This is a genomic window from Kiloniella majae, assembly GCF_002118315.1.
GTDB classification, from domain to species: Bacteria; Pseudomonadota; Alphaproteobacteria; order Kiloniellales; family Kiloniellaceae; genus Kiloniella; species Kiloniella majae.
The window spans coordinates 1-57,671 of the sequence record NZ_MTSZ01000007.1 but is presented as its reverse complement, the minus strand read 5'-3'; the positions used below and the strand labels follow the sequence as shown (position 1 = coordinate 57,671).

Sequence of the window (57,671 nt, the reverse complement as noted above, 5' to 3'; positions counted from 1 at the left end):
ACGGGAAGATCCCATGCCATATTCCTTACCGCCAAAAACAACCAACGGCGTTCCGTCATCTATGTACTTCATGGCAGCATCATACACTGGCATAACTTCGCCCTTGTATTTAGAGAAGCCGCCTTCTGTCCCCGGGACCATTTCGTTTTTGATACGAATGTTGGCAAAGGTCCCCCGCATCATAACTTCGTGGTTACCACGACGAGATCCGTAAGAGTTGAAGTCAACCGGACGCACTTGATGACCTGTCAGATATTCCCCGCCAGGACTATCAGCTTTGATCGCACCCGCAGGAGAGATGTGGTCAGTTGTGATATTATCAGCGAGAACGAGTAACGGGCGAGCGCCAGCGACATCACTGAAATCATCAGCTTCTCTACTCATCCCTTGGAAGAATGGCGGATACTGAACATATGTACTTTGATCATTCCAGTCATAAGTCAGACCAGTCGCAGTTTCGATTTCTTTCCACTGCTGAGGGCCTTCAAAAACGTTGTCATAACGCTCTTTGAACATTTCCGGTGTTAGCGCAACGTTAGAAATTTCCTGTATCTCCTGTGAAGTCGGCCAGATGTCTTTCAGATAAACATCCTGACCATCTTTACCTTGACCAATTGGATCGTTCAAAAGGTCAATTGTCACGTTTCCAGCCAAGGCATACGCAACAACAAGAGGCGGCGACGCCAGATAGTTCAAACGTGTCTGCGGGCTAACCCGGCCTTCAAAATTACGGTTACCGGACAGAACTGCCGCAACTTGTAACTCTTTGTTATCAATTGCTTCTATATGCTCATCCGCAAGCGGGCCAGAGTTCCCGATACAGGTCGTACAACCATACCCAACGAGATCAAAACCAATTTGATTGAGATAATCCTGAAGCCCAGCTTTTTCGAGATAATCAGTCACAACCTGCGACCCGGGTGCCAATGATGTTTTCACCCAAGGCTTCGAAGTTAGGCCCAGTTCAACAGCTTTTTTCGCCACAAGGCCTGCACCAATAAGCACAGAAGGGTTCGACGTGTTGGTACAACTGGTAATGGCTGCAATCATCACATCGCCATTACTCAGTTCATAATCTTTACCTTCAACAGGGGATTTATCACCTGCCTTATCACCCAAAGCTTCCTTGATCAGCTCAATAGATTTTGGTGCAAGATTGCTGAGTGAAATACGATCCTGTGGACGCTTTGGTCCAGCGAGACTAGGCTCGACAGTAGAAAGATCAAGTTCAAGTGAAGACGTAAAGATCGGATCCGGGGTGTTTGTTTCCCGCCACATACCTTGTGCCTTGGCATATGCTTCGACCAAGGCAACACGATCAGCATCACGACAGGTAAAGCTCAGATACCGGATCGTTTCTTCATCAATCGGGAAGAAACCACAGGTCGCCCCGTATTCCGGCGCCATGTTTGCGATTGTCGCCTGATCAGCCAACGTCAAATTATCAAGACCTGCGCCATAGAACTCAACGAATTTACCAACAACACCATGGGCACGAAGAATTTCAGTCACGGTCAAAACCAAGTCCGTCGCTGTTGTTCCCTCTTTCATCTTGCCCGTAAGTTTCATACCGACAACTTCTGGAATCACCATAGATACGGGCTGTCCCAGCATTGCAGCTTCCGCTTCGATACCGCCGACACCCCAACCAAGCACGGAAAGACCATTGACCATAGTTGTATGGGAATCAGTCCCCACCAAAGTATCAGGGTAGGCAATCGTCGCGCCATTCTCTTCTTTGGTCCACACTACCTGTGCAAGATTTTCAAGGTTCACCTGATGGCAAATACCTGTTCCGGGGGGGACAACGCGGAAATTATCAAAAGCCGTTTGCCCCCAGCGTAGGAAAGAATAGCGTTCTCCGTTACGCTCAAACTCCAGATCAACGTTTTTCTGGAATGAATCTGCACCGCCGAATGAATCGACCATTACAGAATGATCAATAACGAGATCAACAGGAGAAAGAGGGTTGATCTTCTTCGGATCTCCGCCCATTTCAACCATTGCCTGGCGCATAGCTGCCAAATCAACTACAGCTGGAACCCCTGTAAAGTCCTGCATAAGAACACGTGCGGGGCGATAGGCAATTTCACTATCTGATGTACGGTTTTTCAACCATCCGGCCATCGCTTTGATGTCATCAACCTTAACACTGCGATCATCTTCAAACCGCAACAGGTTTTCTAACAAAACTTTAAGGGAAAAAGGGAGACGGGAAATATCACCGAGTGTCTTGGAAGCTTCCTCGAGGCTATAATAATCATATGTCTTGCCATTTGCGGTGAGCTGGCGACGGGTATTCAGGGTATCCTTACCAAGAGCCAATTTATTCTCCTCTTGCTGGTATGCTTCTCTCCAGATGGGGCTTTCTTCTGTTCATCTATAACAAGACCACTTGTGATCCAATAAATAACCAAGCCTTCTCATCTACTTGTATTCTGCTTATTTAAGTTAGCTCTTTAGAGATAAAAATCAATATATGCTGCAACGCAAAAATAAGAATAAGTTAAGTTTACTATTATCATTCACTAATAGTAATGAAGTTAATTTCTTCTCTTGAGCTTACAGTAGGAGGAACATTTAAAAGTATCTACACGCACTTCTGTTTAGGTTAACGAGAATTATCAAAATGATCTTTAATTTTTGGGCATCTTTCCAACGCAAGTTTATCTCGCGATACAAAGTGCTCCTCTTAGCTGTAACAGCTATCATAGCCGGGAGTTATTTTATTTTCCATGACTCAAAACCATTTCACCAACAAGGAATAGCCAACACCAATTCTGCTTCTGATATAAATAGTGTTTCGAATGGTATCAGCGGAGAAAGTTTATATTTGCAGAACTGCGCTTCTTGCCACGGTATAACGCTTGAGGGGGAAGCCAACTGGCGGAGTCCAAAAGCAGACGGATCTTTACCTGCCCCGCCTCATAATCAAGATGGACACACTTGGCATCATCCCGATCGCTTATTGTTTCACATAACCAAATTCGGTGGTACATCGATTGCACCCAAAGGATTTAATAGCAACATGCCAGCCTTCGAAGGCGTGTTGAGCGATAAAGAAATAATTGCGGCTCTGGAATTCATAAAAAGCAAGTGGCCGAATGAAATTCGCCAACGCCAGAAAAATATAACAGACAAAGATACTGCAGCCCTATCCCAGTAAGTTTTGTCCCAGTAAGTTTTGTCTGATAAATCTGCCCGATGAATTTACCCATAGGCTTGATGCGCAAACCTCTATGACCTCTCTTGACATAAATCAAGGATCACATGCGGGTGTTCAGTTATTTCATAGCTTATGAAAACAGAGATCATACAAAAATACGACAAAGGGGTTCCTCGATATACGAGCTACCCCACGGCCCATCTCTTTAAGCCTGACTTTGAGGACAGTACTTATGTGGACTGGCTGCAGGCTATTCCAAAAGAGATGCCGCTTTCTCTGTATTCTCACATCCCCTATTGCGATAGCCTCTGCTGGTTTTGCGGGTGCCACACCAAGATCACCCAAAAATATAAACCAATAAAAGAGTACATGGGATCTTTACAAAAAGAGATCCTGATGACCGCAACTGCTATGGGACGAGGCCGCCCAGTTAACCATATGCATTTTGGCGGCGGCAGCCCGACAATTCTGGAACCGGAAGACGTCAAAGAACTCTTCCAGACATTCAATGACGCCTTCTCGTTTACGGGTGATGCAGAGATCGCCGTCGAAATTGACCCGCGGGATATCAGCCAGGAAGCAATCAGAGCCTGGGCACAGGGTGGGGTTAACCGTGCAAGTCTTGGCGTACAAGACGTTCAGGATAAAGTACAAAGAGCCATCAATCGCATCCAGCCAATCGAACAGACCGCAAAGGTTGCCAAATGGCTGCACGAAGAGGGTGTGCACGGCATCAACATGGATTTAATGTATGGCCTTCCCTATCAAACGGTTGAATCAGTTTTAGAAACCATTCGTCAGGTCATGACCATGGCCCCGGAACGCATCGCTCTCTTTGGCTATGCGCACATACCGTCATTAAAGCCTCACCAACGTCTTATTCCGGAAGAAGTCCTCCCTGACTTCAACGAAAGATTTGAACAACAGGAAGCAGCCGCAGAGCTATTGCAAAGTTATGGTTTTGTTAGGATTGGGCTGGACCATTTTGCGAAACCCGACGATCCTATGGCTGTTGCTTTTAAGAACGGTACACTTAGACGTAATTTTCAAGGTTATACGACAGACAAGGCAGACGCGATGATCGGTTTTGGCGCATCTTCAATCGGTGCCCTTCCAAGCGGCTTTGTTCAGAATATCGTTGCCATCAGAAACTATCGGGCCGCGATTGACAGTGGAAATTTTGCCGTCGCCAAATCCATTCCCTTCAAAGGTCAGGACAAATTGCGGGCCGCGATTATAGAGCAACTTATGTGCTATCATGAAGTTGACCTCAATGATATCTGCGATAGCTTTCAAAGCTCAATCGATGAGTTTGACTACGAAATCAGAGCTTTAAAAAGCTTTATCGATGATAAAGTTGCACGATATCAAGGTGGTGTTATTTCTGTAGAACATGATGCCAGAGCCTTGGTCAGATCCGTCTGCGCCTTGTTTGACGAGTATCATGGATCAAGAGAGATGACTTACTCGCAAGCAGTTTAAACAGCCAAGAGATTTTAACACCAGTTTGGCAGCTAAAACTGCGCGCCTCTGTCACATATCACAATAGATGCATTTTAAATATACTATAAAGGAAATTTCGAGGACCAAGGATATTATGATTACTGCAAGTTCACCTTTCTGGCGGGCAGGTTTCAGACCATTTTTCACTGCAGGAGCCTTATATGCCCTGACTGTCTTGTCACTATGGATTATGATACTTGCAGGATTTATCGACTACGATACGCATATTGCGCCATCTCTCATCCACGGGCACGAAATGATCTATGGCTTTGGTGTTGCAGCCATTGCCGGATTCATATTAACAGCCATGCCCAACTGGACAAACACAGCCCCTTTATCTGGCAAACCACTGATCACCCTCTTTAGTCTTTGGCTCCTTGGTCGATTATCCCTATGGGCGGGAACATCTCTCCCCTATAGTCTTCTCGCCACTATTGACCTCATGTTTCTTCCCGTACTGTCAATCTACACTGCGAGAATACTCATTAGAACAGGCAACAAACGAAATCTCATGTTACCTGCTATCTTTATGGTCCTCGCCCTATTTAATCTGTGTTTTTATCTCTCAGAAGCAGGTATCGCCCCACATTCCTCGCGGACCATTCTGGAAGCAGCTATATCTCTTCTACTGCTGTTGATTACAATCATCGGGGGGCGCATTGTTCCTGCCTTCACGAGAAACGCCCTCACAGCCAAAGGAGAAAACGTAACCATAGGTGCGCCAGGTAAACTCAGCATCTTATGCATCGCTGGCACTGCAGCAATGATGATTGGCGACCTATTCATCGCGGATAGTTGGCCGGACCCCTTTGCCTATTTCTGCGCAATACTCGCAGGGTTACATCTCGCCCGGCTATACTTCTGGAAAGGCTGGATGACACTTTCTGATCCCTTACTATGGGCAATGCATGTAGCTTATCTCTGGATACCCATTGGACTTGCTCTAAAAGCTTACGGTTTTGTCACCTATGGTTACTTTTGGGAAGGCGCCCTCCACGCATTGACCGCCGGTGCCATTGGCACAATGATCCTGGTTGTCACTGTCAGAGCCGGCCTTGGCCACACCGGCAGCACCCTCAAAACAAATTCATATCTAACAACCGCGCTTTGTGTGTTAACACTGTCAGCTATATTCCGCGTCACCCAATCTTTTATTGATAACCATTTTTCTGAACAGTTACTTTACCTGTCTTCGCTTCTCTGGATCTTGGCCTTTGGCCTCTACCTCACCAACTTTTTACCTTTGATGACCCGTCCAAGACTAGATGGAAAACCGGGTTAAACAGCTTTTGTTTTTCGCACCTCTGAAACCGCACGCGATACAGCCAAAACAAACAGAGAAAAAATGACCGGAAACCCAATCTGAACACCAAAATTTTGCCCTATACCGGCAAGAATTAACGGCGTCACGAACCCGCAGACAAGAATGGTTTTTTCCCAAGACATCCCTCCCTTTTCGGCCATATCCATCGCAAGTAAAGCAATGGGAATTGCAAGCAACGTCATCTCGTAATCAAAGAGATAAGGGAGGATCAATAGTATCGCCGGAATAAGGGCGGCAAAAGCCATGTTCGTTGGACCACATCGATACCAAAGCCACATCAAAACACCCACAACACCAGACGCCATTCCCCAGTGCATTACGTAAGCAAAATGATCTGCAAAACCAATCATTTTCAATGTTATATATAGGCTCGGCATTTTTTCTGAAAGCAAGCCCCCCTGGCCCATTAGGGATTTAACCACAGACATATTCTGGAAGAATATATCCCATAGCTCCCAACCAAACACGGTTAAAGACAGCCCAACAAAAACACCTGTTGTTACGGCAGCAGACCAAAAGACTCTCCATTGCTGGGAAACAATGAGAACCAGTGGAATAAGAACGCCCAATTGCGGTTTAAAGGCAAGCAACCCAATGAAAACACCAGCAAGAACTGGTCTTGAACGGAAGCAAACGATTGCACAGGCGAGCAACCCGGTACTTAACAAAGAATTTTGCCCATGTACCATTGTCAGATACACCGCAGGATAAGCAATAATGAGTAATATTGCATAGCGATGTTGGAATAAACGCTTCAGCGAATAGACGTAAAAAAGAAAACTGCCCCCAATAAACAAAAAATACGATGCTAAATACGGGATCGCGGCAAGAACTGTTGTCAACAACATAAAGGTCGGCGGGTAATGCCACAAAAACACTGCGTCATTCCCTGGAACGGCCAATTGTTGTATTTCAACAATTCTTTCGCGGATGAACGCGGCTTCGGGCACACCTTCAAGAGCAAGATACCCCGCAGACCAAAAGGTAATAAAATCATACCCAACAGGACTGTTGGTGGCATCCAGCATGTTGTCGACAGAAGATATCAAGGCAATTGCTCGGAACAAACAAATACCCAAAATAAAGCAAACGTATAAACGAAGTCGATCCGGCTCAAAAACAGCTAAGGATAAGTTAGAATTTTTTGCCTCTTTAAATTTTGAATTCAAAACACGCCCGTTATTTGCCACTCTATGAATAAGAAAAATTAACTTAGAGATGACAAATAAAGATTAACAAATAAGCATCTTATGTAGCCTTCGGCATAAAGGGTAACAAATGTAGCACTTTGACAAAATTGTTATTAAAACGGCTTCCAGTTCTAATGTCTTAAGGCCTCTTTTTGACCTTGACGATCCAAAGAAAAATCCAGAACAGGATCGACCGGGGACTGATTGACGGTTTTCTTTGTCCAGTCAGATTTTTTACGCACCAATTCTGCGGCACCAACGTTCTTTTCGCCCATCAATGGATTTTTCAGGCGTGCATAGGTGACACCATCAACGTGTGATTTATAAATATCGGTTACGATCCAGTCCTGCAAAAAGCGTGTCCGCTTTGAATAGACATCACCAACAACGGGTAATTTTTCTGGCGTTTTTTCCTTCATAGAGCACCTTTGTAGTTCATATTTGAAACAATGACAGTCGCTCGAAATTATGAAGGATCTTCGACCACATCAAGGTCAACTGCAGGCACCGAGGGGCTTAACATATAATTGTCACCTCACGGACACAAATCAGACTCAGCACCACTGTTTTCGCTCTTTGAAATCAAATGAAGGCATTAAAAAAACCCGCCATAAGCGGGCTTTAAAAACAGGCAAAGAATTACCGATGAATTATTACGCTGGTGTTTTACGAAGCCAATCCGACCCGCGGCGCGTCAACTCAACAGCACTAACCGATTTATCTCCAATATTTTTATTACGGAGTCGGGCATATTCCAGCCCATCAATTGTCGATTTATAAACCTCGACAACCTCCCAATCTTGGTACGATGCGTGCCTTTTAGAAAAAATATCACCAATCTCAGGCATATGCTCGAACTCTCTCATAAACCATTCTTAAAACTATTCTCAAGATCTATTCAGGGATTGATACTCTGCTGACCACGATGGATCAAACGTTAAGATAAAATTTATCTAAAAAAACAGAAAAGATTCAATTCCGGAACAATCTGAGAACACTCCCCCACAGAGCTAACCAAGCTACAGAGTTAACTTAATGATTAAGGAAAGTATGCACGCAATATGATTATTTTAAGACAATCACAAAAATAACATTTTAAACGCATCGTTCTTAGCTTCATTAACCCAGTTTATATTACCTCAGTCTGCATCGCCTATAGTTATTAACCGGGCCTGTTGCTGAATAACCGTTTATCCACACTGACCAACAGAAAGAACATCATCTTTCAAACAGTCTTCAAATCGCATAAGAAAGGCATCGCAGATGTCTTGATCATGAGCAATTGACATATAAAGCTTGGTTCCCATTGGGTTAAGAAAAATACCTCGTTTGAAAAGGCCCAGCATCATGGCGCGCCCCTTCTTTTTGTCACCTGAAGCTGTGGAACGATAATTGAAAACCTCTTGATCTGTAAAAACGATCTGGGCCAAAGGACCATCACCGATTACTTGTGCAGGCTCTCCAAGATCACCAAGAATACGTCTGAGATTTGTACGAAGATATTCCCCAGTTTCAAACAACTTTTCATAAGTGCCCGGCAAGCGATAGACGGAAAGTGCTGCATTGGCCGCCGACGTTGATATAGGATTTCCACCTAATGTCGAAGCCATCCAGACATAATTATCCTGTCCGATGTAATGTTCGTTAACATGATCCATGATATCCGCACGCCCCCCAAACGCACCAATAGGATATCCACCGCCCAAGGCTTTACCATAGGCAACCAGATCAGGGATCACACCGTACTTCTCCTGTGCACCGCCATAAGCTAATCTAAAGCCTGTTACAACTTCGTCAAAGATAAGTGGAATATCGTGCTTGTCACACAGAGTCCGAATACCCTCTAGAAACCCAGGGAATGGTGGTGTACAGCGCTGTAGTGGCTCCATTAAAACCCCGGCAATATCATCTGCATTCCCGGTTATAATCTCTTCCGTTGTTTCCAGATCATTATAGGGGGCGATCAAAAGATTTTCCGAGGCCATTGGCACCCCTGCGGAAGTGAGTTCCGGTGTTGGAAAAGCCAAATTCTTGTGCGGGAAGAGAGAAGTAACCCCAGCTTCGTTCGCCCCATGATAAGCACCTTCAAACTTCAGGATCATTTTCTTCCCCGTAAAAGCTCGTGCCAATCGCTGGCAGTACATCGTTGCTTCGGTTCCCGATGCGCAAAAACGTAGTCGATCAACAGCCGGGGCTATTCTTTGAATTTCCTCAGCTAGTTGCAGTGCATGATTATTCAGATAAGCGAAGTTTGATCCTAATTCTGCTTGCTTCTGAACCGCATCAACAACCTCTTCCCGAGCATGACCAACCAAACAAGATCCCCAGCCCATGGAAAAATCCAAATACTCTTTCCCTGAACTATCCCAAAGCCTTGCCCCCTTCCCTTTAGCAACCTCAATAAGTGATTCAGGGGGAAACCCGAACTCACCGTTAGATATACCTGCAGTAAAAACACTCAAGGCTCTTTTCTGAACGCTGTTGATATCCATTTTGGTAAGATCCATTTCGGCTTCATTCATGATCCCATTCCTCTTCTGCTTTCCACTTAGTCCGTTAATCGCATCCCGAAGGCGAACCTTACGAAGACCTCTCTATTGGCATAAAAGTTACAGTGATTGAGAACAATTTAATAAAGCGCGAAAATGTTCTCAGGAAAATTTACTTCACGAAGTTCTGAATAAAATAGTTTCAAACCAATTTGTTTTATCCTCTATCATGACCCTTTAGATCTTATGCCTTTAGATTTTATGATAGAGTACCTAACATCATCTAGCTTTCACCGGAGCGCGGCATGTTTTACAGGATGAACTTAAGTATCTGGCTTTCTCTTTTGGCGGTTTTATTTACCGTTGACCAAACCAGGGCTGAAAATTCTGATGTCTTCAAAAGTGAAAAAGAAACATTTGAACTGGAACAGCTTGCAGACGGGTTAGATCATTCTTGGGGCATGGCCTTTTTACCTAATGGGGCCTTGCTCATCACGGAACGGGAAAAAGGTTTAAAACTCTATCATGACAAAAGCCTGCGCGACATTTCACTGGATAGCTTTCCCGAGGTCAGAACACGAGGACAAGGCGGCTTGCTGGATATAACGATTCATCCCGCATTCGAACAAAATCAACTGATCTATCTCACCTATAGCCACCCCCTCAAAAAAGGCTCCACAACAGCACTTGCAAAAGCCCGATTTGCTGACCAAAAGCTGCTTGATCCGCAGACGATATTTATTGCAGACACCGGATCGACAACATCGAAGCATTATGGATCGCGCATCGAATTTGACAATAACGGTGATCTGTTTATGACAATCGGGGACCGAGGAAATCGCCACAATGCCCAAAAACTGAATTCTCACGCCGGAAAGGTTCTAAGGTTAGACGACCAAGGGCTCCCCGCTGCGGATAATCCTTTTGCCCAGAATGATGCTGTTTTACCTGAAATCTATTCCTATGGTCATCGGAACCCACAGGGGCTCACTCGACACTATCTGACGGGTGAAATGTGGGTAAGTGAGCACGGCCCACGTGGCGGCGATGAAATAAACCGATTACAGGCCGGCGTAAATTATGGCTGGCCGATCATAACCTATGGCAAGGAATATATCGGGGGCTCCATTGGCGAAGGCACCCATCATCCGGAAATGCAACAGCCCATACACCAATGGACTCCTTCAATTGCCCCGGCAGGAATCACCTTCTATTCAGGCGACGCGTTTCCCAACTGGCAAGGAAACCTGTTCACAACAGCTTTAAAATTCAAGCTTTTGGTAAGACAAGAATTGCAAGATGGTAAAATCGTGCACGAAGAAAGACTGCTGGAAGAAGAGGTCGGACGTATTCGGGCTATAGAACAAGGGCCTGATGGTTTGCTCTACATATTAACTGATGCAAACAATGGCGCGCTCTATCGCCTCAAGCCTCCCAACACGTAAACACCTCTTATAGATCATATATCTTTTAAGCTGATACCCCGATCCCAATAAGGCTCGCTACCAAATTTTCCTTCCAGAAAATCGATGAAGGATCTGGTTTTTGCTGGCAAGTGCTCTCTATTTGGATACAACGCATAAACTGCAGCACTGGGGAGTTCGAAATCTCTGAGAATGGGGATCAACTCACCCGCTTTCAGCTCATCTGCAATGTCCCATGTAGATTTGATTGCAATACCAATACCTGCTTTTGTGGCGTCCCTCAGGATTTCGCCATTGTTTGTTTCCAGGTTGCCTTTGACCTTTACATCAATCTGCCCTTCGGGCCCCTTAAAGTGCCAATGATCGTGCACACCGCCGGGATAACCAAGAACCAGACAGTTGTGGTGAATAAGATCTTGAGGATGTTCTGGCACACCTTCCTTCGCCAAATACTCTCGTGATGCACAAACGACACGTCTTGCCGGACTCAGCTTCCTTGCGATCAAGCTGCTGTCCTTTAGCTCCCCAGTTCGTATTGCGAGATCAAAACCGGATTGGACCATATCGACAATTTGATCCGTTAAACTCACCTGAATAGACACATCCGGATATTGTTTAAGGAACTCCGGTAGCAAACGAGATATATGTTTGCGCCCAAAAGACGAAGGAGCTGTAATTTTCAACGTCCCCTTTACATGCCCAGCCAAACCGGAAAGCGCGGCTTCGGCATCTTCGATATCTTCAAGGATAGATTTACAACGAACATAATACCCTGCCCCCTCATCCGTCAGGCTTAAACGCCTTGTTGTCCGGTTAAGTAAACGTACATCCAGGCGTTCTTCCAGGTTCGCAATTCGCTTGCTGACAACTGCCGCAGACAGGTTAAGCCTTCGCCCCGCGGCGGTCATTCCGCCTGCGGCCACGACTTCGACAAACACGGTCATATCACTGATTACATCCATAGTATTATCAAAATAAACGATATAATCCTTATCCAACAAGACCTATTATCATTTATCATGATTTCACATATCTTAAGATCAAGGAAGAATGCTGATAAAGGACGAGACAAATGAAAAACATGACACAGAACAGCAAAGATTTCGATTTGGCCGCAGCGGACATGAGCGTTCACTTTCAGACCGCGCGTAAAATCAGATCTGCAGAAGCACACAAATTGTTCAAGGCTATCTTTAACTCTTTGTCATCGCCTGTAAGCAGTTGGAAAACTCGTTATATTCTTGCTCTTTCCAGAACAGCCTAAAGAACATAAAGATCAGAATCTCTAAATCACAAATAAAACAACCTTAAGACGTATTTGTTTTTGATTTCTGCATAAAAATTAATTATTATTTAATTTTTATGGGGCCTACTACAATCATAAATTGATTTCAACTAGACTCACCAAGCGTTCTCAGTACCGTACCCCAATATTTGTACCGTGTTTTGAAGCACTCTAATTTTGCAGAAATAAATAGCTGTACACAAGAGAGTTTCACCCAAGCGCATCTTACCCCGATGCTCTTGATGCAGAGACACTGCTGATGTGATTTATACGTCTTCCCCCATGCGTCTCGGCATCTCCACTATGCCAATCGGTCCCCCGCCGATTGGCTTTTTTTTGCTCGGTTATTTATAACGCATTATCTTGCATGAAAGAACATGTCCGTCGCCCCGTTTGGACGGTCCATATCCTGTTTTGTTCGTATGGTCCGGAAAATGGTTAATGGACTTTTATATTCACGGCCCATCTTCGCCATCATCTGGCGTTTATAATAAAATGCCCCGTGATTACCATCTATGTTTCTATAAACGGAGTTATCGGCAGCTTTTGAACGGGTCAAAGTTTTTTGCTGAGCATTCATTTCACCCTCCTGTAAAAACGTGCATGTGGTAGTATAACACAAAACAAAATTCGGCCTCGAGTCCATCCCCTGCATCAGCTCTCCAAACCAATCTCAGGGATAGGAGAACAGCTATGCTTGATATTACAGTGTTCGCTGCTCATACTGACGGGAAGATGTAATGCAAATACAACCTATACAGATCATTAACAATTATCCCCCGGATTTGTCGCAAAGTTGAAACACTCATCAGCAACAATTCTTAGCAGGGACTAGAAAGGAGGCTGCTTTTCACGAATAGTTAAAATGAGGAAAAATAACGTTCAACAATAACTGCCTGATAACAATGGCAGAGAAGAACAGGGTAGATCGTCATGAAGATGGAAGGGCAACAACTTATCCCCGCCCCACAGCAAAAGGTGTGGGAAGCCTTGAATGATCCAGAGATATTAAAAAACTCTATTCCCGGCTGCGAAACAGTTGAGAAAACATCAGACACCGAGTTTCAAGCAAGCATGACGGCCAAGTTTGGCCCGGTAAAAGCCAAATTTAAAGGGCAAGTAACACTTTCAGATTTGAACCCACCAAACAGTTACACGTTATCAGGCGAAGGTAAGGGTGGTGCAGCCGGCTTTGGTAAAGGAGAAGCAAAAATTTCTCTGCAAAGCCAGGACGGGCAAACGCTACTCAATTATTCGGTTAATGCCAAAGTCGGTGGAAAACTGGCTCAAATTGGATCTCGTCTGGTTGATTCAGCCGCAAAAAAAATGGCGGATGATTTTTTTCATGCCTTTTCTCAAAACGTGAGTACAGATGTGGATGAAACCACAACAGATGTTCCCACGGAAAGCCCGCACGAAGCCAGTAATCCAAGCGAAACAGTAAAAAATAATTCCGGGAACACCGTTCTCTACATCACACTTGCGGGCGTTGCTATAGCTGCCTTCGCTATCTACGCCTTGAATTAACGCGCGTGGGCAATACACCACGCCAACGATAGACCAAGACAAAAAGAGTTCAAAAAGAACCAGACCTTTCAGATCGCGTTGCACGGATAAAGTATGCCATTGCAATGCTCTATTCGCCCTCAAGGGCAACAGACCCAGTAAAAAAGTACAGATAAACCGTACAGATAAGATAAAAACAAACTGGGCTGTCACACCACGAACAGGAGAAAACCGATGCCAACGGTATCTATGACAGTTAATGGCAAGCAGGTTTCGGCGGATGTATCGTCGAATACGCTACTTGTGACTTTTATCCGTGAAAATTTAAAATTAACCGGCACCCATGTTGGCTGTGATACCAGCCAATGCGGTGCCTGTGTCGTTCACGTCAATGGTAACAGCGCGAAATCCTGCACCATGCTTGCCGTACAAGCCGAAGGTGCAGAGATAACAACCATTGAGGGTCTCGCAAAGGGCAATGATCTTCATCCCATGCAGAAATCCTTTCAGGAGAACCACGGTTTGCAATGCGGTTTCTGTACCACAGGCATGATCATGAGTGCCGTAGATCTGGTGAATAAATCGGACAAACTGGATGATGCCTCAATTCGCGAAGGCCTTGAGGGCAATATCTGTCGCTGTACTGGCTATCAGAACATTGTGAAGTCCATCCAGGCAGCCGCTAAAGAAATGGAGGCGTAATCATGACTACTGAAACTGGCATCGGTGCCTCTGTCCGCCGCAAAGAAGACAAACGCTTTATTATTGGCAAAGGACGTTATCTTGACGATATCACCAAGCCCGGACAAACCTATGGATACTTCATCCGGTCTCCCTATGCCCATGCAAAAATCAACAGTATAGATACAAGCGAAGCCCTGAAAGCACCGGGGATCGTTGATATTTTAACTGGCCCGGATATGGAAGCTGATGGCATCGGGCCAATTATCTGCGGTTGGGGAATTACGTCCAAAGACGGGACACCACACAAAGCCCCCGCACACCCCGCCTTGGCTGTAAGTCATGTCAAATATGTCGGGCATCAGGTTGCGCTTGTTGTTGCAGAAACTTTGCAACAAGCCAGGGATGCAGCAGAGCTTGTAGAAATCGACTACGAAGAACTCCCCCATGTCATAGAAGTTGGTGATGCTCTGGCAAGCGATGCGCCACAAATTCATGATGATATCCCTGGAAACCTGTCTTTTGATTGGGAAATCGGAGACCGAGCGGCCGCTGAACAGGCTATTGCATCCGCGCACCACGTCACCCGCATGGATCTTCGTAATAACCGCCTCATTCCAAATGCGATGGAGCCTCGCGCTGCATTGGGTGAATATGATGCGGGAACAGATGAAATCACGCTCTATACAACCAGTCAAAACCCGCATGTGCACAGACTTGTCCTTTCGGCCTTTAATGCTGTCGCACCGGAACATAAATTACGAGTTATAGCCCCGGATGTCGGCGGTGGGTTTGGATCAAAAATCTTTATCTACTCAGAAGAAACTGTCTGTGCCTGGGCAACAAAAAAACTAGATCGCCCAATCAAATGGACTGCGGACAGATCAGAATCATTCCTATCGGATGCTCATGGCCGCGACCATGAAACCCATGCAGAAATGGCATTTGATGCAGATGGTAAAATTCTTGGCTTCAAGGTATCAACCAAAGCCAACGTAGGCTGTTACTTGTCAACTTTTGCCTCTGCTGTGCCAACCTATCTCTACGGCACCTTGCTTAATGGTCAGTACACAATGCCAGCCATCTATTGTGAGGTTCAGGCAGGTTTTACCAATACAGCCCCTGTTGATGCCTATCGCGGTGCTGGCCGTCCTGAAGCAACCTATGTTGTCGAACGGATGATCGAAATTGGTGCCCGTGAAATGGGTATAGATCCGGGTGAAATTCGCAAACGAAACTTCATCCCACCGGATGCCTATCCTTATGAAACACCTGTCATCATGGCCTATGACAGTGGTAACTACGCACTTGCTATGGACAAGGCCCAAGCTGCCATTGATTATAGTGGTTTTGAAGCCAGAAAAGCTGAATCAGCGCAACGAGGCAAGCTTCGTGGCATTGGCTATTCCGCCTTTATCGAAGCTTGCGGCATTGCACCGTCAGCTGCGGTTGGCTCTCTTGGTGCTGGCGTCGGATTATGGGAATCTGCCCAGGTTCGTTTTAACCCGACTGGTAGCGTAACTGTCTTCACCGGAAGTCATTCACACGGCCAAGGTCATGAAACAACTTTTGCCCAGATTGTATCAGATCAGCTCGGCGTTCCGATTGATCAGGTAGAGATATCACACGGTGATACAGGTAAGGTGCCTTTTGGCATGGGTACTTACGGGTCCCGATCTCTCGCTGTTGGTGGTTCTGCAATTATGAAAGCCATCGATAAGGTTGTAGAAAAGAGTAAAAAAATCGCGGCCCATACATTGGAAGCATCCGTCGAAGACATCGAACATTCTGGCGGTGTCTTCTCCGTCGCCGGCACGGACAAAAAGATGACCATGGCAGAGATCGCATTTTCAGCCTATGTTCCTCACAACTATCCGGCTGATGTCGAACCTGGAATGGATGAAACTGCCTTCTATGATCCGCTAAACTTTACCTTCCCTGCTGGTACGCACATTGCCGAGGTAGAGATTGATCCTGAAACGGGCACCACAGAAATCTTGGATTGGGTGGCTGTGGATGATTTCGGCAACGTAATCAACCCTATGATTGTCGAAGGCCAAGTTCACGGTGGGCTCGCACAAGGTATCGGGCAAGCACTCTTGGAAAACTGCGTCTACGACAAGGAAAGCGGGCAACTTCTTACCGGGTCTTACATGGACTACTGCATGCCACGTGCAGATGATCTGCCAACCTTCCGAGTGGAGACCATCAACACACCGTGTACGACAAACCCCCTTGGCGTAAAGGGCTGTGGTGAAGCCGGTGCAATATCGGCACCTGCGGCATTGATGAATGCCATCACCAATGCTCTAGGCAAGGAAATAGACATGCCAGCCACACCTGAAAAGGTATGGCGCGCGGCACAGGGACTATAAGGGAGGAATAGATCATGTATGAATTTGACTATAAACGTCCAGGCACCATAGACGAAGCTGCTGGCCTCCTGAACGATGACACCGTCCTCCTTGCTGGTGGACAAACTCTGATCCCGACGCTCAAGCAGCGTCTGGCTCAACCCGAAGCCCTCGTTGATCTCAGCGCGATAGAATCATTGCGCGGAGTTTGCCCCGATGGAGATCAACTCGCAATCGGGGCGATGACAACCCATGCCGAGGTCGCAAACAAAGCAACGATCCCGGTACTTGCATCACTTGCCAGCGGGATTGGGGATGCGCAAGTTCGCAACAGAGGGACCATAGGCGGATCGATTGCCAATAATGATCCGGCTGCAGATTATCCTGCTGCTGTTGTTGGACTGAACGCTGTCGTCAGTACCGACAGGCGGACAATTGCCGCAGATGATTTTTTCACAGATCTTTTTGAAACAGCTCTGGAAGAAGGAGAGATCATCACCAATGTGACCTTCCCCAAACCGGAAGCGGCTGCATACATAAAGTTCGATAATCCTGCCTCACGTTATGCAATTGTCGGTGTAATGGTAGCAAAAACCAGTTCTGGTATCAGAGTAGCTGTCACAGGTGCTGGTCCTTGCGTTTTCCGTCAGACAGAAATGGAAACTGCCCTTTCAGGCAGCTTCACGACACAGGCACTGGAAAACATTTCTGTATCAGCAGACGGTCTAAACAGCGACATTCATGCTTCGGCAGAATATCGTGCCAACTTGATCAAAGTTCTGGCTAAACGCGCCGTTGCCCAAATAAACGGCTAAAAATATCTGGCCGTAGCGGATCTCTATAATCTGCTGCGGCCATTTTATGTTGTGATCATCTGCCTACGGAGCACGTCATGCCAAATTCGTCTCAAATATCCGCTTCCATTGATGACGTTCTTCAAAATTTAGCCAACGGTAAGTACGTTGCAGACCGATCCCTTGCCACTGTTATTCACCTTGCCCTGAACATGCAACGCCCACTGTTTCTCGAGGGTGAAGCCGGGGTCGGGAAAACGGAAATCGCCAAGGTTCTTTCAGCTACACTGGACAGGCCTTTGGTCCGTCTTCAGTGTTACGAAGGTCTTGATATCAACACTGCTGTCTATGAATGGAATTATACAAGACAGATGGTTGAGATCCGTATTGCCGAAGCTGCCGGAGATACAGATAGAGCAGGACTTTCCAAAGATATATTCGCCCCGGAGTTTTTAATAAAACGACCTCTGCTGGAAGCATTGGAAAGCCACAACGGCAAAAGCCCTGTTCTGCTCATTGATGAGCTGGATCGCGCGGATGAAGCCTTTGAGGCTTATCTTCTGGAAGTCTTATCTGACTACCAGATTACTATTCCAGAGCTAGGAACAATCAAAGCAGAAGAACCACCTGTCGTCATCATCACATCCAATAGAACACGTGAAATTCACGATGCCTTAAAACGTCGCTGTCTTTATCACTGGGTTGATTACCCCGATGCCCTCAGAGAGCTTGAAATTCTTAAGCTCAAGGCACCGGATGCAGCAGAGAGACTAAGCAACGAAGTTGTTTTGTTTGTTCAGGAGTTACGGAAAAATCCAGAAATATTCAAACAGCCCGGTATTGCGGAAACCATTGACTGGACAAATGCCTTAACACAGCTGGACCGCGTCTCGCTGGCACCCGAAATTGTCAGCGATACCTTGGGCGTTCTTTTGAAATATCAAGATGATATAAGCCGCATACAAGGAAGCGAAGCCACTGATATCTTAAGGAAAGTGCAAACAGAGATAGACCAAATAGGCTGATATCTTATGCTTCCACAGCAGCCATATCAAAATAGCAAACGCGATGAAGGTTATCTGGCAGAAAATATCCTCCATTTCGCCCGAACACTAAGAAAAGCAGGTCTAGCACTGCCTCCTGCACGTGTTTTAGAGGCGATAGAAGCCACCCAGTTTTCCGGCCTGACCAGACGCGATGATATTTATGCAACCTTTCGCTGCCTTTTTATTTCCAGCAGGGATCAGCAAGAAATTTTCGATCAGTGTTTTCATATTTTTTGGCGAAATCCCGAATTTCTTGAACGCGCCATGTCATTATTGTTACCAACAACATTTCTGGAAAACGCCCCCCGGGATGAAAAGGACAAAGCTCTGAAGCGTGTGAGCCAGGCATTCGCACCAGAACAGAAAAACACACCTCCTCAAGAGAAGACAGACGACGATGTGGAAGTCGAATTTGACGCAAGATTAACAAGTTCTGATGAAAAGGTTTTTCGTCACAAAGATTTTGAACAAATGAGTGTTGAAGAGCAACAAAGAGCGCTGGATCTGATCAAACGCTTACAGCTCCCAGCCGAAGAGATCACTACACGACGCTTTACGCCATCGCGTCAAAAACAACGCATTGATACCCGTAGAACCATGCAGGCATCAATGCGGCGTGGTGCAGATATTATTGACTTAAAGTATAAAGCAAAAAAGGTACAACGAGCACCGTTGGTTATTCTCTGCGATATCTCTGGCTCTATGAGTGAATACAGCCGAATGTTACTTCATTTCGTTCACAGCCTTGGCTCTGCACGTGATCGTATCCATAGCTTTACCTTTGGAACGGAACTGCACAACATCACAAGACAGATGAAATATAAGGACGTGGATGAGGCCCTTGCTGCTGTCGGGCAGCAAATTGATGACTGGTCAGGGGGGACCCGAATCAGCAGTGCATTACATGATTTCAATCAACACTGGTCGCGACGCGTTTTAGGACAGCGGGCAAACGTTCTTTTAATCACCGATGGCCTGGAGAGAGATGGCGCCTACGACCTTTCCCTAGAAATGGATCGACTGCACAGGTCCTGTCGAAAACTCATCTGGTTGAATCCCCTGCTCAGGTACGATGCGTTTCAAGCAAAAGCACGCGGCATTAAATTAATGTTGCCACACGTTGATGAATTTAGAAGTGCACACAATATAAAGAGTCTAGAAGGTTTGATTGAAAGCCTGCAAAATAAGAAACGCCCCACTTAGTATCGGCACAGTCATGGACCAATCAAGAATGACCGAAAAACACACAATAGAAACATCTGCTGAGGATCTGTTAAAAACCGCAGCAGTCTGGCAGGACCAAGGTCGCAAGGTTGCTCTCGCAACCGTTATTAAGACTTGGGGCTCATCACCGCGTCAAGCTGGCAGCATGATGATCATTGACCAAGACATGACCATGCTCGGCTCCGTCAGTGGTGGTTGTATCGAAGGGGCCGTTATTCAAGAAGCTTTGGAGATTATGAACCACGGCAAGGCAGATATTCTGGAATTTGGTGTCGGCGATGAGCAGGCTTGGGACGTTGGCCTGGCTTGTGGCGGTACAATCCAAGTCTATGTTGAACGACTGGAAGCTGCATGAAGCGCACAACACTCGATCAACTCAACATCGCCAAAGCTGCAAAAGAAACCACAGCTCTACTAACAGATTTAAAAAGTGGCGAACAGGAACTGGTATACCCTCTAAGATCTGATGTAGAGCATCCTTTGCTGGCTGATCTGAAAACTGCAGTGCGTGACGATAAATCCTATGTCCACGCAACTGAAAACGGGGAAACATTCATTCAAATTTTCAACCCACCTCTACGCCTGATCATAGTAGGTGCGGTTCACATATCGCAATTTTTGGTGCCTATGGCGCAATCGGCAGGTTACGAAGTTATTCTCATTGATCCCAGAAGTGCTTTTGGCAACAAAACCCGCTTTCCAAATTGCGCAATCACCAACGAATGGCCTGATGAAGCCATGGAAGATCTCAAGCCCGATCACAGAACTGCTGTCGTCTTATTAACGCATGATCCCAAACTCGACGATCCTGCACTAGAAGCATCCTTAAACTCAGATGCGTTTTATATCGGTGCACTCGGCAGTAAAAGAACCCACGCCAAACGCCTAGACCGTCTTAGGCATATAGAAAATCTAGACCGCATCGAAGGGCCAATTGGGTTGGATATCGGTGCCAAGAACCCAGCAGAAATCGCCGTTTCCATTCTTGCATCAATTACAAAATCCCTCCGCCATGGGGACAAGACGTGATTTACGCCGAAGTTAAAACGGAAGACGCCGAAGGCACCTATCTGGCTCACTCAATCACAAGTCATAAAGGTCGTTTAAGCAAAGGACACCTTCTGACATCCCCTGACATAGACGATCTGCTATTGTCAGACATTGGAATAGTAACAACAATCCGACTTGAAGAGCACGATATTCACGAAGACTCTGCAGCTGCACAGCTTGGCCAGTTTGTGTCTGGTAACGGCGTAAAAACAAGCCCCGCCTTTACAGGACGCTGTAATATTTACAGTACTGAGCACGGTGTTTTTGAGACTACGCCACAGGATATTGGGAACATTAATTCTGTTGACGAAGCCATCACACTGGCAACACTTTCCCCCTATGTTGTTGTCCATCCCAATCAGCTCGTCGCCACCGCAAAAATCATTCCATTAGCAGCGCCATCACGGGCATTGAAACAAACCAGAGGATTAGCGCAACTTACCGTCCACCCCTTTCGAAAACTTAAAATTGGTCTTGTTCTGACCCGGTTACCGCAAACTAAAAAGTCTGTTCTGGGGAAAACACAAACGGTTGTGAACCAGCGACTTAAATCCTGTGCAAACGAGCTTTCCGAAGTCACCGTTGTTGATCACACCCCTAACTCCATTGCGACAGCAATAAAAGACCTGCGCAAAACTAATCATGATCTCATCCTGATATTTGGGGCCTCGGCAATTGTGGATCGACAGGATGCGTTGCCTAAAGGCCTCGAGCTCTCGGGGGGTAGAATAGAGCATTTTGGGATGCCCGTAGATCCAGGAAATTTACTTTTATTAGGGCGCCATTCAGGCAGCAACGTTATTGGCTTACCCGGTTGTGCAAGATCACCAAAACTCAATGGTTTTGACTGGATTTTACAACGTATCATTGCTGGGTTAGAGATCTCAAAAGATACCATCATGCAAATGGGATGCGGGGGTCTGCTCTCTGAAATTCCAACACGCCCACAACCAAGAGAAAAAATGCCTTCCGATACTTCCCATACCACGCCAAAAGTGACCGCCGTTTTGCTTGCCGCGGGACAGTCCCGAAGGATGGGACCGGAGAACAAGCTCCTTCAAGAGTGGCAAGGCAAACCACTTGTAAAATGGGTTGCAGATAACATTGGCAAAAGTCATATCGACCATACGATTGTCGTGACGGGACACGAGGCTGACTTAGTCCAGGAAAGCCTACAGTCCAACGATGTTGAATACGTACACAATCCTGATTTTGCTGACGGCCTCAGTACATCTTTGATCAAGGGCTTAATGGCTGTACCCGCAGATAGCGATGCAGTCTTGATTTGTCTAGGGGACATGCCATCGATTCATAGCACACAACTGAATAAATTGATCAGTGCCTATGACCCGGAAAATGGTGCCATAATCTGCGTTCCTACATTTGAGGGCAAGCGTGGCAACCCTGTACTCTGGAGCAGGGGTTTCATTCCCGAGATGTTAAATCTGAAAGGTGATAGCGGCGCACGGCACCTTCTGGGCAACTATCCCGGCGACTTGCAAGAAGTGGTTATGGACAATACATCTGTGCTTTCGGATATAGACACCCCGGAAGCACTATCAACACTCCGCAAGACGAGTTTCACAAAATGAGCGAACTAATGCCTGATGATGATCTCTATAACAAAGAGCTTTTGCGTCTTGCCGCCATGGGTGATTGTCGTCTGGAAAGCCCCCATCATACGATTATCCATAACAACCCGCTTTGTGGTGATCGCATTACCCTCGATCTGGCAATGCACGATAATCTGATTTCAGAGATTGGCTACAAAGCCCAATCCTGCGCACTTTGCAAAGCCTCTGCACAACTTATAAAAGAGCTTTCTCATGGCTGTGACTTAACAGAATTAGAGAAAATTCACCAACAACTGAAATTACAGCTAAAGGAAAATTTACCCATATCGCTTCCTAGTGAATGGGAATCATTCCATATTTTCCAGCCTGTTGCAGCCATAAAGAACAGACACAGCTGCGTATTACTTCCTTTTCAGGCACTCGCCAAAATAGAAACAATTTATTAAAACAAACGATTATATACTTGCTCTGATTACAAATAGAAGTTTTGCTACCTGATCCGCAAGATTTCCAAATCCCCTACGTGCGTTATTAAAGTCAACACGTGAAAGGTCTGGCAACGATTATGTCGATACAGAGCAAAATTGGATCCCTCCTGGCTGTACTATTCCTCGTCCTCATCGCTACGAGTGCCGGTATCCTCTACACAGTTGTTGCCCCCGAATTCGCCAGCCTTGATCGGGAAAACACCATTCACCGATCACAGCAAATACAAAACACACTCCATGATGAACTGGAAGACTTGAAAATCTATTCCAGCGACTGGGGTGTTTGGGATGACACCTATAAATATATGGTTTCAAAAGATCCCGAATTTATTGCGGGCAGCGCCCCCGACGATACGTTTTTGCTAACCGATATTCACCTGATGGCCTTTTATGACATGAACAATGACATTGTCTGGGGTCGTTGGTTTGATAAAAATTCCGACAGCTTCACAGATCTCGAGATTACTTTTGTCGATAACAAAACCAGAGCTGTGATGTCTCCACAAGCTGTGGTCGCCAACAATGGTATGGCTGGCTTTGCCCAGACAACACGTGGCCCCATGATGATCGCGGCCCACCCAATTCTCAAAAGTAATCAGGACGGCCCAGCACGAGGTATTGCCATTACCGGACGATATCTTGATCAAACTCGTATGGCAAAAATCGCTGAAGATCTCAATGCAGAATTCAATACGGTTTTCAGTCTGGAGCAGAGTATTTCCGAGAAGCAGAACCTGCCAATCGAAGTTATTTCTGATCCGCTACAAACCGGAGCTATCGGGCTATACGACGATCAGGATAACCATATGCTCTATTCCTACGTCGATATTATCGCCATGAATGACATCAAGCTCATGCGTTTGGTTCATCCGCACCCAATGGAAATACTCGACAAAGGACAGTTTGCCATTGCTACGGTTTTACAGCTTCTGGCGGCCTTTTTTGCGATCGCCCTATTTTTCATTGTCGTTTCTCTCCACAAAATTGTTCTCAACCCTTTGGGCACTCTTCGGAAAAAGATTGGCGCCCTAAAAATGGGGAACACCATACCAACAGAGGCAATTTCCGAAACCCAATCCAACGAACTTTTACTCGCACTTGAGAGCTTTGATGCTATGGAATCAGAAATTCGCCAGTATCAAAGTGATCTGGAAGACAAGGTGCGCGATAGAACCCATTGGTTACAGGAAACCAATGACCGACTGGAAGAGGAAGTTGCCGAAAGACAACGTACCGAAGAACACCTGCTCGCAGCAAAAGTGGAAGCTGAACAATCCAGTCGTAGCAAGTCAGAATTTCTCGCGACCATGAGCCATGAAATCCGAACCCCGATGAACGGTGTGGTCGGCATGACCAATCTGCTTCTGGAAAGTAAACTGGATGAGGAGCAGGTAGAATACACAAACTCTATTAAAAACTCTGCCGATCATCTATTGCTATTGATCAACGATATCCTTGATATCTCTAAGCTGGAAGCAGGGGTAAGCAAGCTGGAGATCAGCAGCTTTAGCCTTCCTGGAATTCTGGAATCTGTTACATCGGCTCAACGTCCCAAGGCTTCGTCTAAAAATCTGGCCCTGATTTCTGAAATAGACCCCGATTTGCCAGAGTGGGTAAAAAGTGACCCAACCAGACTACGACAGGTCCTATTCAATCTTGTCGGTAATGCCATCAAATTCACAGATACAGGCTATATCAAAATTACCGTAACACCCCACAAACCCCGCGCCGGAAGCACGCAGTGGATTAAGTGTTCCGTAGAAGACACGGGCATCGGCATCAGCGATGGAGATCAAGATCGTATCTTCGAACGCTTCACCCAGGCCGATGGATCTTCTTCTCGCAGGCACGGTGGTGCCGGCCTAGGGCTTTCTATTGTGAAGCGTTTAAGTAAACAAATGAGCGGAGAAATCGGACTGGAAAGTTCGCTGGGCAACGGCAGTACTTTCTGGTTCACAGTTCCGCTGGAAGTCGCGGAACCAACACAGAACGAAGATCCCACTACACAAACAGCACCTTCAGCCAGAAACAATGCATCTGCATCAACACAGGTTGTTGAGCCTGTGACCTTGTCTGAGGATGAACAGTTGCATGTTCTCATCGCAGAAGACAACAAAATCAATCAGATGCTGCTGACAAAGTTCTTTACCAAGCGTGGCCACAAATCTGATGTAGCCTTTAATGGTCTGGAAGCACTGGAATACCTCAAACATCAAAATCCGGATATTATTCTTATGGATATCCAGATGCCGGAAATGGATGGTATTGAAGCAACCAAAGCAATTCGCGCACTCGAAGGGGCCAAGTCGCAAATTCCCATCGTTGCCGTTACAGCAAATGCAATGAAGGGGGATCGGGATACTTATATTGCAGCCGGTATGAATGATTACGTCGCAAAACCTGTTGATTTCAAAAGGCTTATGGATGTGATTGAGCAAAATGTGCCCGCGAAAGTTTCGTAAATATAAATCACACGAACAAAGTTGACGATAACAGTAACGGACAAAACAAAGTCTGAAACAGAACCTTTGCCATGTGCTTTGTCCGCCAACTCCACATTGTCCTTATGTTTTAGAGGACAATGTTTCATGCCCCTTGCCCAATTCCACCCAAGTTCCTAAGCTCTCATCGATCCAATAAAACGAACTCTGGGAAACAAGCTCTGGCAAATTGCCTGCATATTGAGATCGTCCCAAGAGTTTCACCATAAATTTAGGGAGTAGAGTTATGGCAAAGGTCGCGTTTATAGGTTTGGGTGTTATGGGCTATCCAATGGCAGGGCACCTTGCCACAAAAGGGCATGACGTCAGCGTTTATAATCGTACGAACACAAAAGCCGATGCCTGGGTCAAGGAGCACGGCGGTCGCAGCGGCGCAACACCCCGCGCCGCATCAGAAGGCGCAGAAATCGTTTTCTGCTGTGTTGGTAACGATGATGATCTTCGCTCTGTTGTTCTTGGTGATGACGGCATATTCGCCGGTATGACCGCAGATACAGTTCTGGTCGATCATACGACGGCCTCCGCCGACGTTGCTCGTGAACTTGATGCTATCGCTCGTGAAAAATCGATCCACTTTGTTGATGCTCCTGTATCCGGCGGTCAGGCCGGCGCTGAAAACGGTGTACTCACTGTGATGTGTGGGTGTGAACAAGCCGCGTTTGACCGTATCAAGCCAGTTACTGATTGCTTCTCTCGTGCCGTTACCCTCATGGGGCCAGTCGGATCAGGACAATTGACCAAGATGGTCAATCAAATTGCCATTGCTGGCCTTGTTCAAGGTCTCAGTGAAGCCATGAACTTCGGCCAAAAAGCCAATCTGGATATGGAAAAGGTCATCGACGTGATTTCCAAAGGGGCGGCAGGTTCCTGGCAGATGGAAAACCGAGGATCAACCATGTGTCAGGGCGAGTTCGAATTTGGCTTTGCCGTTGACTGGATGCGCAAAGATCTTGGTATCTGTTTCGAAGAATCAAAACGAAATGGAGCCCGCTTGCCCACCACTCATCTGATTGATCAATTCTACGCACAGGTACAAGCCCGTGGCGGTAATCGCTGGGACACATCCAGTCTGGTACATTTACTTCAAAACGATTAGACGTGAAACTGCCCAAACAGCAGCAAGTCATCACAGCTTGCTGCTGTTTTTCTATGCCTATTCAACTCAGGCCTAAGTTACATAGAAACAAACAATCTTTAGCGGCAATCATACTATCTGTACTTCAAGTTATTGTGATTTCACACCTTATCGCTGGACACAAACAAATACAGCCTTGATCCCACCACAAGCCATCGCCATGATAGCCACCATCAGTTTCCCTAAGTCCGCAGAGAAAGAACCACATGTTTCATAGCTTTTATAAAACCAAAGAATGGGCGTTCTGGGCTTATGGTGGGGGTGCATTACTTATACTTTGCTTATGGATGCAAGTAGAAATGTCAGTAGCAATCAACACTTGGTACGGCGATTTCTATAACCTCCTTCAAACCGCAGCAGACTATAAAGACAAACCAGACGAAGGTATTGCGCTGTTTTTTAGCAAACTTATAGGGTTTGATTATCTAATCAACAACTACGAAGGGCAACCTTCATTCCTAATCATTGCCTTCCCCTACGTACTTTTGGCGATCATAACTAACTGGTTTACAAGAATTTATGGTCTCCGTTGGCGTGAAGCTATGACTTTTAACTTCATCCCGCGTTGGCGAACTGTTGAAGACGAAATAGAAGGCGCTTCTCAGCGTATTCAAGAAGACTGTAATCGCTTTGCTCGTATTGTTGAATCTCTCGGCTTACAAGTTGTCAGAGCTATTATGACTCTTATCGCGTTCATCCCAATTTTATGGGATTTCAGCAGCAAAGTTGACATCCCAATTATAAGAGATATTGAGGGCTCTCTGGTTTGGGGATCATTACTCGTCTCAGTCGGTGGCCTTTTAATCTCATGGCTTGTCGGCATAAAATTACCGGGATTGGAGTATAACAATCAACGTGTCGAAGCAGCATTCCGTAAAGATCTTGTTCTAGCAGAAGACAACAAAGAGCAATACGCCAAACAAGAAACTTTGTTTGAGCTATTCACTGGTATCCGTTTCAATTATCATCGCCTTTACTGGCATTATGGATACTTTGATCTATGGCTGAATATATATGATCAGTTTATGGTTATTGTCCCATATTTGATTATGGGGCCAGGGCTCTTTACAGGCCTAATTACCCTCGGAACTATGGTACAAATTTCAAATGCATTCCAGAAGGTTCACGGAGGTTTTGCATTATTCCTTCATAACTGGACAACCATTACCGAATTACGTTCCATCTATCGAAGGCTACATGAATTCGAACATAACCTACGACGATTTGAAAAACCTGTATTGGATTCACCACAGTCAGTGTGAAGATACTATTTTGTCATAGGTCATACAAAAAGCCCTCTATACGAGGGCTTTTTCACATTCTTGCGGTAAAGATGCTCCGTTATAGATCAAGCTTTGATCCGCTAAAATCAGCATGCTTTACTCTGGATAAATTCGTTTTATCCGGAGTTACCTTATGTCTGCCAATAAAGATCTTTTGACCGTTGGGCTTGCCCAGATCACTCCCGTTTGGCTCAATCGTGAAGCAACGCTTGAGAAAATTATCATCTATATAAACCAAGCTGCCGACCAAGGCTGTGACCTCGTTGGTTTCGGCGAAGCCTTGGCTCCCGGCTATCCTTTCTGGCTCGACCGGACCGATGGCGCTCGTTTTAACAATGACATTCAAAAAGAAATCCACGCCAAGTATCTGGATGAAGGCGTTTCTATTGAACGCGGCGATCTTACATCTGTTTGTGAAACCGCAAAAGCACGCGAGATTGCTGTTTATGTTGGCATCATGGAGCGCCCGCTTGATCGAGCCGGACATAGTCTTTATTGCACCCTCGTTTATATCGACAAACAAGGTCAAATCGGTTCAGTACATCGCAAGCTGATGCCAACCTATGAGGAACGTCTGGCTTGGGCCCCCGGCGATGGCCACGGCCTACGTACACACGCCCTTGGGGAATTCACCGTTGGTGGTTTGAACTGCTGGGAAAACTGGATGCCATTGGCCCGGGCCTCTCTCTATGCACAGGGCGAAGATCTGCACTTTTCCTGTTGGCCCGGTGGTGATCACAACACACATGACTTACCCGGTTTTATCGCTAAGGAGTCGCGTTCATATACAATGTTTGTCTGCGGCTTGATGCGCGTTGAAGACATCACAGATGACATCCCGCACGCTGACCTTATCAGAGCCGGGGAGAGCACTGGTTTTCTGGCCAATGGCGGCAGTTGCCTGATGGGGCCAGATGGAAAATGGGTTATTGAACCTATTATTGGCGAAGAACGTCTGGCCGTCGCAACCATTGACCACAAGCTTGTCCGAAAAGAACGTCAGAACTTTGACCCCGCAGGGCATTATTCAAGACCAGATGTGACTCAGCTATCTGTAAACAGAGAACGGCAGTCCACAGTGAAATTCACAAATTAAGGGGTAACTATGCGAACGAGAGGTAAATGAACAGCCTTATAATCGCAGATTAGTAATCAATGCAGAGGTCGATTAATCGGATTGGCCTCTGCATCTTGGTTGGATTTGTGCTCTTCGCTTGGTGATATAACCGATGCACGATCCAGACTACGCCCACGGGGGAAATACACACAAACACTTGTCCCAACACCAAGTTCACTTTCAATAACAACATGCCCACCATGTAACTCGACAAGAGAGCTCACAATATGAAGCCCCAAGCCAGTTCCTTCGTGATTACGCGTTAGAGCTTCACTAACCTGGTGGAACGGGTCCATAACCTTGGCCAGATCTTCATTACTAATTCCGATGCCTTTGTCGGCAACTGTAAGACAAATATTACCCTGTTTGGCCACAGAAGCAGTAATAACCACTTCACCTTCCTCGCGCGAAAACTTAACTGCATTCGATAGCAAGTTAATCAAGACTTGTTTCACCCGTCGCGCATCAGCATACAAATAGGGTAGATCTTTTGGTATTTCTGTAACGAGTGAGATGTTCTGGCTATCCGCTCTGTTGGCAAGCATCACCACCGATGATTCGATCACCGCTGATAGATCCACTTCCGTCTCAAGAAGATCCATATCACCTGATTCAAGTTTGGAAACATCCAGAATATCATTCAGGACCTCGAGTAAATGCACCCCGGCACTATTAATATCAGCGCAGTAATCCTTATATCTTTCCTGCCCCAAAGGACCAAAGGATTCATTCTTAAGAAGCTCGGAAAAACCAATAATACAATTGAGCGGCGTACGGAGTTCGTGGCTCATGTTTGCCAAAAATTCGTTTTTACTTCGGCTCGCTAATTGCTCTTTACTCACAGCATTACGCAACTGCTCTTCCGTGTTGATCCGCGTCTGTAATTCCGCCTGTAATTCTGCCGTCCGTAATTTCACCCGTCGCTCAAGGCTAAGATTGGACTCCTCCAATGCCTCGGCTACTTTCTTTTGGACCGTAATATCGTTGTATGTTGTCACAAAACCGTCCTGAAGAGGGTTCCCGCAAACCTCTACAACAGTCCCATCGGTTCGCGTTCGCTCTAAATGGTGTGGCTCAAACTTATAGGCAAGTTCCATACGCTGATTGACTTGATGTTCTATATTCCCCGGACCGTATTCTCCTCGTTCCGCATTATAGCGAAAAAGATCGGCCATAGAGGTCCCGGGCCTGCCAAGTTCCTGCGGAAAATCCATAAGCTCAAGAAAACGCTGATTACACAACACGAGCTTACAGTTACGGTCAAAAAGAGAAATGCCTTGGGTAATATTCTCAACAACCGTCTTTAACTGCCCAGCAATCGCGATTACATCCCCAACCATGCACGAAGATGCATCACTAACCAGTAGTGATAAACCACCATTGTTCAAAGAATTCATTCTGATTTGGGTTAATTCGAGGCTCGGTTTTTGAAAAACAACGGGTTGCCCGATTTCCATAAAATGAAGCCATTCATCGAGAATTTCGACGTCCGCGCCTTTTGCTGGAACACGAATATCACTGCCAATGCATTTCAGAAGAAGGTCATTCAAACAGGTACTCGGCTCGACAAGACTTTTGCTTATGCCTAAAAGCTTTTGGAAATCGTCGTCGCACCCGATCAACCTGCGATCTTTGTCAAAAAAGGCAACAGCTTGGTTTGGTAGATAAAGCGGGCTGGCGTACTCTGCAGGTTCCTCTGCCTGAGTACCCTTCTGTTTCCCCATACTGTTGACCTCAAGAATATTGCAATAGCTTGTTTTCCAGCCTTAATCACTAACGATAAACGGTAAACTATTAAAAATTAGTTGCACCTAAAGGTGGTTCTTGACCCCAAGCCTATAAACGCGGTTACATAACAAATGACATTACAAAATCGGTTTTACTTCCACCTCAGATAGCAAGCTATCATTCCACGATCATGTTTATTCAATCCAGGCGCACTCAAACAAGCTTGGAATATTTCAAACTTTAACAGGTATAGGCCAAAGAGATCAGACCAATGAGGTCAGGCCAGAGAAAGAAGAGACGTTCATGACCACATTAGATATAGATTTTGTTCGCTCCCAGTTTCCTGCTTTCAAGGAACCGTCTCTTCAAGACTGGTCCTTTTTTGAAAATGCTGGTGGATCCTATGCTTGTCATCAAGTCATTGACCGATTGAACAACTACTACCGAAAAACAAAGTTACAACCCTATCATCCCTTTCCTGCATCAGAAGCCGCCGGCCAAGAAATGGATCAGGCCCTTATAAAACTTGCGGCCTATCTCAACGTTTCAGAAGCTGAAATTGATCTGGGGCCATCGACAAGTCAAAATACTTATGTTTTGGCACAGGCTTTCCGCGCCACCATGCAAGAAGGCGATGAAATCATCGTCACCAATCAGGACCACGAAGCAAATTCTGGCGTCTGGCGCAGATTGTCAGATAGCGGAATAACAGTCAGAGAATGGCGTGTTGATCCGGAAACCGGATATTTAAATCTCTCAGATCTCGACAATTTACTGAACGACAAAACCCGCCTTGTAACCTTCCCTCATTGTTCAAATATCATTGCCCATGTGAACCCCGTTGCGGAAATATCTGCACGCGCCCATGCGGTCGGCGCAAAAGTTGTTGTCGATGGCGTTTCCTATGCCGGACATGGCTTCCCTGATGTGTCCGCTCTTGGGGCGGATGTCTATCTTTTCTCACTTTATAAAACCTATGGCCCGCATCAGGGATTGATGTTTATTCGTCAGGAAACAAGGGAGATGTTGGCCTATCAGGGGCATTTCTTTAACAAAGATCTCGCCCATAAACGATTTGTACCTGCCGGACCTGACCACGCGCAGGTTGCCGCATCCAGCGGAATTACGGAATATTTTGATGCCGTACATGCGCACCATTTTGGTCAACAAACAAATTCTGCAAAACGGGGACAGGACATCCACGATCTTTTTCAGGCACAGGAACAGGCTTTGATGGCTCCCTTACTTGAATATATCCGAAGCAGAAATGATTTACGCCTTCTAGGCCCGGATAAACCAGAAGACCGAGCCCCAACCATTTCCCTGATTATCAAACAAAATGGGATCATCAAACGAAATGGCAGGTCCGTTGCTGAGGATTTATCGCAACACGGCATCATGGCAGCTGGCGGACATTTTTATTCTTACCGGCTTTTTGAAGGAATGAATCTGGACCCTGAATCCGGCGCACTTCGTGTTTCCTTTGTTCACTACACCAGCCCTGATGATATTCAAAAGCTACTCAAAGCGCTTGATCAGGTTCTATAGGTAGAAGCATCGCTCCCGTTATATCAATATCAAAGAAACCCCTTTCCTCTATTATATCGCGGGTATATCACGGGAAAGGGGCTATGCTATTAGCCTTATACACCCTGAGTTTGTGCTTAATTTCATTGATAAAATTACGTTCCATCAAACGATACCAACTATTCGATATCGCGAATAAACCCTTATAAACCGGGCATAAACTTTTGGTATAGAGGCCTTTATATAAGCCAAAGTTCAATAGATTTATCATGTCTCCTTCCTCAGGTTCAGTTCATCACGAACACAAAACCAAAGGACAAGAACATGAAACAGTTAAAGCAAACCATTCTCTTTTCTTCTATCGGCATATTCACACTCGCCGGGGTGGCCTTCGCTCACAGCTTGGATGGTACCTATGCCGGAAAATCCGAGACAGAAATCACAGGCCTATTACAGACCCAAGGTTATGAAGTGCGAGAAATCGAAGTTGAAGATGAATATCTGGAAGCCTATGCCTTGAAAGACGGCATTCGCTACGAAATTTACGTTGATCCCAAAACAGGCAACATCATCAAAGTCGAAGAAGACGATTAATTCCTTCTCATTCGATCTCCAGATCGGAGAGGCGATACGGCCTCTCCGATCTTTTTCTATTCACAAAAACACTTCGTACCGGAGGCCTCATGCAAGATGTAAAGGTATGGGACTTATTTATCCGTCTTTTCCACGGAAGTATCGCTGTTCTCTTTCTGGCTAATTTCTTTGTGACAGAAGATGGCAGCACATCCCACAGTTATCTCGGTTATATTCTACTTGGGCTACTAGCCCTTCGTTTTGTTTGGGGGTTTATTGGCAGTTATCATGCACGCTTCGCAAACTTCGCACCTAGCAAGAAAAACCTAAAGGAACATCTTCGTAGTATCTTGTTTCAAGAAAAGGACATCCATCTTGGGCACAACCCCCTTGGTGCTCTTATGGTATTCAACCTGCTAGGATCTCTCACCTTACTTTGTTTAACGGGTATCCTTGCCGAAACAGACATGTTCTGGGGAATGAAATGGCTCGAAGAGATTCACGAGTTTCTGGCAAACTACACCATGCTATCCGTAGCCTTTCATCTGTTGGGCGTTGCCTGGGAGACAAAACGATCTAAAATCAATATTGCCAAAGCAATGATTACGGGTAAAAAATCCCTTTCAAAATACTAAGAGGGCCAAAACCTCAAGACCAAGACGCTAAAACTGGCGCTAACAGACAAGAGTAAAACTTATGAATGACAATCTCCGTAAGTCATCCCAGCCCTTTCATGAAAGAGCCGAAATATTATGGGGATTGTTAATCATACAAATTATCTGCACACTCTTTTTTCTGTCCGATGCCATTGGTGACATCTGGTTTGCACATGATATTTTTGCCGGGTTTGATCACGATATCATTGAGCTCCTAGTTGTCATAGCACTGTCGGTCAGCATTGCCTTCACAGTTTTACAAATCCGACAAATGCTCCATCGACAGCGCCGGATAGAAGAGCAAATAAAAATTGCCTCCGGGGCCTTTATCACCATGCTCGATCAGTATTTTAAAGAATGGAATTTAACCCCCGCCGAACAAGACGTAGCACTGTTCCTCATCAAAGGAATGTCTTTTTCAGACATTGCAGGCTTGCGCCAAACACGCGAAGGAACTGTCAAAGCCCAGTGTAACGCCATCTATAACAAAGCAAAGGTAACCGGACGGCCTCAACTCTTGAGCTTCTTTATAGAAGAACTCCTGAGTGAAGAACTGATCGCCAGCAATTAGCTTTATTCGTTATCAGTTACAGAAACAGGCACTTTCCCAAGTGTTATTCGAAGAATGACGATAAACATTACCGGAACAAGGCACAAAGCCACGGCAAACACACCTTGAAGCCCCCAGAAAGCCCCGCTGAAAATCCACAATAGCACCACATTAAGCAGGAAATATAACGTAGCGTCCGAATTGGGATCCAGTAGCTCTTTGAAAAAAGAGCCAATAAGCGGCACAGCATAAATCAACTGAAAGATCCTGGGTTCGTCTGACGTCTGATTGTCAGCTGATGAGGAAGACAAGCTTTGTACCGTTGTATCAGTCATGTATTTTCACCGTATTTTGGCTCCCCGTATTTTAACTCACAGTATTTTAGTCGGGTATTAGATACAGCTAAAATAAGAACGCGATCACCAAACAACAAAGTGACAGAATGTCACAGAAAATTACTCGGGTATAAAAATACTCAAATCTCGGTATGCATACGATAACCCGGTGCATAGGCCAAACGAACAATTGTTACCGGAATATCACCATTCCATGTTGTTCGATCGATCACAAAAATGGCTTCTCCTTCGGTTGCTTGCAGCAGCTCAGCTTCTTGCTTGGTCGCATTTGCCGCAGAAAAAGAAATATCGCCCTTTGTTAAAGGCGTGTTCTGGACCAACCATTCGTTTGCATCAATTTCTTTCAAATCCACATCACGGATAGCCGCAACTTCGGATAAATTCACCCAGCGATCTTCATAGAGAAAGGGGTGATTATCAGCATAGTGCAAACTGCGAACATGCAGCATTTCAACATTAACAGACAAACCAAGGCGACTTGCCACAGTAACAGACGGTGATGTCTCTGATCTTTCCAGAATACTATGACGCCAAGACCACCCACGCTGTTCAACCTCCAACCTTGTAATCGGGATTTCCAGTGTTGCCTTGCGGATTGGATTCAATGCCACACGGGTTCCTGCCTTCCGACGGCGTTCTAACAAACCTTCTTCGGCTAATGCCCGCATCGCCCGATTAACGGTCGCACGTGCACAGCCAAATTCTTCGGCAAGATCAATTTCATTAGGAATCATGTCGCCAGGTAACCAGATACGTTCAATAATCCGACGCATCACCTCGGCTTTTACACTTTGCCAGCTGTTGATCTCTGTTACGGTCAAATTCGATCCTTTAATGACATCATCGTTTTTTTGTAGCGGGTAACGATTTGATCCCGCTTGACATGATGTCCCTCTTTTACCAGATGCCGGCCAGCTGACCAGACATCGGTGATCATTTTGTCATCTCCGGCAAAGATATAGCTGTCCAGAATGGCGTCCCCCTCTTTACCCAATAGATCAACGGCATTCATATCCAGCGCAAAAAGATCTCCACGTTGTCCAACCGCGATAGCGCCGGCTTCGCGCTGCCCGGCTTGCGTTCCACCAGCAACAACAGCATCCATCAAAACCCGACCTGTTGATTTTTCTTTGGTCGCGAAGACAGCCCGGCCCCGATCACGAAGGCGTTGAGAATATTCCAGCGTCCGTAGCTCTTCCGAGAGTGAGATACGGATATTTGAATCCGAACCAACACCAAAGCGGCCTCCAGAATTGATATAGCGGACACCGTCAAAAATACCATCCCCCAAACTTGATTCAGTAATCGGGCACAAACCAGCAACGGCATTTGTTCGCGCTAAACCTTCTGTTTCGTGAGGTTCCATATGGGTGCAATGAATTAAACACCAGCGTTCATCCACAGAATGATTTTCCAACAACCACTCTACGGGACGCTTGCCCCACGCTGATTGAATCTCTTCAATTTCGGCTGTTTGTTCAGCAATATGCATATGTAACGGAGCTGTCGACGCAAGGCCTGTTGCAAACCGCATCCCTTCCTGGCTAACAGCCCGAAGCGAATGGGGCGCAACCCCAAGCCTTGTATCATCCGGCAAGGTTTTGAGTGCTTGCGCTGCGGCCTCAAAAAGCTTTTGGAACCTGTCTGGTGTGTTTCCAAACCTGATCTGCCCTGGCCCAAGTGTCCGGCCATCACACCCCCCATGTTCATAAAGAACAGGTAAAAGTGTCAAGCCGATCCCTGTATCCTTTGCAGCCGCACTAATACGATAGGAAAGTTCTCCGATATCATCATAGGCCACACCACCGGGTTGATGATGCAAATAGTGAAATTCACAAACCGCTGCATATCCGGCCTCTAGCATTTCCATCTGCATATAGGCTGTAATGGCTTCGATATCATCCGGACTTAGGTGATCCAAAAAGCGATACATCAACTTTCGCCAAGTCCAGAAACTATCCTTAGGGTCCGGGCCTCGAGTTTCGGTCATACCCGCCATCGCACGTTGAAAAGCATGGCTGTGAAGGTTGGTCGGCGAAGGTAAAAGCACGCCAAGCTTGTCCGCCTGTTTAACAACAGAGGATTCAGCAGCGAAACCCGATTCAATCGAAGAAATTCGCCCGTCATCACCAATTATGACATGCACATCCCGCTGCCACCCGCTTTGCGTAAGTGCCTGTTCTGCCCACAGATGTCTCACTTTACTGCTCCTCGCCATCGCTTGACAAAATATTATGTGCATACATAATACAATAAAGATAAATCTTATCAAGTCAGGAAAGAGTGTTTCTCATGCCTTCTGCCCAAACTTTCGAAACGCCCGTGTCTCCCGTAACGATCACAAGTGGGAATGGTCCGATCGTACTGGGCATGCCCCACACAGGAACCTGGCTTCCAGAAGAAATTCTAAACAAGCTAAATACTAACGGGAAAAAGCTAGCCGATACGGATTGGCATATCGACCAGCTTTACACAGGTCTTTTGCCTGATGTGACGATCGTAAAGGCAAATTTTCATCGCTATGTCATTGATGCCAACCGCGATCCTTCCGGTATCAGCCTTTACCCCGGGCAGAACACAACAGGGCTGTGCCCTTTAACTGATTTCGACAACCAACCAATCTACCAAGATGGTTATGAGCCGGATGAAGCTGAAATTGAAAACCGCCGCCTGAACTTCCACGCACCTTATCACGCTGCCCTTCAGACAGAGCTTGAGCGGGTTCGCGACCTTCATGGTGCGGCAATTCTCTATGACTGCCACTCCATCAGATCCACTATTCCCTTTCTCTTCGACGGATTGTTACCCGAATTCAATATCGGCACAAACAACGGGGAAACCTGTGACGGTGTTATTGAGAAAAGCGTCTGGAGTATCTCCAATAATGCCGCAGAATACAGTACGGTTCTCAATGCACGCTTCAAAGGTGGCTGGACAACGCGACACTACGGTCAGCCACACAATAATATTCATGCAATTCAAATGGAATTGGCCCAACGAACACATTTGAAAGCGGAAACTCTTCCCTTCGATTACGACAAAGAAAGCGCAGCGATCTTGCGCCCTTATCTCAAGAGTATTCTAATGAAATTAACTGAGTTGGTTGAGACGAAACAGTTAGGCTCATAATGCCAAAAAATGGGCTACTTCAGACCAAGTTGATTATCACGATGTACTCGCGCGCTTCAAATATTTGTCGATTATATCTTTGATCGTTCCGTTTTCTCTAAGCTTGTCCGTAGCTTCTATCAGACGTCTCTTTTGCTCTGCATTTATTTTTCCAGGCTGGCACATCACCCATACAGGAACAGCCGCGAAAACATATGCCTTGCCAACATCTGATTCTTTTATGCCAAGCGCCCGCATATTGAACAACACGCTATCATAAGCCCCAACAACTACATCAACCCTGTCATTTTTGAACATGGCGCTGCTAAGGTCATAGTTCTTTGTCGGCACCTTCAACAATGAGTCATCACTATCAAAGGGTTCACCAACAAAAACACCCCTTGGTATAGCGATCTTCAGGCCGGCCAAATCACCATATTTCTCTAATATGATCGATCTTTGCGGGATTGCTGAAATCGCAATACTTTTGCCAATCGGCGCAAGCTTGTCATACCGGGCCTCTGGTAGCGGCACGCGTGCCAGAATAGCACAGTGCGCTCGCCCCTTCTCCAGCTCGTTAAAAACGCGTAACGTGGGAACAATGTCATTAGTTCCCATGAACCCGCCCAGAGATAAGTTGGGTAAACCAAACTAAGGACCGGCAGCAGTTTTCTTAAGCAAGAAAAATAGAACCATCTAGAAATAAACAACATCAAAGCCCTCAACTGTATTTTCCAGCAACACCATTTTCGGGGCATACCTTTGCAGGTTATCTTGACAGCCTAACACATTTAAGAACCTGATGAGAGTTTGGGCTGCATGCTTCCCAGCATACAGCCCAATTCTTTAAAGTATCATTGATACTGACATTATAGTTGATACTGCCAACTTGATTGGTAGTACCTGTAAGCTCCCTTGTCCTCTGCGACATGCCCAAGGCCCGGGAACTCAAGATGACTCCCCAGAACAGCTACTCTGTCCGCACTCACCCAATCAAGCATTCTACGGCGGGTTTGCTCAGCTTGTTGCATATCAATATCAAACGCGATGCTCCATTCAGGATGCTGGAATTGAAGCGCGGTGAAGTGAACAACATCACCCCAAATCAATACTTCCTGATTTTCTGAACGCAAAACAAACCCGGTATGTCCAGGCGTATGTCCCGGCAACGCCACAGCTTCAATGCCCGGTAAAACTTCGCCATCTTTATCAATAAGCGTCAGGCGTTTCGAATAAGGCGCAGACATTGCTTTTGCATTTGCAGAATTGGTTTTCAGGAAGTCAGAGGCTTGCGATATGTAGCTGTCGTCATGCCAAAAATCCCAATCTTTTTTATGCACAATCAATTCAGCATTGGGGAAGTGCGCCTTGCCTTCTTTTGACGTAATGCCAGAGATATGATCCACATGCATATGGGTTAACAGAATGGCATCGACAGATTCAGGTGCAATCCCCGCTGCTTTCAGATTATCAGTAAACTGCCCAAGTGTTGGCCCCATATTGTCCGCGGTTCCAGAATCAATCAGAATAATTTTGTCCCCTGTATTGACCACAAAAGAATTAATCGGAACCCGGATTTTATCAACTGGGGGCGTACGGAATTGATCTTTGTATAACTGTTCTGCCACTTGGGGATCGTAATTGGGTATCAAATCCGAACCTGCATCAATATACCCATCCAACAAAGCCGTTATTTCAAACTTTCCAACAGAAAAACGATAGGCACCTGTGGTTTGCACACCCGCTTTTGGAGCCGCGGCAAAACTTGACGTCGGCATAGAAAGCGGTGCCATGGAAGCAACAAGCCCCGCCCCCCCCGTCAAAAGAGAGCTTCTTAGTAGATCGCGTCTTGAAAGTGTCATGACAAAATATCCCGATATCACTATTATCCAAATCAATATCGCTTAATATCAGTATATTTTTCTGGATCGGGAGAGGCTTTATGCCTATACCTTGTATAAGCATTACTTATATCAAGTGAATAACAATAACTTTCAACATGAGTACACTTTTTATGAATACTTACCCCTACGAAGAAAGAGTTCAGTCCATTCCTGATTGATACCATCAGCAAGTTTAGCAACAGGGACATCAATTCCCTTTACCATGCTCTGACCCACACCCAACTTAATCAAAATTTCAGATAAGACAGCCTTGGGATTTACCGATAATTCGTCATAAGTTACCTTCAAAGGCTCTATACCCTCTTTCTCAAACCAGAATTTCCACTCTTGATCAAATAAAGTGAACTCATCAAAACGACGCTTAATTTCAATTTCATCATAGAAGATAGGCTGAGGTTCAGAAAGGCGCTCCAGTTCAGTTCCATCTGGGGCTAAGTGCCAAAGTCCTGTTTGCTCTGCCTTAACAAATGATACTGCCTGATCAAGTTTATTCTCACGCGTTAGATAAATAAAGAGTGTGTTTCCAAAGGCAGTTTTGATTCTCTTTAAATCACTTGATAGTCCCGGGTATAAAACCTTCATTTTTTCCATAAAAAAAAGAAAGCTACCTCTTTGTAACCGAAGCCCAAACAAATCTGACAAACTGGTACCTCGCTTTTTTGCAGCAGTAAATATAGCCATCAATATATCTTGTTCAGATTCATAATTTTCGACTAAGATCCCATAATCCTTTATCCACGAAGCAATCTCAGGCACATGGAAATGAGAGTTCGGATTTCCAGTTTTCCCCGTTGCAGTAAGTAGCTTACAAAGTAACGTGCTACCACTTCTGGGACTCGTACAGATAATGTAAGACTGATATTTAATCATGGAGAACAGCTCCTGATATAAATAATCTATAGAATCTCATAGCGTCTGCCCTTACATTAATTGAATGAACAATTTTCACCTTAAATACATTTTATAACTCATGCACTTATGATAAGCGCGCATAGCGTAGTATTTCAACACAACCGTGTAGAACAAATCCACGTACTAGTGCCAAGTAATTGTGAAATCAAAAGGTCAAATAAATGGATCGCCTACAACTTTTTCAGACCTTTATGACGTCCATAGACAAAGGCTCACTCTCGGGCGCAGCTAAGGTATTGAACATTAGCCAGCCCGCGGTTAGCCAACAGATTACATTACTGGAAAGTATTCTTCAGAAAGAACTGCTGTTCAGAACATCCCGAGGCGTAAAACCAACTGAAGCAGGGTTAGTCGTTTACAACAACGCGGATAACATCCTCAGCCAAGTAAACAAACTGCATGAAGAGCTGAAAAATCTGGACGAAAGCCTCACGGGGCCACTTCGAATTACAGCACCTTTGGCAATCGGGCAAAGCCTCGTCGCACCGATCGTTTTTGAACTCCAAAGCCAGTATCCTGAGCTCAATATATCCTTAAAGCTCAGTGACCAACTTGCCGATCTTGTGAAGGATCGAATTGATTTGGCCGTTCGTGTAGGATCACTTGGAAAATCTGATGCTCTGGCCCGCAAGATTGGTGATCTACAACTAATGCTTGTTGCAACACCTGACTTTCTGGATCGCTACGGACGTCCCCAAAGGCCAGAGGATCTGGTTAATATTCCGATGATCCAATACCGGGACGAAAAAAAAGTAACCAAGCAAATCGTCAAAAAAGACCAACAGGAATATCTGGCAGAAGTACAGTCAAACTATACCTTTGATAATCCCGATGTCATCCTCAACGCCCTGAATAGAGGAATCGGCTATACAAAGCTTCCCTACCTGCTAATAAAAGAGCAACTGGCAGAAGGTAAACTGGAACGCGTATTACCAGCATACACCGTTCCTTCCAAACCTATTTATCTGCTCTACCCTTCACGTCAATCTTTGACCAGACGCGCCGAAGTATTTATCGACCGAATGCTCTCCACCATTATCAATCTGGACGGCATCATCCCTGCCAGAGGCGGGAAATGGCGCATGGACAGCGATCAACCAACCGAGAAACTATTGGATATTGTTTAGGAAGAGTAAGACAGTTTTATAAAAAGTTTGTCTTGAAAATAACAAAACCCATCGCTTTAGGCGATGGGTTTTGATGGTGGAGCCAAGGAGGATCGAACTCCTGACCTCTTCGCTGCCAGCGAAGCGCTCTCCCAGCTGAGCTATGGCCCCAATTTATCCGCCGCGAAGCAGCTGATGCGGCGGAAAATATGTTGTCTTTTCCTCCTTGGCAAGAAAAATTTTTCCTTGCGAAAAGAAAAGCACGCTTGCTGTCAGAATTTAACCGGCTTAGTCGTCGCTGATACCGCCAGCGCCACCACTTACACTCTGAAGATCTTCGTCATCATCAGGATCCAGATCATCACCGTCATCGATATGAAGCAACTCTTCCTCGTCCGGGAAGTCCACAACATTATCAGATGTTTCCAGATCAACATCCTGCACTTCAGTTGCTTCTTCATCCTGCGCCTTAGCAGATTGCTTAGGTTGGCTTGACTTAGCGCTCAAATCCAATTCAGTCCCACACTTAGGACACACGATTGGTGATTTCAGAAAATCGTAAAATTTTGCCTTACAGCTTAGACAGGTACGTTTGCTACCCCATTCCGGCTTACTCACAGCCAGACCCTCCAACTAGAATTTTGCAACAACCACACAATGGCTTTCGAAAAAACTGCAAATGCCATGATCGCCACAGACTGTCAATAAAGGGTGAATGACAATTTAAATATTGAGAAAAAATTTTGCCTCTTGCCCTCTTTGTCATGCTCAAGCACTGGTAAAAGACTGTTTTCCTCTATAAAAGAAATCCGAAACAATCCTTCAGGATCAGGCTGCACTTTCAGGTCCTGTGACGGAAAAACCGAACCAAGCCTTGAACACACCACAGATTCGTGGCTGAAAATCACAACGAATCTGAACTACGAAACACGGAATACATTAATGACCAGCGATAATTCTCTGTCTTCAACCCCAAGTTCTTCACTCAAAGGCACGGTTAAAGTTCCCGGCGACAAATCTATCTCACATAGATCCCTCATGTTTGGGGCGCTCGCCATCGGGAAAACCAACGTCTTTGGCATGCTGGAAGGCGAAGATGTGCTGGCGACCGCCAAAGCCATGCGTGCTCTGGGGGCTCATGTTGAACGGGATGACCAAGGCGTCTGGCATATTGAAGGACGTGGCATCGGTGGTCTTTGCGAACCTGAAGACGTTTTGGACATGGGAAATTCAGGGACATCTGCCAGACTACTTATGGGAATTCTGGGAAGCCACCCCATTACCACCTTCATGACCGGGGATGCCTCGCTCAGAAAACGTCCGATGGGGCGTGTTGCCAATCCATTGGCTGAAATGGGTACGCAGGTTCATTGCCGATCCGGTCAACGTCTTCCCCTGATGGTACAGGGCGCCGAGACGCCCATGCCGATCCGTTATAAATTACCTATGGCGTCCGCTCAGGTGAAATCCTGCATTCTGCTTGCCGGGCTGAATACCCCGGGGGAAACAACGGTTATTGAGACCGAACATACCCGCGATCATACTGAGCTTATGCTCCGCCACTTCGGGGCCGAGGTTCGTGTCATCCAGACAGAAGAAGGTCGGGAAACAACCATCATAGGCCAACCGGAACTCAAAGCTGCCGATGTGCACGTTCCTTCTGATCCGTCATCAGCGGCCTTTCCAACCGTTGCAGCCTTGATCAACGAAGGCTCTGAGCTTCGCCTTCCCGGTATAGGTATGAACCCGCATCGCAACGGTATTTATATCACCCTGAAAGAAATGGGTGCTGATATCACCCTTGAGAACGAACGTACTGAAGCAGGTGAGCCCGTCGCAGATCTCGTTGTCCGCGCCAGCAAACTCAAAGGTATCACCGTTCCGGCAGAGCGCGCGCCCTCTATGATTGATGAATATCCTATTCTGGCAATTGCCGCTTCTTTTGCAGAAGGGAAAACCATCATGGAAGGACTTGGCGAACTCCGGGTCAAAGAAAGCGATCGTCTTTCAGCCGTTGCCAATGGCCTCAAAGCCTGTGGTGTTACCTGTGAAGAAGGCAATGACTACCTAATCGTTGAAGGGTCACCCGCTGGAATACAGGGCGGCGGAACGATCACAACGCACTTTGATCACCGCATTGCCATGAGCTTCCTTGTCATGGGAATGGCGGCAAAAGAACCTGTAAAGGTTCTGGATGCTGATGCAATCGACACCAGCTTCCCTGACTTTGCCAAGTTGATGAACGGCTTGGGTGCTCAAATCGGTTAGTTTTATTACCCAAAACAACCGTATACTGACACAATAACTATCGGCTGGAACTATCGGCTGGACTAAAAGGAAAAGACTTTGCCTGTTATCGCTATTGATGGTCCTGTTGCCTCTGGTAAGGGAACTCTGGCGCGGCGTCTCGCCGCCACAATGAACTTTGCCTATTTGGACACTGGTTCTCTCTACAGAGCGGTCGCATCCCTCATTTTAGAACGGGGAAGTGACCCAAACGACTCCGTCGTTGCCGCAAAGGTTGCAGATGGCTTTACCGCGGACGATATCAATCGCAGCGACCTTCGCGATGAAAAAGTTGGCCAGGCTGCGTCTATCGTTGCCGCCAATCAGGAAGTGCGAAAATCTCTACTGGAATTTCAGCGCAACTTTGCAAAAACACCACCAAACAATCACTTAGGTGCTGTTCTGGATGGAAGAGATATCGGCACCGTTGTCTGTCCGGACGCAGAAATCAAGCTCTTCATCTCTGCAACGCCGGAAGTCCGCGCCAAGCGCAGACATAAAGAGTTGCTTGATCGCGGCGATGAGTCTATATACGCCCGCGTACTGGAAGATTTGCGTGAACGTGATGAACGGGATCGTAATCGTGACACAGCTCCCTTACGGGCAGCTGAAGATGCGGTCACTCTGGATACCAGCGATATGGATGCCAATAAGGCTTTTGAAGTTGCAAAGTCACTCGTCAGCGAGCGCCTTTCTCTTTAAAAGCAAGACATCTTGATCAGGTGTCTGACGTGTTTTTCTCAGTATAGTTTTACTAGCCCGGGATGGTCCTGGGTAGACCGCCGGAAAAACCGGCCGGCCTGTATAGTGCGAACCTTTTGAAAGGAATATTAACCCATGGCTGAAGCAGCTGTTGAAAGCTTTGCCGACCTACTAGACGAATCCCTCGGTCAATCCGATCGTCTGGAAGGTAATGTACTTAAAGGCATGATCGTTGCCATCGAAGGCGACGTTGCCCTTGTTGATGTAGGCCTCAAATCTGAGGGCCGAGTTGCACTTAAAGAATTTGCTGACGCTGGTCAGGCTCCCGAAGTTAAAGTCGGGGATGAGGTAGAAGTTTACCTCGAGCGCATGGAAAGCAAAAACGGGGACGTTATGATCTCCCGTGATAAAGCTAAGCGTGAAGAAGCCTGGACACAGCTCGAAAAATCCTTTGGCGACAATGAGCGCGTTAACGGCGTTATCTTTGGTCGCGTTAAAGGTGGCTTCACTGTTGATCTTTCCGGCGCCGTGGCATTCTTGCCAGGCAGCCAGGTTGACATCCGCCCAGTTCGTGACGTTTCCCCATTGATGGGCAATGCACAGCCATTCCAGATCCTGAAAATGGATCGTGCACGTGGTAACATCGTTGTTTCACGTCGTGCTGTTCTGGAAGAAACTCGTGCAGAGCAACGTTCAGAGCTTATCCAGAACCTTAATGAAGGTCAGGTTCTTCAGGGTGTTGTTAAAAACATCACTGATTACGGTGCCTTCGTTGATCTTGGTGGTGTTGACGGTCTGTTGCACGTTACTGACATTTCCTGGAAACGTATCAACCACCCAAGCGAAAAACTGACAATCGGCCAGCAGGTTGATGTTCAGGTTATCCGCTTCAACGCTGAAACACAGCGTATCAGCCTTGGCATGAAACAGCTTGAGACTGATCCATGGGATGGCGTTGCAGCTAAATACCCAATGGGTGCGAAACTTGAAGGTCGCGTGACCAACATCACTGACTACGGTGCCTTTGTTGAGCTGGAAGCTGGTATCGAAGGTCTTGTTCACGTTTCTGAAATGTCCTGGACCAAGAAAAACATCCACCCTGGCAAAATCGTTTCTACGAGCCAGGAAGTTGAAGTTATGGTTCTTGATGTTGACGAATCAAAGCGTCGCATCAGCCTTGGCCTGAAACAGTGTTCTTCCAACCCGTGGGAGTCATTCCAGGCGAATCACCCTGCCGAATCCGAGCTTGAAGGCGAAATCAAAAACATCACCGAATTCGGTCTGTTTGTTGGTCTTCCCGGCGAAATCGACGGCATGGTTCACCTGTCAGATCTGAACTGGGAACTTTCCGGTGACGAAGCTGTTAAAGAATACAACAAAGGTGACATGGTTAAGGTTAAAGTTCTCGACGTTGACGTTGATAAAGAACGCATCAGCCTTGGCATTAAACAGCTCAGCGATGATCCTTTCGCAGGTTCAGTTGAAGGCCTGAAAAAAGGTGTTGTTGTTACCTGTACTATTACAGCCGTTACAGATGGCGCTCTTGAAGTTCAAATCGCTGATGGTGCTACTGGCACAATCCGCAAAACTGAACTTTCACGTGAGCGTAGTGAACAGCGTACAGATCGTTTCGCAGTTGGCGAAAAAATCGACGCACGTATCACAAACATCGATTCCAAATCACGAAAAATTGCTCTGTCTATCAAACAGCACGAAGCTGCTGAAGAGAAACAGGCAATGGCTGATTACGGTTCAACAGACTCCGGCGCTAGCCTCGGCGATATTCTCGGCGAAGCTCTCTCCAAAGCTGCTGAAGACAAAAAATAAACCGATTTTTTCGGTTCAAAAAAAAGGCCCGGTGTTCACTCACCGGGCCTTTTTTGTATCTAAAATGCTTTTTTATATGGGAAATGCTTTATTCTTAATGACTTAGACTTGACGGATTTTTCAGGCTCTGGCACCCTTTAGGGGAACAGGACTAAAATTACGGCAAGAAAAGCTTAGAGTTAAAATCAAACGCCGGGTAATCCGAGGTACTAGAGGCGGGTATTTGAACTACTTCGGTAACAGCTACAGGGAGACGTAAGGCATGACCAAGTCAGAGCTCATTCAGCATATCGCAGAGCAAAACCCCCACCTCTATCATCGGGACGTTGAAAGAATCGTCACAACTATCTTTGACGAAATCTCAAACGCTCTCGCAGACGGCAATCGGGTCGAACTCCGCGGTTTCGGAGCTTTTTCCGTCAAGCATCGTGATGCCCGTGTCGGCCGCAATCCGCGCACAGGTGAATCAGTCGAAGTTGATTCAAAGCACATTCCATTTTTCAAAACAGGCAAACAACTTCGCGAACGCCTGAATAATGGTGTGGATAGCTAATTAGAATATGGTTAGAGATAAGTGAAAAGATTTAGCTGGGTACTCACAGCCCCCATTACGCTGGTCATCCTACTTTTGGCGGTCAACAACCGTCAGGATGTCACGCTAGAGATATGGCCTTTCGGGCTCCAGTTTGATTACCCTCTTTATCTCATTATTCTGATCTCTGTCGGCCTCGGTATTTTGGCTGGCGCCCTTATTGCCTGGCTTTCCAGCGCAGCAACGAGAAGACGTGCAAAAGCGGCCGAATGGAAAGTGCTGGACCTGCAGCGCGACCTCTCGTTCGAGCGCGCGGAACTCAAAAAGCTGCAAGAGAAAGAAGTATCGACTTCACTTGCGGTCAAAGAAGCTTCATAAGACGTCCCAAGACCACTGTTAAGACAGTCGTAAATCAGCATCACTTTCTATTACCTGGACTCTGTTAGGTTAATGCTGGAACTTGATTAATCAACATTGTATAAAATATTCGAATACATGATTAGTCAGGGGACCCAACGTGCAAAACATCACAGCTGAACAGGTTGCAGAAAGTCTGGATTATCCTTCTCTTGTAGAAGCCTTAAGAGAAGCTTTTCAGAGCAACATAACCGTTCCCATGCGCCATCATCACGATATGGAACAGCCCAATGGTCGAAGAGAGTCCACACTCTTGCTAATGCCAGCCTGGGAATCCGGCAAATCCGTCGGGGTGAAGCTTGTAACGGTCAGCCCGGAAAACGGCGAAAAGGATCTACCAGCGATCCAAGGCATCTACATTCTGTTTGATGGTGATACCGGAACCCCTAAAGCTCTTATAGAAGCAAAAACCCTCACCGCACGCCGCACGGCCGCAGCATCGGCGCTGGCAACGTCCTATCTAGCCCGACCAGACAGCACAAAGCTGACAATGGTAGGGACAGGCGTGCTCGCACCAAACCTTATACAGGCACATGCAGCAGTACGCCCCATAAAAGACGTCACAATCTGGGGCCGAGACTTAAAAAAAGCGAACGATCTTGCACAGGAAATGAACAGCCTCGGTTTCACTGCCCGCGCAGAAGAAAATCTGGAGAAAGCTGTGGGCACAGCAGATATCATTTCCAGCGCAACTCTCAGCAAGGCACCCCTTATTTCAGGAAATTGGCTACAACCCGGTCAGCACCTTGATCTCGTCGGGGCCTATCGCCCTGACATGCGCGAAGCTGATGACGAAGCCATTAAACGTTGTAGCATATTCGTCGATACCCACGCGGGTGCGACAAAAGAAGGTGGGGATATTGTTATTCCGCTACAAAGTGGTGTTTTGAGCAAAGAAGACATCAAAGCAGACCTCTTCGAACTTACCCAAGGAAAGCATACTGGTCGAAGCTCTGAAGAAGAGATCACTTATTTCAAATCCGTTGGCCATGCGTTAGAAGATTTAGCCGCCGCGCAGCTGGTCGATAAGCGCATTAATAACGCATAAGACAATATCAGGCTCAGTCCCGACGAATTAATCACCTTTTGATGTAAACTATTCGAGAAACAGGGGTGACCAATGCGATTACCTCTGTTAGGAATGGGCTCCGATTAATAACCTTGACTGGAGATCGGAATATGACCCCGAAAGAACGTATCTTTGTTGCCATTGACACCCCGGATATCAATAAAGCAACAGAGCTCGCGAAAGCACTCTCTGGTGAAGTCGGCGGCATTAAAATCGGCAAAGAGCTTTTTACAGCTCAAGGCCCCAATGCGGTCAGAGGTGCCGTGGGCGGCGAACCTCTTTTTGTCGACCTGAAATTTCATGACATCCCTAATACTGTTGCCGGAGCGATCCGGTCTTCTCTGCACATGCGTCCCTTTATGGTGAATGTACACGCATCAGGTGGCAAAGCGATGATGCAGGCCGCAGTAGAAGCCGCACGAGAAACATCCGAAGATCTTGGCATTCCTCGTCCGATCGTATTGGCGGTTACTGTTCTGACAAGCATGGATGATAGCGATCTATCAGACGTCGGCCAACAAGGCCCCGCAGCGGAACAGGTAGAACGCCTTGCTCTGCTCGCAAAAGAAAGCGGCATTGATGGCGTGGTCTGCTCTTCAAAGGAAATTAAACTGCTTCGTAAGGCCTGCGGACCTGATTTTAAACTTGTTGTTCCCGGCATAAGACCTACATGGGCAAGTGCAGGCGATCAAAAACGAATCATGACACCACGCGATGCCATTGAAGCTGGTGCGGATTACCTTGTCATTGGCCGCCCGATCACTGGCGCTGAAGACCCTGTTGCCGCCGCACGCAGAATTGTTGACGAATTAAACTAAATCAGAAGGCCGGAAACAAAGCCGGAAAGTAAAGTATGGTATCCCAGATTCCTCCAGAACAAGCCGTTCATGACATTCCGGTTAAAACTGTTAGCAGTCTTGCCATTAAAACGGTTATGGGGAATTTGCCCGCGCTAGTACAAATGGCTTTGTTCCCCTTCCTTCTCTCTGCCCTCATAACGGCATTGTCGATCCCATCCCTCGGCAACGCGCTATCAAGCTGGATACTGAGCATCCTTGCCTATATCCCCCATACTCTATTTGCAGTTGCCTGGCATCGCCGGACTTTATTAAATCTACAAGCACCAGAATCCACTTCAATTACAAGTTGGAACCGGGTGCATTGGCAGTTTCTTCTCAAAATCATAATTCTACTCGCCATCTTTTATGGCATGAGTTTGATTGGCACCTTACCCGTTCTGACCATAGGCGCAGCGATCCCGACACTTGTTCCTTTTCTATTCTTGGGACTAATAGTTGTGATGCTATATGTCGTGGCAAGATTATCCTTTATCCTTCCCGCCACCGCTGTCGGTGAAAAATACACACTGGATACAAGCTGGAAACATACAGACAAACAGGGGTGGCGCATTGTTGCTGCCTTCCTGATGCTCACAATTCCCTTTGGTTTATTAATGCTCCTTATCGCAATGTTCGCTTTTGGAAGCTTATTCACGGGCATGCCCACAACACCAGAAGATGCAGCTAATTTTAACATCCTGAGTTTTATTCAAAACAACGGACCAGCTTTTTTCTTTCTACAGCTCATCATTCTTGCTGTAACTTATTTGCCAACCGCCGCCGTGATTTCGATGCTCTCCATAGCCTTCAAAGGCTGCACGGGGTGGGTTCCGGAAGCTTCATCATCATCCGCAGACGAAGAGGTAAGTTAATCTACTGAAGCCAGTATGGCTTGCAAATTTATCTATGATTGCTACTAAATAGCATAAACAGATAAAGGGTATTCACGTGACATTAGAGCAAATCTCTCAACATCCTGTCGAAAAGATTAGGTTTGGCGAGGCTATGAACATGGCTTTTGAACCTCTATTTTCTAACTTTAAAACGGCTGTAAAATTTACTCTTTTACCAACCATTTCCTTGCTCGTCATAATGGCTATTAGCACATACTTAATTTCTGTGCTTGCACCCGATAGCACATCGTTAGAAACAGAAATTTCCCCACTGTTTTTTGTTGTTCAAATACTTTTTCTACTCGTGGCTTCGCTTATTTTCTTTCAATTTTACGCCGCTTGGGTTCGTTTTACTTTTTTAGACGAGGATTCAGTTTCAACAACGCTTTTCCTCAAGCTAAACAAAAGACACTTTCTGCTTGCAGGAAAAGGACTGTTATTGGGTATTGGCAGCTATATAGCCTTTATCGTCGTTATAGCACTTTTTGTAATTGTAGGCTTTATACTCTTCTTCGGCTTAGAAAGCTTCTCATTGCAGACTGAAAACTACTCTCCCTCTATGATCGGGGGAATGATATTTCTTATATTCCCTATTATGCTACTACTCATGGCTTTGTTTAGCACAGTTGTTTTGAAGCTTTCTTATGTGTTTCCAGCTACGGCACTAGATCAGTCTTATAGTTTTTCGATGAGCTGGGCACATACCAGAAAGCAGGGATTACAAATCTTTTTGGCCTTCTTTGTCCTATATTTTGTTATGAGTTTTGCGGTCGGTATTATCATATCAATTGCGGCAGGCGTTTTTTCTATCGCCCTGTTTTCTTCAAGTGATATTCTTCAAACGAATAACCCCGCAACGATCTTGACGTCGACATCAACACTTTTGTTCATTATTCCCCTATACTTTGGAGTCACAATCTTGTCTTTACTCGCAATGATTCCATTTATTAACATGCACAACTATTGTTTTGCGACCAATACTGGCTGGCAAAGCACCGAAGAGATTACAGAGCGCTTTGCGTAAGAAAATGGGGATTATACCCTTTAACAAAATAGTGAGATAGCCCCTTGGCAACAGAAGTTAAAATTTGTGGAATAAACAGTAACGATGCTCTGAACGCAGCACAGGAAGCTGGTGCGGAATATCTTGGCTTTGTCTTTTTCCCCAAAAGCCCACGCAATGTTTCTGTCGAACAGGCCGCAGCCCTTGCAAAACAGGTGAAGTCCGAGATTAAGAAGGTTGGATTACTTGTTAATGCCAGTGACGATGACATTCGCCTGATAACAGAACAGGTTCCTTTGGATATTTTGCAACTCCACGGCAGCGAAACACCGGACCGTGTTGCCGAGATCAAACGTAACTTTGGCCTTGAAGTCATGAAAGTTATTAAAATTTCAGAACAGAAGGATTTTGAGACAGTCTCTGTTTTTGAAGAAGTTTCTGATCGACTATTGTTTGATGCCAAGCCGCCAAAAGACCTGAAAAATGCGTTACCAGGTGGTAATGCCATTTCCTTTGACTGGCGTTTACTCGCCGGGAAAAGCTGGAAGCGCTCATGGATGCTTGCTGGTGGATTGAATTGCGATAATGTGAAAGATGCCATTCAAATTTCCGGTGCGCCGGCTGTTGATGTGTCTTCCGGAGTAGAAGATCAACCTGGTCTGAAATCAGTCGAAAAAATTCTTGGCTTTACATCCAAAGCCAAAAATACTTGAGGCGGAATACATAATGCCAGATTCTGTCGTCGCGGTTTTAACTCACTTTGGTGAGATCCAGCTTTTTATCGTTGCGACAGTCTGCATCTATTGGATTATCTGCCCCAGATTAGGCACCCGCCTATGGTTTGCCCTCTGCCTTTCAAGCTCGATCCAACAAACGCTCAAAATGGCCTTTGCGCAACCGCGTCCTTATTGGTTGAATCCGGATCTTCTGGCGATTGAAAAAAGCACCTCTTACGGCATGCCTTCTGGACACGCGCAAACACCACCACTTTTTTATGGTATTCTCGCAAAATCTTCGAAGCGACGTTGGGCCTATTTTCTCGCAGCAGCGATAGTTATTCTAACGGGTTGGACAAGGGTTGCCGGTAATGTTCACAGTATGGAACAGGTCCTTACAGGCTGGACTATTGGTGTTTTCCTCCTCATTTCTATATTTTTGTTGGAAAAACCTGTCTCTCGATGCTGGCAAAAAAGCACCTTGATCATCCGCGTATCGGGTTCTTTCGCTTTTTGTGCCATTTTAATGGGCGCTGGTCTATGGTCAGCATCCAATGCCGGACAGCAAATTGTTCCTGCAATTTGGGTTGAAAACGCAGGACATCCTCTGCGTCCTGTCAAAGCAGATAATATCATCATAGTTCCCGGCCTTTTGTTCGGTTGGCTTATCGGTCTTGCACTTTTGGATGGGAAATACCCGCCAAAACCTACAAATAAGATAAAACTTTCTCTCCGGCCTTTGCTTGGCTTGCCGCCCTTGGCACTTTTAATCGACATTGCACCGGGGAAAGAAATAGAGCTTATTTTAATCCTTACCTTCCTCGTTGGTACCCTTGCCGGATTATGGTCCAGTTATGGAGCACCTTTTCTTTTCAAGATATTAAAGATCTAAGCATCGCATCCCTTGCAGGAGAGAGGCTTTTCAGGCAAAGTCCGCCCAAGATAGATCATAGAGATCCGATAAGGTTGCAGAGTAGATATGACAACACCTAATTCTTATATGAACGGCCCTGACGAGCGCGGGCATTTTGGTATTTTTGGCGGTCGCTATGTCGCTGAAACATTGATGCCGCTTATTCTCGAAGTCGAAAAAGCCTACGACGCAGCCAAGGCTGATCCTTCATTTCAAAAAGATTATGACTATTACGCCAAACATTATGTTGGTCGCCCAAGCCCGCTTTATTTTGCAGAACGCCTGACCCGTGAGCTCGGTGGAGCAAAAATTTACTTTAAGCGCGATGAGCTGAACCACACAGGTTCGCACAAAGCAAACAACGTACTCGGACAGATTCTTCTGGCCAGACGTATGGGTAAAAAACGGATTATCGCGGAAACTGGCGCCGGACAACACGGTGTTGCAACGGCAACGTTTTGCGCCCTTTTCAATCTACCCTGTGTTGTTTACATGGGCGCAACGGACATCGCACGACAGGCACCAAATGTCTTTCGTATGAAGTTGCTCGGTGCTGAAGTTATCGGTGTTGAAAGTGGTACAGGCACCCTGAAAGATGCCATGAATGACGCATTGCGTGATTGGGTGACCAATGTTGAAGAGACGTTCTATATCATCGGTACTGCCGCTGGGCCTCACCCTTATCCAGTGATGGTCCGTGACTTCCAGTCCATTATTGGCCGCGAAGCAAAAGAACAAATGCGCGAAGCCGAAGGTCGTTTACCTGACCAACTCGTCGCCTGTATTGGCGGAGGCTCGAATGCAATTGGCCTGTTCCATCCCTTCCTTGATGACAAAGAAGTGGCTATCACAGGCGTTGAAGCCGCAGGTTTTGGCGTTAAAACCGATAAACATGCCGCGTCGTTGACTGGTGGTAAGCCCGGTGTCCTGCATGGAAACCGAACCTTCCTGTTACAGGATGATGATGGACAGATACAAGATGCCCATTCTATCTCAGCCGGTCTCGACTATCCTGGTATTGGCCCAGAGCATTCATGGCTACACGACATTGGTCGCGTGAACTATGCATCAGCCTCTGATACTGAAGCACTCGAAGCTTTCCAGATGTTGTCAAAAGTTGAGGGGATTATCCCGGCATTGGAACCTGCACACGCATTAGCACATGTGACCAAAATTGCACCTGACATGGATAAAGACAAAATCATCCTCATGAACCTCTGTGGTCGAGGTGACAAAGATATCTTTACAGTTGCCGAAGCACTCGGCGTAGAGATTTAGGGGGAAGATATCATGAGCCAAACCAGACTTGAAAAGCGTTTCGCGGACCTGAAGGAAGAAGGCAGAGGCGGCCTCGTTACGTTTGTGACTGCGGGTGACCCCGATTTCGAGACCAGCCTTGAAATTGTCAAAGGCCTGCCAGACGCTGGTGCAGATGTCATCGAACTCGGCATGCCCTTTTCCGATCCAATGGCTGATGGCCCTGCTATTCAGGCATCCAGTTTGCGGGCTTTGCGCAATGGCATGACACTAAGCAAAACACTCGACCTCGTGCGTGCTTTTAGACAGGATAACCAAGATACACCAATTATCCTGATGGGATATTACAACCCGATTTACATCTATGGTGTGGATAAGTTTTTAGCCGATGCTAAGACAGCAGGTGTCGACGGGTTTATCATTGTTGACCTGCCACCAGAACATGATGATGAATTCTGTATCCCGACATTAGACCAAGGGTTACACTTTATTCGACTGACAACCCCAACAACAGTTGGCGGTAGATTACCGAAAGTACTTAACAACACGAGTGGTTTTGTATATTACGTATCCATACTTGGCATTACAGGTACTGCCGCCGCGTCTGACAGTGCGATCCACGACGCAGTTGCCCGCCTCAAAGCCGAAACTGATTTACCTGTTGCCGTTGGCTTTGGTATTCGGACACCCGAACAAGCCGCTAACGTTGCAACAGTTGCGGATGCCGCTGTGGTTGGTTCCGCAATTATTGATACATTGAAAGAAAACTTGGATGATGACAACCAGGCGAAACCTGGCCTCAGCCAAGCAGTACTGGAATACGTACGTACACTAGCAGATGGTGTACGTGGTTCCCGTACTTAATTGAAACAAGTAAGGCAGAAAGCATGAACTGGATTTCCAACTACGTCCGCCCGAAGATCCGTGCGCTGGTACAGAAAGATACACCAGATGATCTATGGGTAAAATCACCTGCCACAGGCCAGATGATTTTCAAAAAGGAATTGGAAAAGAACCTTTGGGTCTGTCCCTACAGTGGACATCACATGCGGATCTCTGCGAGAAAACGCCTTGAGACTCTTTTTGACGACGGCGACTACACCCTCGTTGAGTTACCCAAGACCCTTACTGATCCGCTAAAATTCAAAGATCTGAAAAGATACACAGACCGCATCAAAGACGCGAATGCAAAAAATGAAGACAAGGAAGCTATTCTTGTTGCCCGCGGTACGATGGGTGGCATGCAGACGGTTGTCGCTGTCTTTAACTTCTCATACATGGGCGGATCTATGGGAACTGCTGTTGGCGAAGGACTTCTGACAGCCGCAAAACTCGCCGTTCTTCAAGAAGCACCTTTACTAGTCATCCCGGCTTCTGGTGGTGCCCGTATGCAAGAGGGCATTCTCTCTCTGATGCAAATGCCACGGTCAATCATTGCAGTTGATATGGTTAAGGATGCCGGGCTTCCCTATGTGGTTCTTTTAACCGATCCGACCACGGGTGGTGTTTCTGCTTCCTTTGCTATGCTCGGGGATATCGCGATTGCGGAACCACAAGCCAATATTGGTTTTGCAGGAAAACGCGTAATCGAGGAAACTATCCGGGAAAAACTGCCTGAAGGTTTCCAGACTGCCGAGTATCTTTTGGAACATGGCATGGTCGATATGGTGGTTCATCGCCACGATCTTCGTGAAACACTTATTCGTGTTTTCAATCTTTTGACCCAAAAAGGCCCTTCGGCGGAGATTTTGCCGCTCAAAGGTGCTGAGGAAGCAAAAGAAGAAGCCGCTGAAAAGAACGACTCGGCTGAATAAGCCGGGTTTCCTCCTGTTAAACATCAAAAGTTAAACAGGAGGGGTAAGCACCAAGCAATAAACTTCTATCAGGTAGAGATATGACCATGCGCCGGAGTGATATCGTCTTAGAGCGCCTTAGCCTCTTGCATCCCAAAATTATTGATTTATCCCTCAGCCGCGTGGAGCGCTTGTTGGGTTTACTTGATCATCCGGAAGAAAAGTTACCCCCGGTTATTCATGTCGCCGGAACCAATGGCAAAGGATCTTTCCTTGCCTATCTCAGGGCGATTTTGGAAGCACATAACAAGGATGTTCATCTCTACACTTCTCCTCATCTGGTAAAATTCCACGAGCGTATCAGGCTTGCAGGGGAGCTGATTTCCGAAGAGGAATTGGTTGCACTCCTTGAAGAGTGCGAAAAGGTAAACGGCCCGGATTCCATAACCTTTTTTGAAGTAACAACCGTTGCAGCATTCCTCGCCTATAGCCGTCACAAGGCAGATGCTCTTTTGCTCGAGACAGGCTTGGGTGGCCGACTTGATGCGACCAATATGGTCGCACAACCAGCTTTGACCGCCATCACCCCCATTTCAGTTGATCACACCCAGTTCCTGGGGGAGACCATTGAGGAAATCGCAGCAGAAAAAGCTGGTATCCTCAAGTCCGGCGTTCCCTGTGTGGTTGGCAAGCAACCCAAAGCTGCTCTCGCAGTCATAAAGGCGCGCGCTGAGGAAGTTGGTGCCGAACTCTATATCGAGGGCGAAGATTGGACTGTGGTTCCCTCAGAAAAGAATTTTGTATTCAAAGGACGTCATGGGGAAACACGCTATCCAAACCCCAACCTTCTGGGGGAACATCAAGTCGAGAATGCCGCCTTGGCCGTGGCTGCCACAGATATTCTGGCTAATTCTTTTAATTTACAAACAGATAGAATTCAAGAAGGCCTGACCCAAGCCTATTGGCCCGGTCGTATGCAGAAGCTGACCACAGGTCTGTTACCCGACCTCCTGCCCAATAGTTGTGAGCTTTGGCTTGATGGTGGTCACAACGAATCTGCCGGGCTTGCTTTGGCTACGATTCTCAAGACATGGCAGGACAAGCCGGTCCATATCATCTATGGCATGCTCAATACAAAAGCGGCCACAGACTATCTGCGCCCGCTGGCCCCACTTGGCTCAAGCCTGAGAGCGATTGAAATTCCTTTTGAAGCCGCTTCACTTAGCGCCGAAGACGCCGCTGCCCATGCTGTTGAAGCCGGTTTTGATGCCAAGCCTTGCACTTCGGCACAACAGGCTGTTGAAGAAATTCTTGCCCAGGAAGAACCTGGTCGCATTCTAATTTGTGGCTCTCTCTACCTCGCAGGCCATATCCTCGCAGAAAGCCACTAACCAGATACCTGATAATAATATACCTTGTTGTCATTGACGCGACTCTTTGTCCAAGACGAAGCCTAGCTTTTTTGGTTAAAAACCTCTATTCTGATTCAACTTAGAAAGAGGACGAAACCATGCCGATCATCCGTGTGGAAATGTTCCAAGGTCGTTCACTTGAGCAAAAACGTGCTCTGGTCAAAACACTGACCGAAGAAACGGCCCGAATCACAGGCTGCAATACCGAAGCGGTGTATGTCGTTATCGACGATGTTCATAAAGAAAACTGGGGTGCCGGGGGTATTCTCTGCACTGATAAAGTACACCATTAATTTTTTACCCGGCTTGCGCCTTACTGGAACCAGATAACCGAGATAACACACCACTTGTGTGCCTGTTTGCGTTTCGGTAATTCTGACTCGTCCTGAAATACGTTGACGTTTTTTTAGGTTATAGCCAGCTGCATTTTGCAGCTGGCTTTTTTATGCACTTGTTCT

56 protein-coding genes and 1 tRNA gene (1 of these 57 running past the window's edge) are annotated in these 57,671 nt (G+C 46.3%); 41 read left to right on the top strand and 16 right to left on the bottom strand.

The genetic code is table 11. The features are described 5' to 3' along the window. A protein-coding gene (gene acnA / locus BKB51_RS17130; protein WP_085902344.1) for an aconitate hydratase AcnA crosses the window boundary here: on the bottom strand, positions 1-2,325 show its 5' portion. 354 nt of this gene lie to the left of the window's left edge; only the first 2,325 of its 2,679 coding nucleotides appear in the window; the start codon lies at positions 2,323-2,325; its stop codon lies off the left edge, out of view. Between the two features lie 304 nt (positions 2,326-2,629). Between acnA and BKB51_RS17125 the strand changes: the two genes are divergently transcribed. The 3 genes from BKB51_RS17125 (at position 2,630) to BKB51_RS17115 (ending at position 5,951) form a co-directional block, all read left to right on the top strand. Then, complete coding sequence (locus tag BKB51_RS17125) at positions 2,630-3,166, top strand: c-type cytochrome (RefSeq protein WP_085902343.1); 537 nt, start codon at positions 2,630-2,632, stop codon at positions 3,164-3,166. A gap of 132 nt (positions 3,167-3,298) precedes the next feature. Then, positions 3,299-4,648 (top strand): oxygen-independent coproporphyrinogen III oxidase, encoded by a 1,350-nt coding sequence (hemN, locus tag BKB51_RS17120; RefSeq protein WP_085902342.1) that lies wholly within the window; start codon positions 3,299-3,301, stop codon positions 4,646-4,648. Between the two features lie 115 nt (positions 4,649-4,763). Further along, on the top strand, positions 4,764-5,951 hold the full coding sequence (locus tag BKB51_RS17115; protein ID WP_158090266.1) for an NnrS family protein: 1,188 nt from the start codon (positions 4,764-4,766) through the stop codon (positions 5,949-5,951). On the opposite strand, the gene BKB51_RS17110 is transcribed toward BKB51_RS17115, so the two are convergent. From BKB51_RS17110 to BKB51_RS17095, 4 genes are all read right to left on the bottom strand, one after another. Further along, positions 5,948-7,060 carry a glycosyltransferase family 87 protein gene (locus BKB51_RS17110; RefSeq protein WP_125911864.1) on the bottom strand — a complete coding sequence of 371 codons (1,113 nt, stop codon included), beginning with the start codon at positions 7,058-7,060 and terminating at the stop codon, positions 5,948-5,950. The genes BKB51_RS17115 and BKB51_RS17110 overlap by 4 nt on opposite strands. Before the next feature lie 254 nt (positions 7,061-7,314). After that, positions 7,315-7,602 (bottom strand): hypothetical protein, encoded by a 288-nt coding sequence (locus tag BKB51_RS17105; RefSeq protein ID WP_085902339.1) that lies wholly within the window; start codon positions 7,600-7,602, stop codon positions 7,315-7,317. A gap of 234 nt (positions 7,603-7,836) precedes the next feature. Continuing rightward, complete coding sequence (locus BKB51_RS17100) at positions 7,837-8,031, bottom strand: hypothetical protein (protein WP_085902338.1); 195 nt, start codon at positions 8,029-8,031, stop codon at positions 7,837-7,839. 342 nt (positions 8,032-8,373) lie between these two features. Then, positions 8,374-9,705 carry an aspartate aminotransferase family protein gene (locus tag BKB51_RS17095; protein WP_085902337.1) on the bottom strand — a complete coding sequence of 444 codons (1,332 nt, stop codon included), beginning with the start codon at positions 9,703-9,705 and terminating at the stop codon, positions 8,374-8,376. A gap of 284 nt (positions 9,706-9,989) precedes the next feature. Here BKB51_RS17095 and BKB51_RS17090 point away from each other — a divergent pair, with 284 nt between their 5' ends. Next, a complete protein-coding gene (locus BKB51_RS17090; RefSeq protein ID WP_218044073.1) occupies positions 9,990-11,117 on the top strand; it encodes a PQQ-dependent sugar dehydrogenase in 1,128 nt (375 codons plus the stop codon). A gap of 14 nt (positions 11,118-11,131) precedes the next feature. Here the strand turns inward: BKB51_RS17090 and BKB51_RS17085 are convergent, their stop codons facing one another. Continuing rightward, positions 11,132-12,058 carry a LysR family transcriptional regulator gene (locus BKB51_RS17085; protein ID WP_085902335.1) on the bottom strand — a complete coding sequence of 309 codons (927 nt, stop codon included), beginning with the start codon at positions 12,056-12,058 and terminating at the stop codon, positions 11,132-11,134. A 110-nt stretch (positions 12,059-12,168) separates the two neighbouring features. Between BKB51_RS17085 and BKB51_RS17080 the strand changes: the two genes are divergently transcribed. Beyond that, on the top strand, positions 12,169-12,360 hold the full coding sequence (locus BKB51_RS17080; protein WP_085902334.1) for a hypothetical protein: 192 nt from the start codon (positions 12,169-12,171) through the stop codon (positions 12,358-12,360). A 379-nt stretch (positions 12,361-12,739) separates the two neighbouring features. Here the strand turns inward: BKB51_RS17080 and BKB51_RS17075 are convergent, their stop codons facing one another. Then, positions 12,740-12,961 (bottom strand): hypothetical protein, encoded by a 222-nt coding sequence (locus BKB51_RS17075; RefSeq protein ID WP_085902333.1) that lies wholly within the window; start codon positions 12,959-12,961, stop codon positions 12,740-12,742. Positions 12,962-13,314: 353 nt separating this feature from the next. Between BKB51_RS17075 and BKB51_RS17070 the strand changes: the two genes are divergently transcribed. The 14 genes from BKB51_RS17070 (at position 13,315) to BKB51_RS17005 (ending at position 29,113) form a co-directional block, all read left to right on the top strand. After that, a complete protein-coding gene (locus BKB51_RS17070) occupies positions 13,315-13,908 on the top strand; it encodes an SRPBCC family protein (protein WP_085902332.1) in 594 nt (197 codons plus the stop codon). 213 nt (positions 13,909-14,121) lie between these two features. After that, positions 14,122-14,589, top strand: coding sequence for a (2Fe-2S)-binding protein (locus tag BKB51_RS17065; protein WP_085902331.1), 468 nt, complete (start codon positions 14,122-14,124; stop codon positions 14,587-14,589). 2 nt (positions 14,590-14,591) lie between these two features. After that, a complete protein-coding gene (locus BKB51_RS17060) occupies positions 14,592-16,943 on the top strand; it encodes a xanthine dehydrogenase family protein molybdopterin-binding subunit (protein ID WP_085902330.1) in 2,352 nt (783 codons plus the stop codon). A gap of 14 nt (positions 16,944-16,957) precedes the next feature. Continuing rightward, on the top strand, positions 16,958-17,737 hold the full coding sequence (locus tag BKB51_RS17055) for an FAD binding domain-containing protein (RefSeq protein ID WP_085902329.1): 780 nt from the start codon (positions 16,958-16,960) through the stop codon (positions 17,735-17,737). A gap of 77 nt (positions 17,738-17,814) precedes the next feature. Further along, positions 17,815-18,741, top strand: a complete 927-nt coding sequence (locus BKB51_RS17050) for an AAA family ATPase (RefSeq protein ID WP_085902328.1) — start codon at positions 17,815-17,817, stop codon at positions 18,739-18,741. Positions 18,742-18,747: 6 nt separating this feature from the next. Further along, entirely contained in the window at positions 18,748-19,965 is a 1,218-nt protein-coding gene (locus BKB51_RS17045; RefSeq protein WP_085902327.1) for a vWA domain-containing protein, read from the top strand. 28 nt (positions 19,966-19,993) lie between these two features. Beyond that, complete coding sequence (locus BKB51_RS17040) at positions 19,994-20,341, top strand: XdhC family protein (RefSeq protein ID WP_085902326.1); 348 nt, start codon at positions 19,994-19,996, stop codon at positions 20,339-20,341. After that, a complete protein-coding gene (locus BKB51_RS17035; protein WP_085902325.1) occupies positions 20,338-21,015 on the top strand; it encodes an XdhC family protein in 678 nt (225 codons plus the stop codon). The genes BKB51_RS17040 and BKB51_RS17035 overlap by 4 nt, the downstream gene beginning before the upstream one ends. Further along, complete coding sequence (locus tag BKB51_RS17030; RefSeq protein WP_085902324.1) at positions 21,012-22,628, top strand: NTP transferase domain-containing protein; 1,617 nt, start codon at positions 21,012-21,014, stop codon at positions 22,626-22,628. The genes BKB51_RS17035 and BKB51_RS17030 overlap by 4 nt, the downstream gene beginning before the upstream one ends. Further along, positions 22,625-23,056 carry an iron-sulfur cluster assembly scaffold protein gene (locus BKB51_RS17025; protein ID WP_085902323.1) on the top strand — a complete coding sequence of 144 codons (432 nt, stop codon included), beginning with the start codon at positions 22,625-22,627 and terminating at the stop codon, positions 23,054-23,056. Before BKB51_RS17030 ends, BKB51_RS17025 begins: the two co-directional genes overlap by 4 nt. Before the next feature lie 119 nt (positions 23,057-23,175). After that, on the top strand, positions 23,176-25,560 hold the full coding sequence (locus BKB51_RS17020; RefSeq protein WP_085902322.1) for an ATP-binding protein: 2,385 nt from the start codon (positions 23,176-23,178) through the stop codon (positions 25,558-25,560). Positions 25,561-25,825: 265 nt separating this feature from the next. Further along, on the top strand, positions 25,826-26,695 hold the full coding sequence (locus BKB51_RS17015; protein ID WP_085902321.1) for an NAD(P)-dependent oxidoreductase: 870 nt from the start codon (positions 25,826-25,828) through the stop codon (positions 26,693-26,695). Between the two features lie 245 nt (positions 26,696-26,940). Further along, positions 26,941-27,996: a putative transporter gene (locus BKB51_RS17010; protein ID WP_085902320.1), complete on the top strand. Its 1,056-nt coding sequence runs from the start codon at positions 26,941-26,943 to the stop codon at positions 27,994-27,996. Between the two features lie 154 nt (positions 27,997-28,150). After that, positions 28,151-29,113, top strand: a complete 963-nt coding sequence (locus tag BKB51_RS17005) for a carbon-nitrogen hydrolase family protein (RefSeq protein WP_085902319.1) — start codon at positions 28,151-28,153, stop codon at positions 29,111-29,113. 56 nt (positions 29,114-29,169) lie between these two features. On the opposite strand, the gene BKB51_RS17000 is transcribed toward BKB51_RS17005, so the two are convergent. Continuing rightward, a complete protein-coding gene (locus BKB51_RS17000) occupies positions 29,170-30,858 on the bottom strand; it encodes a sensor histidine kinase (RefSeq protein WP_085902318.1) in 1,689 nt (562 codons plus the stop codon). 307 nt (positions 30,859-31,165) lie between these two features. Between BKB51_RS17000 and BKB51_RS16995 the strand changes: the two genes are divergently transcribed. The 4 genes from BKB51_RS16995 to BKB51_RS16975 all read left to right on the top strand — a co-directional run bounded on the left by BKB51_RS16995 (position 31,166) and on the right by BKB51_RS16975 (position 34,189). Beyond that, positions 31,166-32,410 (top strand): aminotransferase class V-fold PLP-dependent enzyme, encoded by a 1,245-nt coding sequence (locus tag BKB51_RS16995; protein ID WP_085902317.1) that lies wholly within the window; start codon positions 31,166-31,168, stop codon positions 32,408-32,410. Between the two features lie 303 nt (positions 32,411-32,713). Further along, positions 32,714-32,983: a PepSY domain-containing protein gene (locus BKB51_RS16985; protein WP_085902315.1), complete on the top strand. Its 270-nt coding sequence runs from the start codon at positions 32,714-32,716 to the stop codon at positions 32,981-32,983. 89 nt (positions 32,984-33,072) lie between these two features. Continuing rightward, positions 33,073-33,597 carry a cytochrome b/b6 domain-containing protein gene (locus tag BKB51_RS16980; RefSeq protein ID WP_085902314.1) on the top strand — a complete coding sequence of 175 codons (525 nt, stop codon included), beginning with the start codon at positions 33,073-33,075 and terminating at the stop codon, positions 33,595-33,597. Between the two features lie 61 nt (positions 33,598-33,658). Beyond that, positions 33,659-34,189, top strand: coding sequence for a helix-turn-helix transcriptional regulator (locus tag BKB51_RS16975; RefSeq protein WP_125911863.1), 531 nt, complete (start codon positions 33,659-33,661; stop codon positions 34,187-34,189). Between the two features lie 2 nt (positions 34,190-34,191). Here BKB51_RS16975 and BKB51_RS16970 read toward each other — a convergent pair whose 3' ends face one another. The 3 genes from BKB51_RS16970 to BKB51_RS16960 all read right to left on the bottom strand — a co-directional run bounded on the left by BKB51_RS16970 (position 34,192) and on the right by BKB51_RS16960 (position 36,724). Continuing rightward, positions 34,192-34,503 carry a hypothetical protein gene (locus tag BKB51_RS16970; protein ID WP_085902313.1) on the bottom strand — a complete coding sequence of 104 codons (312 nt, stop codon included), beginning with the start codon at positions 34,501-34,503 and terminating at the stop codon, positions 34,192-34,194. Between the two features lie 140 nt (positions 34,504-34,643). Continuing rightward, positions 34,644-35,345, bottom strand: a complete 702-nt coding sequence (locus tag BKB51_RS16965; RefSeq protein ID WP_085902312.1) for a GntR family transcriptional regulator — start codon at positions 35,343-35,345, stop codon at positions 34,644-34,646. Further along, on the bottom strand, positions 35,342-36,724 hold the full coding sequence (locus BKB51_RS16960) for a formimidoylglutamate deiminase (protein WP_085902311.1): 1,383 nt from the start codon (positions 36,722-36,724) through the stop codon (positions 35,342-35,344). Before BKB51_RS16960 ends, BKB51_RS16965 begins: the two co-directional genes overlap by 4 nt. Before the next feature lie 92 nt (positions 36,725-36,816). On the opposite strand from BKB51_RS16960, the gene hutG reads away from it, so the two are divergent. Further along, positions 36,817-37,653: an N-formylglutamate deformylase gene (hutG, locus tag BKB51_RS16955; RefSeq protein ID WP_085902310.1), complete on the top strand. Its 837-nt coding sequence runs from the start codon at positions 36,817-36,819 to the stop codon at positions 37,651-37,653. Positions 37,654-37,689: 36 nt separating this feature from the next. Here the strand turns inward: hutG and BKB51_RS16950 are convergent, their stop codons facing one another. The 3 genes from BKB51_RS16950 to BKB51_RS16940 form a co-directional block, all read right to left on the bottom strand. Further along, positions 37,690-38,250: a type 2 periplasmic-binding domain-containing protein gene (locus BKB51_RS16950; RefSeq protein WP_085902309.1), complete on the bottom strand. Its 561-nt coding sequence runs from the start codon at positions 38,248-38,250 to the stop codon at positions 37,690-37,692. 251 nt (positions 38,251-38,501) lie between these two features. Further along, the gene (locus tag BKB51_RS16945) at positions 38,502-39,494 is read right to left on the bottom strand and encodes an MBL fold metallo-hydrolase (RefSeq protein ID WP_085902308.1); all 993 of its coding nucleotides are present in this window, start codon (positions 39,492-39,494) and stop codon (positions 38,502-38,504) included. Between the two features lie 150 nt (positions 39,495-39,644). After that, a complete protein-coding gene (locus tag BKB51_RS16940; RefSeq protein WP_085902307.1) occupies positions 39,645-40,406 on the bottom strand; it encodes a Stf0 family sulfotransferase in 762 nt (253 codons plus the stop codon). Positions 40,407-40,609: 203 nt separating this feature from the next. On the opposite strand from BKB51_RS16940, the gene BKB51_RS16935 reads away from it, so the two are divergent. Continuing rightward, entirely contained in the window at positions 40,610-41,575 is a 966-nt protein-coding gene (locus BKB51_RS16935; protein WP_085902306.1) for a LysR family transcriptional regulator, read from the top strand. A gap of 74 nt (positions 41,576-41,649) precedes the next feature. On the opposite strand, the gene BKB51_RS16930 is transcribed toward BKB51_RS16935, so the two are convergent. Together BKB51_RS16930 and BKB51_RS16925 are read right to left on the bottom strand one after the other, a co-directional pair. Then, positions 41,650-41,725: transfer RNA gene (locus BKB51_RS16930), tRNA-Ala, on the bottom strand. A gap of 117 nt (positions 41,726-41,842) precedes the next feature. After that, positions 41,843-42,172, bottom strand: coding sequence for a TIGR02300 family protein (locus BKB51_RS16925; RefSeq protein ID WP_085902305.1), 330 nt, complete (start codon positions 42,170-42,172; stop codon positions 41,843-41,845). Positions 42,173-42,496: 324 nt separating this feature from the next. On the opposite strand from BKB51_RS16925, the gene aroA reads away from it, so the two are divergent. The 16 genes from aroA to BKB51_RS16845 all read left to right on the top strand — a co-directional run bounded on the left by aroA (position 42,497) and on the right by BKB51_RS16845 (position 57,506). After that, on the top strand, positions 42,497-43,822 hold the full coding sequence (aroA, locus tag BKB51_RS16920; protein WP_085902304.1) for a 3-phosphoshikimate 1-carboxyvinyltransferase: 1,326 nt from the start codon (positions 42,497-42,499) through the stop codon (positions 43,820-43,822). A gap of 78 nt (positions 43,823-43,900) precedes the next feature. Then, on the top strand, positions 43,901-44,542 hold the full coding sequence (gene cmk / locus BKB51_RS16915; protein WP_085902303.1) for a (d)CMP kinase: 642 nt from the start codon (positions 43,901-43,903) through the stop codon (positions 44,540-44,542). 135 nt (positions 44,543-44,677) lie between these two features. Further along, entirely contained in the window at positions 44,678-46,369 is a 1,692-nt protein-coding gene (rpsA, locus tag BKB51_RS16910) for a 30S ribosomal protein S1 (RefSeq protein WP_085902302.1), read from the top strand. Positions 46,370-46,631: 262 nt separating this feature from the next. After that, positions 46,632-46,922 (top strand): integration host factor subunit beta, encoded by a 291-nt coding sequence (ihfB, locus tag BKB51_RS16905; protein WP_085902301.1) that lies wholly within the window; start codon positions 46,632-46,634, stop codon positions 46,920-46,922. Positions 46,923-46,943: 21 nt separating this feature from the next. Further along, the gene (locus tag BKB51_RS16900; RefSeq protein WP_085902300.1) at positions 46,944-47,279 is read left to right on the top strand and encodes a lipopolysaccharide assembly protein LapA domain-containing protein; all 336 of its coding nucleotides are present in this window, start codon (positions 46,944-46,946) and stop codon (positions 47,277-47,279) included. A 139-nt stretch (positions 47,280-47,418) separates the two neighbouring features. Beyond that, entirely contained in the window at positions 47,419-48,366 is a 948-nt protein-coding gene (lhpI, locus tag BKB51_RS16895; RefSeq protein WP_085902299.1) for a bifunctional Delta(1)-pyrroline-2-carboxylate/Delta(1)-piperideine-2-carboxylate reductase, read from the top strand. Positions 48,367-48,497: 131 nt separating this feature from the next. Beyond that, complete coding sequence (gene pyrF, locus BKB51_RS16890; protein ID WP_085902298.1) at positions 48,498-49,205, top strand: orotidine-5'-phosphate decarboxylase; 708 nt, start codon at positions 48,498-48,500, stop codon at positions 49,203-49,205. A gap of 35 nt (positions 49,206-49,240) precedes the next feature. Further along, the gene (locus tag BKB51_RS16885; RefSeq protein ID WP_085902297.1) at positions 49,241-50,098 is read left to right on the top strand and encodes a hypothetical protein; all 858 of its coding nucleotides are present in this window, start codon (positions 49,241-49,243) and stop codon (positions 50,096-50,098) included. Positions 50,099-50,174: 76 nt separating this feature from the next. Further along, complete coding sequence (locus BKB51_RS16880; RefSeq protein WP_085902296.1) at positions 50,175-51,143, top strand: hypothetical protein; 969 nt, start codon at positions 50,175-50,177, stop codon at positions 51,141-51,143. Positions 51,144-51,187: 44 nt separating this feature from the next. Continuing rightward, positions 51,188-51,835, top strand: coding sequence for a phosphoribosylanthranilate isomerase (locus tag BKB51_RS16875; RefSeq protein WP_085902295.1), 648 nt, complete (start codon positions 51,188-51,190; stop codon positions 51,833-51,835). A gap of 13 nt (positions 51,836-51,848) precedes the next feature. Next, entirely contained in the window at positions 51,849-52,730 is an 882-nt protein-coding gene (locus tag BKB51_RS16870; protein ID WP_085902294.1) for a phosphatase PAP2 family protein, read from the top strand. Between the two features lie 87 nt (positions 52,731-52,817). Then, a complete protein-coding gene (trpB, locus tag BKB51_RS16865; protein ID WP_085902293.1) occupies positions 52,818-54,029 on the top strand; it encodes a tryptophan synthase subunit beta in 1,212 nt (403 codons plus the stop codon). 12 nt (positions 54,030-54,041) lie between these two features. Continuing rightward, a complete protein-coding gene (trpA, locus tag BKB51_RS16860) occupies positions 54,042-54,872 on the top strand; it encodes a tryptophan synthase subunit alpha (RefSeq protein WP_085902292.1) in 831 nt (276 codons plus the stop codon). Between the two features lie 23 nt (positions 54,873-54,895). Continuing rightward, positions 54,896-55,822: an acetyl-CoA carboxylase, carboxyltransferase subunit beta gene (accD, locus tag BKB51_RS16855; protein WP_085902291.1), complete on the top strand. Its 927-nt coding sequence runs from the start codon at positions 54,896-54,898 to the stop codon at positions 55,820-55,822. Positions 55,823-55,908: 86 nt separating this feature from the next. After that, entirely contained in the window at positions 55,909-57,192 is a 1,284-nt protein-coding gene (locus BKB51_RS16850) for a bifunctional folylpolyglutamate synthase/dihydrofolate synthase (RefSeq protein WP_085902454.1), read from the top strand. A gap of 119 nt (positions 57,193-57,311) precedes the next feature. After that, the gene (locus tag BKB51_RS16845; protein WP_047762706.1) at positions 57,312-57,506 is read left to right on the top strand and encodes a 2-hydroxymuconate tautomerase; all 195 of its coding nucleotides are present in this window, start codon (positions 57,312-57,314) and stop codon (positions 57,504-57,506) included. The last annotated feature ends 165 nt before the right edge of the window (positions 57,507-57,671 follow it).

Excerpts from the sequence above, each read along its gene's own strand:
- BKB51_RS17070 (WP_085902332.1), top strand. The coding sequence starts at position 13,315 with ATGAAGATGGAAGGGCAACAACTTATCCCCGCCCCACAGCAAAAGGTG.
- BKB51_RS17060 (WP_085902330.1), top strand. The coding sequence starts at position 14,592 with ATGACTACTGAAACTGGCATCGGTGCCTCTGTCCGCCGCAAAGAAGAC.
- BKB51_RS17125 (WP_085902343.1), top strand. The coding sequence starts at position 2,630 with ATGATCTTTAATTTTTGGGCATCTTTCCAACGCAAGTTTATCTCGCGA.
- BKB51_RS17050 (WP_085902328.1), top strand. The coding sequence starts at position 17,815 with ATGCCAAATTCGTCTCAAATATCCGCTTCCATTGATGACGTTCTTCAA.
- BKB51_RS16945 (WP_085902308.1), bottom strand. The coding sequence starts at position 39,494 with ATGACACTTTCAAGACGCGATCTACTAAGAAGCTCTCTTTTGACGGGG.
- BKB51_RS17005 (WP_085902319.1), top strand. The coding sequence starts at position 28,151 with ATGTCTGCCAATAAAGATCTTTTGACCGTTGGGCTTGCCCAGATCACT.
- BKB51_RS17115 (WP_158090266.1), top strand. The coding sequence starts at position 4,764 with ATGATTACTGCAAGTTCACCTTTCTGGCGGGCAGGTTTCAGACCATTT.
- BKB51_RS16845 (WP_047762706.1), top strand. The coding sequence starts at position 57,312 with ATGCCGATCATCCGTGTGGAAATGTTCCAAGGTCGTTCACTTGAGCAA.
- BKB51_RS16980 (WP_085902314.1), top strand. The coding sequence starts at position 33,073 with ATGCAAGATGTAAAGGTATGGGACTTATTTATCCGTCTTTTCCACGGA.
- BKB51_RS17015 (WP_085902321.1), top strand. The coding sequence starts at position 25,826 with ATGGCAAAGGTCGCGTTTATAGGTTTGGGTGTTATGGGCTATCCAATG.
- BKB51_RS17035 (WP_085902325.1), top strand. The coding sequence starts at position 20,338 with ATGAAGCGCACAACACTCGATCAACTCAACATCGCCAAAGCTGCAAAA.
- BKB51_RS17040 (WP_085902326.1), top strand. The coding sequence starts at position 19,994 with ATGACCGAAAAACACACAATAGAAACATCTGCTGAGGATCTGTTAAAA.
- BKB51_RS16935 (WP_085902306.1), top strand. The coding sequence starts at position 40,610 with ATGGATCGCCTACAACTTTTTCAGACCTTTATGACGTCCATAGACAAA.
- BKB51_RS17090 (WP_218044073.1), top strand. The coding sequence starts at position 9,990 with ATGAACTTAAGTATCTGGCTTTCTCTTTTGGCGGTTTTATTTACCGTT.
- BKB51_RS17010 (WP_085902320.1), top strand. The coding sequence starts at position 26,941 with ATGTTTCATAGCTTTTATAAAACCAAAGAATGGGCGTTCTGGGCTTAT.
- BKB51_RS17075 (WP_085902333.1), bottom strand. The coding sequence starts at position 12,961 with ATGAATGCTCAGCAAAAAACTTTGACCCGTTCAAAAGCTGCCGATAAC.
- BKB51_RS16985 (WP_085902315.1), top strand. The coding sequence starts at position 32,714 with ATGAAACAGTTAAAGCAAACCATTCTCTTTTCTTCTATCGGCATATTC.
- BKB51_RS16995 (WP_085902317.1), top strand. The coding sequence starts at position 31,166 with ATGACCACATTAGATATAGATTTTGTTCGCTCCCAGTTTCCTGCTTTC.
- BKB51_RS17045 (WP_085902327.1), top strand. The coding sequence starts at position 18,748 with ATGCTTCCACAGCAGCCATATCAAAATAGCAAACGCGATGAAGGTTAT.
- BKB51_RS16885 (WP_085902297.1), top strand. The coding sequence starts at position 49,241 with ATGGTATCCCAGATTCCTCCAGAACAAGCCGTTCATGACATTCCGGTT.
- trpA (WP_085902292.1), top strand. The coding sequence starts at position 54,042 with ATGAGCCAAACCAGACTTGAAAAGCGTTTCGCGGACCTGAAGGAAGAA.
- hutG (WP_085902310.1), top strand. The coding sequence starts at position 36,817 with ATGCCTTCTGCCCAAACTTTCGAAACGCCCGTGTCTCCCGTAACGATC.
- BKB51_RS17085 (WP_085902335.1), bottom strand. The coding sequence starts at position 12,058 with ATGGATGTAATCAGTGATATGACCGTGTTTGTCGAAGTCGTGGCCGCA.
- BKB51_RS16970 (WP_085902313.1), bottom strand. The coding sequence starts at position 34,503 with ATGACTGATACAACGGTACAAAGCTTGTCTTCCTCATCAGCTGACAAT.
- BKB51_RS17100 (WP_085902338.1), bottom strand. The coding sequence starts at position 8,031 with ATGCCTGAGATTGGTGATATTTTTTCTAAAAGGCACGCATCGTACCAA.
- BKB51_RS17065 (WP_085902331.1), top strand. The coding sequence starts at position 14,122 with ATGCCAACGGTATCTATGACAGTTAATGGCAAGCAGGTTTCGGCGGAT.
- BKB51_RS17055 (WP_085902329.1), top strand. The coding sequence starts at position 16,958 with ATGTATGAATTTGACTATAAACGTCCAGGCACCATAGACGAAGCTGCT.
- pyrF (WP_085902298.1), top strand. The coding sequence starts at position 48,498 with ATGACCCCGAAAGAACGTATCTTTGTTGCCATTGACACCCCGGATATC.
- BKB51_RS16850 (WP_085902454.1), top strand. The coding sequence starts at position 55,909 with ATGCGCCGGAGTGATATCGTCTTAGAGCGCCTTAGCCTCTTGCATCCC.
- rpsA (WP_085902302.1), top strand. The coding sequence starts at position 44,678 with ATGGCTGAAGCAGCTGTTGAAAGCTTTGCCGACCTACTAGACGAATCC.
- trpB (WP_085902293.1), top strand. The coding sequence starts at position 52,818 with ATGACAACACCTAATTCTTATATGAACGGCCCTGACGAGCGCGGGCAT.
- BKB51_RS17025 (WP_085902323.1), top strand. The coding sequence starts at position 22,625 with ATGAGCGAACTAATGCCTGATGATGATCTCTATAACAAAGAGCTTTTG.
- aroA (WP_085902304.1), top strand. The coding sequence starts at position 42,497 with ATGACCAGCGATAATTCTCTGTCTTCAACCCCAAGTTCTTCACTCAAA.
- BKB51_RS17095 (WP_085902337.1), bottom strand. The coding sequence starts at position 9,705 with ATGAATGAAGCCGAAATGGATCTTACCAAAATGGATATCAACAGCGTT.
- BKB51_RS17020 (WP_085902322.1), top strand. The coding sequence starts at position 23,176 with ATGTCGATACAGAGCAAAATTGGATCCCTCCTGGCTGTACTATTCCTC.
- BKB51_RS17000 (WP_085902318.1), bottom strand. The coding sequence starts at position 30,858 with ATGGGGAAACAGAAGGGTACTCAGGCAGAGGAACCTGCAGAGTACGCC.
- hemN (WP_085902342.1), top strand. The coding sequence starts at position 3,299 with ATGAAAACAGAGATCATACAAAAATACGACAAAGGGGTTCCTCGATAT.
- BKB51_RS17080 (WP_085902334.1), top strand. The coding sequence starts at position 12,169 with ATGAAAAACATGACACAGAACAGCAAAGATTTCGATTTGGCCGCAGCG.
- BKB51_RS16940 (WP_085902307.1), bottom strand. The coding sequence starts at position 40,406 with ATGATTAAATATCAGTCTTACATTATCTGTACGAGTCCCAGAAGTGGT.
- accD (WP_085902291.1), top strand. The coding sequence starts at position 54,896 with ATGAACTGGATTTCCAACTACGTCCGCCCGAAGATCCGTGCGCTGGTA.
- BKB51_RS16975 (WP_125911863.1), top strand. The coding sequence starts at position 33,659 with ATGAATGACAATCTCCGTAAGTCATCCCAGCCCTTTCATGAAAGAGCC.
- BKB51_RS16950 (WP_085902309.1), bottom strand. The coding sequence starts at position 38,250 with ATGGGAACTAATGACATTGTTCCCACGTTACGCGTTTTTAACGAGCTG.
- ihfB (WP_085902301.1), top strand. The coding sequence starts at position 46,632 with ATGACCAAGTCAGAGCTCATTCAGCATATCGCAGAGCAAAACCCCCAC.
- BKB51_RS17105 (WP_085902339.1), bottom strand. The coding sequence starts at position 7,602 with ATGAAGGAAAAAACGCCAGAAAAATTACCCGTTGTTGGTGATGTCTAT.
- BKB51_RS16870 (WP_085902294.1), top strand. The coding sequence starts at position 51,849 with ATGCCAGATTCTGTCGTCGCGGTTTTAACTCACTTTGGTGAGATCCAG.